Below are 57,671 nucleotides of genomic sequence, written 5' to 3'. Positions count from 1 at the left end.
GAAACTACAGTGTCTCAAACTTCAGCGTCACGCTTCCGCAGAATGCCTTTGGCGAATATTACGTCTTCGTTGTCACGGACGCGTTCGGCCAGGTTTACGAATTCAACGACGAAAACAACAACAGCGACTATGACCGGGTCGAGCCCGGCTCGCCGTTGAATGTGCTCGGCACGCCGCCGGATCTTACCATTCCGGCACCGATAAATGCTCCGAGCTCTATAGTTGCCGGCCAAGGGCTCACGGCTTCTTTCACCGTGCTCAACCAAGGTGCGTTCGATGCGGTTGGGAATTGGCGAGAGGCTCTCTATCTCTCGGCAGATCAAAACCTTGATCCTGTGAACGACATACTGCTCGGGGCAACGGCGAGAACAAGCCTCGGAGCAGGGCAGAGTTACGGCCCCTCGGTGAACGTCACGATTCCGACTTGCCTCAATGGGACATACTATTTGATCGCCGCGACCGATGCCTACAATTCGCTCTTTGAGTTCGACCCTAAAGGCAATGGCGAAACGAACAACCTGAGCCAGCCGAAAGCGATCGATATCAGCAGCTTTGCGCCGGACCTGCGGGTTACGGATATAACGGTGCCGCCGGTGGTCATCAACGGTGCGATGCCGATCTCTTGGACGGTCAAAAATTTCGGCACGGGAGCAACCGTCCAAACTAGCTGGGCAGACCGCGTTTACCTGATCAACAATAATCAGCTCTTTAACCTCGGCACCTTCCCGCGGCAGGGCGGCCTTGCTATCGACGGCGAATACACGCAGAACCAGGTCGTGAATATTCCGCTGTTTTTGCAGGGTGACGTGATCATTTTCGTAGAAACCGATTTCTACAACGCGGTTCCGGAGTGTTCCTTCGAAGAGAACAATCAGGACTCTGCACAAACTCAGCTTCAAAGCGACCTGCCGGATCTTCGCGTCAATACGATCCAGGCCCCGGGCTCCGCCTCGCTTGGCTCGCAGATCACGGTCGATTGGGCCGCTCAGAACTTCGGTTCTCCGATCAATTCGCAGAGCTGGGTCGATCGCGTCTATCTTTCTTCGGACGCAACGTTCAGCTTTGGCGACGTCCAGATCGGTGGATCGCTGCTTAACCAATCGCTCGGAACCAACGGCACATATTCCCGACAAGTGACCGCTACGATACCAAACCTGCCGGTCGGCAGTTACTACCTGATCGTCGTCTCCGACGCCGACGGAAACGTCGCCGAAGGGATCAACGACAATAACAACGCCACGGCTGTACCGATATCGCTCACCGCTCCGGCCGTCGATCTTCAGGTAACGACGGTGAATGTCGATCCTGTGATCTACTCGGGACAGTTCGCCAACATCTCGTGGACCGTCACAAACACCGGTTCGGAAGCGACAGCCTCCAGCACCTGGTCGGATTGGGTCGTGCTCTCCCGTGACGCGATATACGACCCGAGCGATACGCTTCTCGAGTTCCGTCGCCGAAATGAAGGACTTGCCGCCGGCGGCTATTATACCGAGAATCGCCAGATCGCCATTCCCGCAGGACTCACGGGTGACTACCGAATCCTGATCATCACCGACCGGCACAACGAAGTTGTCGAAACCAACAACGGCAATAATCTCGGCTTTGCTAACACTGAACTACAGTTGCCGCCGCCAGCCGAACTCAACGTCACGAACATAACGCCTCCTTCGGGGATCGTTCTCGGCGAAGCGGCAACATTCGAGTGGACGGTCCAGAACTCGAGCTCGAATTCCGCCTCCGGCATCTGGCAGGACACGCTCTATCTCTCGACCGATACGACCTGGGACAGCGGCGATATTGTAATTGGTTCCAAACAACGAAGCGGAACTCTCGCCGGCTTCGCGAGCTATACGGAAACGCTCGAAACGGTCATCCCGCCGGTCGATCCCGGCAGCTACTACGTGATCGTTCGAACGGATTCCCGCAATTCGGTTCGCGAGTCGAACGAGACGAACAACGTCGCCGCCTCGGTCGGGCAGACACAGTTAAGCGTCCAGAACCTGACGCTCGGCGTGCCGGTCAATACCACGCTCGTCACCGGACAGGAGCGATTCTTTAGCGTGCTCAACACGCCGGCCGACGAGGTGATGCTCATCAACCTGGACGGTGAAACGGGCTCGAGCAACGAACTCTATACCCGCTCCGGTTCGATGGTCTCGCGGGCGAACTATGAGCTGCAAGGCTTCCGTCCGGGCGAGCCCGATCAGGAGAACGTGGTTTCGAACACGCAAGCCGGTTCGTACTTCACGATGATCCGGGGCGATGTCGTTCCCGGATCGTTCGCCGAACAGCTTCGCGAAGGCAATAAGGCCGCCGCCGAAAAGAAGGAACAGGGTTCTAACCTTGCACCGCAGAACGTGACGCTCCGCGCCGAACTGCTTCCCTTTACGGTTCGACGCGTCTCGCCGGAATCGGCCGGCAACGCCGGAATCGCGTCGCTCCAGGTTGACGGGGCCAAGTTCGATGCCAACGCGAGCCTCAAGCTCGTAGGCTCGGGCGGCCTTGAGATCACACCCGCTCAAATGGCCGCCGGTCCAACGCGTATCGCCGCCATCTTTGACCTCAACGGTAAACCGGCGGGATCGTATGACGTCGTGGTCACCAACCCGAACAGCCAATCCACGACACTCGAAGATGGCTTTGAGATCGTCGAAGGCGGCGGCTACCAACTCCGCGCCTCGATACCTCCGGGACCAACTGTCGGCCGCGGCGGATTGACCCAACGATTTACCTTTACTGCCCATAACGACGGTATCAACGATGCTTTGTATGTTCCCATCTTTATCCAGATACCAGCGGGGTATTCGTACTCGATCGACCGCTCGAACTATGTCGATTATCCTGTAGCCGGACTCCCGCCCGGCGCTGACCCTGCACAGATCCCGATCCACGCCGATATCGACGGAATCCGTGTGATCATGCTTTACGCTCCAATATTTCGAGCGAACTCGAGCATAAACATCAAGGTCGATGTTGCCCTCCCATTCAACTTCGGTGAGTTTCCGGTTGCGATTCAGTTGCTTCCTTCGCTCAACGAAGGAGCTCAGGCCCTCGGTCCAGATTTCGGGGCCCTCGACCCCAGCCTCGCCGCCATGCGTTTGTCCGGAGGAGCACAACCGGTTGACCCGAGTTGCTGGCTCGAACTCTTCCGGCAGGTTCTTTTTGCTGCACTCAACGAATTGCTGCCGAGCGATTGTCTCAAGGGCCTTTGGACTCTGGCGTCCGCTGCAGCGGATTCGATGACTGGGCTGTTCCTCAAGGAAGCGACCGGGGGACCGGGAGGTTGGGATTGGGTTTCGTCGATCGCAGGGCAACTCGTTAACTCCCTTCCCAAGATCGCTGAATGCGCGGGTAAAGCTATCCCATGGATAAGAGCCGTTTCGATCGCTCTCACTCTCATCCAACTCCTCAGTCAGCTTGATGACTGTCTCGGTGGCCGCTTCAAACAAGAGGTCATCTTCCGACAACCATTTTCGATCGATCCAAACGAAAAGCTTGGGCCCGCCGGGTATGGTGCTGAGAAGTTCGTTGGAGTCCAACAGCCGATCGAATATCGGATCAACTTTGAGAATCTGGCGACCGCGGAGGCTCCTGCGCAGGTAGTGAAGATCGTCGATCAACTTCCGCCTACGCTCGACCCGCGGACGTTCCGGCTCAAAGAGATCGGCTTTAAGCAATACAGCGTTGCGGTTCCGGAGAATCGTGCTTTCTATCAAACGCGAATGCAGCTTGGCGAAGACCTCGGAAACATTCAAGCTGAGATCTCGGCCGGGCTTAACATCCAGAATGGAACGGTCACCTGGACGTTGACAGCCATCGATCCACAGACCAATGAGCGGCCGCTCAGTCCGCTGGTCGGCCTGCTGCCGCCAAACAACGAGGAACGCGATGGCGAGGGCTTTGTGACCTTTACGGTCCAGCCGAAGGCCACGCAAACCACCGGCACCGAGATCGCGAACTTCGCGACGATCTTCTTCGATGAGAACGAGCCGATCGTCACAAACGCGACCTCGAACACACTCGATGCGGACATCCCAACGAGCAGCGTCGCCCCGCTGCCGGCTACGCTCGATACGCCCGAGATCAATCTCACATGGGACGGCAACGACGCCATTGGCGGTTCGGGAATGAAAGGCGTCACTGTATATTTTTCTGAGAACGGCGGGCAGTACCAACCGTTGCTGAGTGCCGAAGGCCCGGGTTCTGCCGTGTTCCTCGGTAACTGGGGCCGAACGTATCGATTCTTCTCCGTCGCCACCGACAATGCCGGGAACATCGAGACGATACCCGCCACGCCCGGCGCTGTCGTCTCCATCCTCGGCGGAGCGGCCGAGAGCGACCTGGCCCCGCGGCCGAACGGCAACAACGACGGCACGGTCTCGATCGCGGATCTCACGCAGGTGCGGCGGTTCGTCTCCGGGCTCGATGCCGACTTCCAATACAACGAGTTCCAGCGGGCCGATACCGCACCGCTCGCGACAAGCGGAGACGGCGTGCTCTCGGTCGGCGATATCATTCAATCCCGCCGTTATGTTGCTGGGCTTGATGAGGTCAAGAACGCTGCCGGCCCGAATGCCGCCACTGGCGGAGCCTCGGTCAAGACCGTTGCTGGCCGTGAGTCGGCGATGGGCTCTCGCGAAATAAGGCCCGTTAGGCTCACCCGCTCCGGCAACCAGGTCGGCGTTGCCATCGAACTCGCGGCCCAAGGCGATGAGGTAGCGGTCGGCTTTACGCTTAGTTTCGACCCGCAGGTCATCTCAAGCCCGGCGAACATCTCGCTCGGTACCGGTGCCGCCGGAATGAGCCTGACCGTCAACTCCTCGCAGGCGGCCGCAGGGCGGCTCGGCATCGTGCTCGATAAGGACCCGACGCAGCCACTTCCGGCCGGTACGCAGCAGCTTGTGACGATTACATTCACGGTCGCTCCGACCAACCCGGCCTCGGCTCTCATCGCGTTCGGCAATTCGCCGGTCCGCCGCGAAGCGGTCAACGGCCTGGCCGAAAGCCTTTCGGTCACGTTCACCGATGCCGCGATCTCGCTGCTTGCTCCGACCTCGGCACCCGCCACGCTCGCCGGCCGTGTGACGGATGCTGCGGGCAGCGGAATCCCGCTCGCCTCGATCACCGTGACCGATGGCGAAGGCAACACCTGGCAGACCATCACGAGCAGCTTTGGCAATTACCGCATTGAGGGGCTCGGCTCGGGCCGGCTTTATTTCATAACGGTCGAGCGGCGGCAGTATCAGTTCGCTGTTCCTGCCCGATCCGTCCAGCTCAATGAAGACCTCTTTGATGTCGATTTCCATGCGGTCAATTGAACCTGGGGAGACGCACCGCTTATCGACACTTGCCGCCGGACCTGCTCCGGCGGCTTTTTTGCTTTTTCGCACCGCCCAGCGATACGATTGAGGTTTATGCTGCGGCGGTACATGCACAACCGGGAGCGATACTTCGCGATGCTCAATGACAATCGCGAGGTCCGGCCTTTTGAATGGGGCCTCGAGTTCATTGCGCCCGAGGCCAACGGCGGTGACCCCGCTACCGAGTTTGCCGCCGCGGCCAAGCGGATCGTCGAGAACAGCGACGACTATTTCTCGCTGCCGGCGGAGATCGATTTCAGCATCGAGCGGCGGCTTTATCCTTCGGCCGCATCGCTGAGTGCCGCCGAGCTTTCCGGGCCCGTCAAGCAGGTCGAGATGCCGATCGTCACCTGGCCGAGTGCTCTTGAGACGCCGTCGGCTGAGAACAACACCGCCTTTGGTGCTTATTTTCCGCATCCGGATAAGCGGGCGGCGGTCATTGTGCTCCCGCACTGGAACGCAAAGGCCGGCACTTACTTCGACCTCTGCAAGTTCTTTAATCGCGTCGGCCTCTCGGCCCTGCGGCTGACGCTTCCCTACCACGAAGAGCGGATGCCACCCGAACTTGAGCGGGCCGATCATCTCGTTTCGTCGAACATCGGCCGCTCGCTGCAATCGATCCGGCAGGCGGTGCTCGATACTCGTGCGGCGGTCAAGTGGCTCCGCGGGCAGGGCTACGAACGGATCGGAGTTGTCGGCACGAGCATCGGTTCCTGTGTCGCATTTCTCGCTTTTGTTCATGACCTTGATATCGACGCCGTCGTCTTCAACCACGTCTCGGGTTATATGGCGGATGTCGTCTGGCACGGGCTCTCGACCTATCACGTCCGCGAGGGAATCGAAGGCAGCATCTCGCTTGATCAGCTTCGCGAGTTCTGGATGCCGGTCTCGCCGATGGCTTATCTCGAAAAGCTCGCCCTCCTGCCGCCCCGCCCGCAGCGTTATATCTACACGCTCTACGACCTCAGCTTCCCCGTCCACCTGACACGCGACACGATGAACGCCCTCCGCCGCCACAGCATCCGCCACAGCAAAGCCGCCATCCCCTGCGGCCATTACACGCTCGGCGAAAAGCCCTGGGTCTACATCGATGGCTACAAGATCATCCGCTTTCTGCATAAGCACCTGCGTTAATCCGCACGAAGTTTTTATCGTGTTTGGTTTCATCATTCAAATCAGCCGGTATAATGAGCAGTCCGGGTTAAAGATGAAAAAATCACATAGAGATCTCGCAGTGCAGAATCTCGGGAGGGATGTGGCGATCGCAGGTGGTCCCAGCTTGGGCGATACGTTCGAGTACCGACTTTTTCGAAAGGTGACCGAAGTATGGCAAAATTTTCACGAATTAATCCTCGTTCAGCGCGCCGATCGGCGACCCTAGATAAATATGCCTCAAGTATTTAAGTGTATCTCGTGTTCAGCCCCGCTTGAATTTTTGGGGCAGATGTCGCAGAAGTGCCAGTTTTGCGGGACGACCATGATCGTACCGCCGGAGGTTTTTGGTGGGCGGCCGGTGTCGTCGCAGGGGTCCGAAGGTTCGGGCGGGTTGAACGAAGAGGTTCGCCGGCTCTGTGCCGCAGGCAGGAAGATCGAGGCGATCAAGGTCTTTCGCGAGCGGACCGGAGCGGGGCTTGCCGAATCGAAATCTGCGGTCGAGGCGATCGAACGCGGCGGGCCGGTCGATCTCGGCGAGGTCATCCAGCGAGCAGCATCCGGAGGCCCGCTCATCGATCCGCGTACGGCAAAGAAGGCGGGCGTTGCCGTCGGAGCGATCACTATTGCGGTGTTCTCGGCGGTCTTTCTCGCGATCGCCGGAGTCACTGCCGCGCTATTCCTTGTTGCGTCGCCCTCGGACGATATCGACGGGCCGGTGTCCGAGACCCCATCCGGCACACGGCCCGTCCGGCCGGGCGGCAATGAGGCCGGAATGGCCGAGCTTCTCCGTTTCGGCGGTGAGGGAACGGGTGCGGGACGGTTCAAGGACAACCGCGTGGTCGCCGTAGATGCCGCCGGTCGCATTTACAGCTCAGACTATTCGCCCGGACGGATCCAGGTCTTCGGGCCGGACGGGAAGTTCATCTCGGCATGGCCAGTCGGCGAGAATGAAAATGTCTATGATCTTGGCGTCAGCCGATCTGGCCGCGTTTATCTTGCGACGAGCAAGGGCATCACGGCCTTTGACGGCGACGAAGGAACCATCGCCGCACAGGTAGCGGAGCGTCGGCTGCGGGGAATTGCCATCGGGCTTGACGGCCGAGTCTATTCGGCCGGCCGCGATGGCTTTGATATCTACGATAAGGACCTGAAGCTGCTTCGCTCCTTTAAGAACGCGGCAAAGGACTCAAACTCTTCCTTCGGCTTTGAAAAGGTTGATGTTGACGGAAACGGGTTCGTTTTTCTCGTCGAGCGGACGACCGACGAGCTCGTGAAATTCTCTTCGGATGGGAAGTTTCTTAACCGCATCCCGACCGGGCTTCGCTCCGCAAACGACATCGCCCTTGATCCGGCAGGACGGATATTTCTCTCGGACACAAGCTCTATCGCGGTCTTCACACCCGAGGGCCGCCCGCTGAAAACTCTCAAGGCTAATCAGGCTTTTGGCATCACCTTCGACGATGCGGGAATGATGTATATCGCGTCTCGGCCTTTCGTTCTAAAGGTCGATCCGGGTCTCGAGTGATCCGCTCTCAACGCACGAAAACGTCCGAAGACGTATGCTGGGTTGCACGTTTTGGTCAGGGCGGCTCGGAACGACCATGTAGCGGCTCGGGCTCGACGAAGCCGGTTCATATGTCAGAGGGGCATTCTAGAGGCAGTAAAACATGGAGTTTTGCGGTCAAATCCACTTTTGTAGCTCGCCGAGAGCCCGATTTCCACATAGATATACGATTTCGGAACGATTATTGCAGAAATCCTTAATAAAACGCTGCGTTCGGCCACCGAATGCATGCGGCTCGCCCCGAAAAGCGTATTGGAGAAATTTATGAGACCCCAAGCTACAAAGACTTTGATCATGATCCTCGCCCTTGCCGCAATGCTCGTCCCATCTGTGGCCGGCCAGGATGACTATTACAGCGAAAACGCTCTTTACAGCGACAGTGGAAGCGACGAGCCGATTGTGACCGACCGCGTTGCCCGCATCAGCGACATCCGCGGCGAGGCACGCGTCCGTCGTGAGGGCACTGAAGAATGGGAAGTCGCCGTTCTGAATCTGCCGCTGGTCGAGGGCGACGAGCTTGTGACCAACTCCGATGGTCGCGTCGAGATCCAGTTTGGTTTGAATAAGTTCGTACGCCTTTCATTTGATTCTCAGCTCCGCATCGTGACGCTTAAGGACGAAGGCATCGCCTTGAGCGTTCCGCAAGGAACGGCGAGCGCGACGCTGCTTGAATTCGATGCTCAGCAGACCTTTTTTGAGATAGATGCCCCGCGGATGACGCTTGCGGCTCAGACGTCTGGGACGTACCGCGTTGACTCGGGCCGCCCCGGCGATATCGATGTGCGAGTGAGCACGGGCGAAACGGGCGAAGCTCGCATCTACTCCTCGACGTCAGGCTTTACGCTTCGCTCGGGCCGTTCGGCTCGGGTGATCATCGACGGTCGGAGTGCGGGCGACTGGGAGAACCTGGACTACGCAGGTGTTTCTGATGAGTTTGACCGTTGGGTGGTCGAGCGTGATTCAGCGATCTCGCGACGGTTGCAGAACGCGCACTACGGTACGTATTACGACCGCGATATCTACGGCGCCGACGAGCTTGATAGCTACGGCGACTGGGAATACACGCAGGACTATGGATATATGTGGCGGCCATATTCCTCGACGATAAGCAGCTACAACGATTGGTCGCCCTATCGCTACGGACACTGGCGTTGGATGTCATCCTACGGCTGGGTCTGGGTTAACGACGAACCTTGGGGCTGGGCGACATATCACCACGGCCGTTGGGTCTGGCATCGCGGCCGATGGTATTGGTCGCCGTATAGCTCATACCGCGGCGGCAGAAGCTGGTGGCGGCCGGCACTCGTTGTTTTGACGCAACGAAACGGCAACTATTGCTGGTATCCGCTGCCATATCAATATCCTTATTACGATTACAATCGGCGGTATTACGGAAACCGGCGTCGCGGCCGAAATCCGCGACCAAGCACACCAAATCCGACTCAGCCAACGCAACCGGTGCCGAGTGGGCAGAGCAATGCCGAACGGATGGCACGGCTTCGGACTCCGCCGTTTCAGCGGGTTCCGGCTGGTTCGGTAGTTACCGTTCCGGGGAAGGACTTCGGCCGAGAGCCGAGGGCCGGACAAAGGCCTCCGCTGGCGGACGCGAGGGAAATACTGACGAAATCGCCTTTCGAGAATAAAACGCCGCCGAACATGCCGGACATCGGCAGTATCGATCGGAAACCGGGCCGCGGCATTTTGACAGAGAAACCGGTGATCGCGAAACGTGAAGTGCCGGTCGCTACCGGTGCCGAAACGCGAAAGCCGAATGCTCCGCTTGACCGTGAACTCAAGGACCGACGAATGCTAGGCGGAAGGCCGCCGCTCGTGACGACACCCGTCCCTGCGGAAAGGACGCCGCCGCAAACGACGGCAGAGCCGCGACGCAGAACAGGTGCCTTCGACCGCAGCGTGCCGAGGGTCGAACCGCAGGTGACCTCAAAGCCGCCGGAGCGGACGCCGACATACATACCGCGGCCCACGCCGAGGCAAACATCGCCGGACCGAAAACCCGAGCCGCCGGTCGAGCGAAATACACGGCCATCGCCGCCCTTCAATCCGCAGCCGAGACCACAGCCTCAGCCGCCAAGGACGGAAACCCCGCGGAGGGCCGAACCGCCAGTGAGGCGTGAAACTCCGGCACCGCGTCCGGCACCGGCCCCGAGGCCGAGCCCGCCGCCGAGGAGAGAAACGCCAAAGCCCGCTCCGCCAAAGAGCGAGTCAAAACCCGAACCACGGAAGCCCTCACCTCCGCTTGCTTCGGAAAGAAAAGGTAAGGATGGCGAATAGCGTCGGTTATAAAATGCGAAAGAGTCGGGAGCGGTCCCGACTCTTTCCTTTTTTGATGAAACCGCTATGGTTAACGCGATTGGGCCGTGAACACGGCAGGATCGGCCGACCGCGGGTCTCCGACAACAACGAAACGGAAGTTCTTGAGATATTTCTCAGAAACTCGGCGAACGTCCAAGGCCGTAACCGCCGTCATTTTCTCAAGGAACTCAAAGGAACGCTTCCAACCGCCGCCGATAAGCTCATACCGGGCAAGCTCGGCCGCCTGTGCGGCGTTCGTTTGCTGATCGGTATAATACTGCGTGACGAATTGCCCGGCCATCCCGTCGATAAACTCATCGGTTACGGTCTGGGTACGAAGCAGGTTCACCTGATCGAGCATTACCTTTACGGATTGATTTGGGTCAACGGTCGTCACGTAGATAAACCCGTAGTTTACCGCCTGATTATTCATCTCGGCGTTTGGGGCATAGGAGAGTTGCCGCTGGATGCGGACCTCCTGATAAACAAGCTGCTGAAGGATCGTCACCGCAACCCGCATCGCGTAATAGTCCGGGTCGGCGAGCGACGGAGCGGGGAAAGCTCCTTGAACGTAATTCGTTTGCAGCGAACGGCTAGTGACCTCGAGCGTCTGCTTCGAGAAATCAAGAGCCGGCAGCGGCTCATGCTTATAGTTGCCCTTCGGAAGTTTGCCAAACGCGGCTTCGACCTTTTCGCGGACGAGCTTCGGGTCGATATCACCGACAATGACAAGCAGCATCCGCGAGGTTTGCATCAGTTTCTTGTGATGCTCGCGGAGCTGATTGGCCGTAAACCCCTGAACGGACGGTATCGTACCCTGCGAGTCGATGCCGTAAGGATGCCCGGCGTAGAGAACCCGCTCTTGTGCCGCTGCCAAGGCGGCATCGGGGCTGGTTTCGCGTTCGCGAAGGCCAGCAAGCATTTGCTGGCGGACACGTTCCACGTCCTCAGTAGCGAAAGCCGGGTCGAGCGTGACGTCAGTAAAAACATTCCAGATGCGGTCGAAATTCTCCTTGGTCGAGACGAAAGAGATCACGCCGAAATCGCTTCCGGCCGAGCCGGCAAGCGAGCTTCCGGTCCGCGAGAGTTCGCGGCGGACCTGTTGACGGTCGAAGCGTTTGCCGGCCTCGGTCGCTACGTTCAGCATAAAGTTTTCGATGCCGGCGGTCTCTGCGGTGTAATTGCGAACCCCGCCTTTGAAGAAGAGTCCGCCCGAGAATGTCGGGGCCGAAGGCCGCTGTTTGACAAGCACCTTGAGCCCGTTGACCTCAAACTCGGTAACGAGCTTCGAAGAGTCGTTAATGGCCGCAGCGGGCTGGGCAAACGAGGTGGCGGAAGCGAAAGCCACTGCAATAAACAAAAAGGCAGCGACTCGAAGGTTCTTGATCATAAAAATTGCTCGGAGGTTCGAATAGTTCATTACTTCGCACCTCCCGTAAGGTCTTGCTCGGTAAGGGCGGCTTTCGCCTTCGCCTCGGGAGCTACCAAGGCTACGCCGACTCGCGGTTTGCCTGTTATGTAGGTATTCACGTAGCGGTTAATGTCCGCACGCGAGGCAGCCCGGAGATTCCGGTGATATCCGCGGAAATAATCGATCCCGGTCGAGGACCACCAAAAACCGAGCGTATGCGAATACTCGGAAGGCTTCTCGCGGTCAAAGAGGTCGAGGTTTTCCAAGATATTCTTTGAATTCTCAAGCTCTTCGTCGGTGTAATAGTTCGGGTTCGTAAACTGTCCGATCTCGGCATGGACGGCCTTAAGGGCGGCCTTGGCTTTATCGGGAGTCGTGATCAGAAACACCGTGATCGGCCCAACGTTTCGCTGCGTGTAGTAATTGATCGAGACGGACGACGCGAGGCCGGTATCGATCAGGTTCCGCTGAAATCGATGATCGGGCTGCGAGAGAATGTAGGAAAAGACATCGGCAGCATAGGTCGAGGCATCGTCCTTGCCGATAGATGGCCCGTGCCAGCCGAGCAGTATAAAAACGTTCTGGTCTTCGCTCTGGCTTTCCTCGCCGGTGTTCTTTTCGATGACCACACCGCTGCTTTTCGGGAGCGGCGGGTGCTCAACAAGTGGGAACTCCTTAAAAGGATCGACCTTCCGCGGTTCCCAACTGCCCATTGTTTCTTGAACCAGCTTGAACACGTCGTCGGGTTTCGCATCGCCGGTGACGATCAGTGCAGCGTTGTTGGGAAAGTAATACCGCGACTGGATTATCCGCATCTTCTCGGTCGTTGCGGCAGCGACAGTTGCTCGGGTGCCGCCGGGATTCTTTCGCGTCGGGTACTTGAAATAGAGACGGTCGTTCAGCTCCTGAAAAAGATATGAGAACGGGTTCGATTCGTTCCGTTCAAGTTCGCCGATCACGATCTGCTTCTCATTCTCAAGCTCTTGCTGGTCGAAGAGCGGGTATCGGACGGCGTTGTTGATTATCCTTACCGCGGTCGGCAGGTTCTGGCTGGTCGTGGTGAAGTAGTAATTTACGACCTCCTCGCGGGTCGAGCCGTTCTGTGCGATGCCGAGCTTATCCACATCGCGAAGGTAGCTGACATCGCCGATCTGGTCTTTGAGCCGCATCGGTTCGTCACAGACCGGGTTAACGCCGCCGCGGAGAACGAAGGGCTGACACTGAAAAAGCAGCGAGGCTAAGTTCGTTTTGAAGAACATGTGCTCGTAAAGGTGCGAGAGGCCGTTTAGTTCCGGTGGCTCGGTGAAAGACCCGTTGCGGACGGCAAGCTCGACCGTTACTATCGGCAGGCTCGGGTCTTCGAGAACGATGACCTCAAGGCCGTTCGGCAGTGTCTTGCTGACGAATGGGACCTCGAAGCTTGGCCGAGTTTGTGCCGGCTGTGCTGTGGTTGCCGTTGTCGCGGGCCTTTGTGCCGGACGTGTGCGCTGTGCGTCGATGCTTCCGACGAAAAAGGACGAAAGCAGCAGGAGCGAAAGTAAAAATTGTTTCACTTTGATCAATTACCCCCGAATCGGACGTCCGGCCGCGAGAAGAGACGGACGAACGCGAATTGCGAATATTAAAAAATGAGCCCTTGCCAGAGCAAAGGGCCGCCCACTAGAATCTAACCTACCACAAGGAGATCAGAGAAATGGAACGTGACAATTTGATGCACGGAGCCCGCACGGCGTTGAACAGAGATCCTGAAATTCGTGCCTGGGCGGAAAATTATTTAAAAGAGAAAACCCGGACCGAAATGCCCGAGCTCTCAGACGAAGACTTCGAAAAGCACTGGAAGTATCACAAGCCGGAGATCGTCCACGCCGGCTCGGCCGAGGCGATGATGGCCTACCGAGAGCGGGAGAAGTAGATTCGCTCAAGCAATGTTTCAAAGGAAAAAGCCAGCTATACGCTGGCTTTTTCCTTTTTGCTTTTGGCTTCAAGAAACCTACTTTTCGTCCGGCATTGTGTCCGGTACCTCGTTTATTGGGTCTTCGGGCGGATCAATGGATTTTGCCTCACGCATCATGCGGGATATTGGTATCGCGAGGATGACCAGCACGACGGCCGCTCCGCCGAGGAAAAGTGCGGTCGTGGTAAAGAGCTTCGGCATCAGCGTGAGGTTCTCGGGGTCAACGTTGCCGCCTACAAGGCCGCCGATCAGGTTGCCGAGGGCCGAAGCGATGAACCAGATGCCCATCACCTGTCCGACAAACCTCCGCGGAGATAGCGTCGTCATCGAGGAAAGCCCGACCGGGCTGACGAAAAGCTCGCCGAGTGTAAGGAATAGATAGAAGATGATCAGCCACATGGCCGAGACCTTAGCCCCATCGGACGAGACCACCATGTTCGAGGCGAGAAGGATCAACACAAAACTGAGAGCTGCGAAGCCAAGACCGATGGCGAACTTTACCGGGCTTGAGAGTTCAATCTTGCGGCTCGCCAGGTAGCTCCAGAATGCGGCTACGACCGGGGCAAAGATGATGATGAAGAGCGAATTTATCGATTGAAACCATGTAGCCGGAATCACGAATGTCCCGATGGTCCGCTCTGTGAAATCGCGTGCAAACAGGTTGAGTGCGGTCGGCGTCTGCTCAAATGCCGACCAGAAGATCGCGGCAAAGATGAACAGGACGGCGATGACGACGACCCTTTTCTTCTCCTCGCCGCTCAAACCGCCGAAGACGAAAAGATAGGCAAAATATCCGAAAGCGATCGCGACCAGGACATAGGCTAAATATTGACCGACCACCGGAGCGTTGATGGTCAAAACGCCAGTTGCGACCAAAACGATAACGAGAGCCAAGATGCCGAGCCCGATGCCGGTAAATAGTTTTACCTGCATTTCCTGTTTTGCTTGGATCGCCGGGTCAGGGTGTCTGGTCGGCTCGGAGCCGATATCGCCAAGCGTTTTCGGCGACATCAGCCAAAACTGAAGCAAACCGATGAGCATCGCGACGCCGGCCGCCGAAAAGCCCCAATGCCAGCCGATCTCTTCGCCGAGGTATCCGGTGACCAAAGCTCCGACCATTGCGCCGATGTTTATCCCCATGTAAAAGATGGAGAAACCCGCGTCCTGTCGGCCTCCGCCTTCGGGATAAAGATCGCCGACCATTGCGGAGATATTCGGTTTCAAAAGCCCCGTGCCGAGCACGATGAAAACAAGGCCGAGAAAGAACGGCAGTTTGGAATCAACAAGGGCAGAGACGCCAATGGTCAGGTGGCCGAGCGAGATCAAAGCTCCGCCGTAGAGTACGGCTTTGCGAAGTCCCAGAAGTTTATCGGCGATCCACCCGCCGGGAAGCGAGGCCAAATAAACACAGGCTGCATAGATGCCGACGATCGCCGAAGCCTCCCCGCGATCCCAGCCCCAGCCGTCCTGCGTTACCGCAGCGGCCATAAAAAGCACCAGCAAGGGCCGCAGGCCGTAGAACGAGAAGCGTTCCCACATCTCGGTGAAAAAAAGCGTGGAGAGGCCCTTCGGATGGCCAAAGAAACCGCCCGTCGAATTGGAGCTGCCGGGATCAGATACTGCGCTCATTAGATTTTTCCTCGAAACAAATTTGAGATTCTGAGAGAGCTAGGGAAATATAGCAGATAATTTAACTTTCGGGAAACGTCACGCGACACACGCAGAATAGCTTACGGAGGTTCACAATGCTCTCTCTCTTTGGAATCATTGCGATCGTCATCTTCGCCATCCACACCTTTCGGAGCGCGAATTCAAATGGTAGGAACGGCGGGCTCTGGGCGGTTATCAGCCTTGCGGTCGGCATCGGGCTACAGTGGGTGCTTCCGCTGGTCGCCGCTACGATCGTCGCCGTCGCATATATCGCATCGGGTTCGAACATCGACACGGTTGAGCAGGACATTTACTGGCCGGCGGTTTTAATTTCGTTTGCCGGGCTGGGCCTGAGCCTTCTGGGAATGTGGCTCATCCTTCGGCACGTCTCGCAGATACCCGACGAAGATCCGACCACGGCGTCAGGCCCGCCGCCCCCGCCGACATTCTGACGATCAGACCGAAAATATGGTAAACGCATTCAAAAGCGATGATTTCCGCGACCCTCTTTTCGTTTCTTGGGTGGCCATAGGCCTGCTCGCTTTGAACGTCATATGCGATGTCGTCTATACGGTGTTCGGGGGAATGATCATTGTTTTTCCCGAATGGACAGTTTATGTCGAGGATGGCGGTATCATTACGCTTTTCGCTTTCGTAGTAAACACTATAGCGGTAATTGAGTTTCCGCTTGGAGTAGCTACAGGCATCGCCTTTTTGATCTGGGTACACCGGGCCTATAGCAATCTCAGCGTACTCAAGGCTCGAAATCTGGAGTTCACTCCGGGCTGGGCGGTAGGTTGGTGGTTCATTCCTTTTGCTAACCTAGTCAAACCGTTCCAAGTAATCCGAGAATTGTTTAACGAAAGCGATCCGGACTTCGACGTCGAGACCGGCTATCTGCATACTCCTTCAGGAACGCCGGTCGAAGTGGGATTTTGGTGGGGAACATTATTAACATCGAATGTGTTGTATCGCATCTCCAACGCACTTTATGGACGTGGTGAACAGCCGGATTCCGAGTATCACGCACCGTTCTTTCTTGGAGGCGCACTATTTACGGTAGCCGCCGGTACATTGGCCATCTATATCGTAAAAGAGACCACAAGGCGTCAGCTCAAACGGTTTGACGTGATCCTTAGTTCATCCGGGAACATTGACCAACCGCCGCCGCCTCCGGTTTTTGGCGATAGCTTGTCGTTCAGGGCAGAGGAACCACATGAAGCGCCGCCGCGGCCGAAACCCGAAGGTTCAGATTTGCCACAAAACCGCGATTGATCTAATCTTATTGATTCGTGCCCTTGTAGCTCAACGGTTAGAGCAGCAGACTCATAATCTGTTGGCTGTAGGTTCGAATCCTACCGAGGGCACCACATTTTTTTCGGGAATTTAAAGGATGGTAGCAGGTACGGGAATCGAACCCGTCTTTCAAGATTGAGAATCTTGCGTCCTAACCGATAGACGAACCCGCCAAGATCTGACGAAACGTAATAATACAACAGCTTTGGAGAATTCCAAAAACTGCTGACACCCGGTTTCCGCATTGCGAACCGGGCCATGTTCTGTTAAAAAGACCAGCAGCCGCCGAGGCGTGCCGCTATGAACCTAAAAGGCCGCAATTTTTACATCCGGAAAGTGCATCGGTATCTCGGTGTTTTCATCGGGGTCCAGTTTCTTCTATGGACGCTCGGTGGGCTGTATTTCAGCTGGACGGTCCTTGATGAGATACACGGCGACCATCTTCGGCATGAGGCCGCGATGCCCGATCCGTCGCTGTTCACAATGCCGCCGCATGAGGCGATGGCTTCGCAGGCGAATGGTGAGGCCGCCGACCTCAATAAATTCAGAATGGTTGCCGTGATGGGCGAGCCTTATTACTCGATCACTTACGGCAAAGGCCCGAAAGCTCGAGCCGTACTAGTTCATGCCGCAAACGGGCGGATTCGCGATCCGATCAATGAACACGAGGCGAAGACAATTGCGACCGGAATGATGCATCAGCCTTCGGAGGTTGCAACTGTCGAGTTCGTGACCCAAGAAGTGATAAGTGGGCATCATGAGTATCGCGAAAAACCGCTTCCGGCATGGGCGATCACACTCAAGCACCCGGAGAATGCTACGGTGTACGTCGGCACCAACGATGGGCAGGTCCATGCCGTCCGCACAAATAGCTGGCGGGCATTCGACTTCCTTTGGATGCTTCACACAATGGATTTCTCCGGCCGCGACAATATCAACAACTACGTTCTAAGAGCGTTTTCCATCCTCGGCATCCTGACCGTTATGTCGGGCTTTCTGCTCTACTTTGTGAGCTCCAAAACACTGCGCCGAACTTGGAAGCGGCGCTAAGTTCAAAACCTGATCTTGATACCGCCGTTAAAGACGCGACCCTCAAGGTGCGTATAGACCTCCGCGAAGGTCGGAGCAGTGAAGGGCGGAAAGACGACCTGGCTGTAGCGGCTTTGCCTTACATCGGTGATGTTCTCGGCGTTGATGAAGAGGCTATAGTTCTTGAAGATCTTCTCGCCGAATATACCGACAACTGTGTAGGAGCGGGCTGATGTGCGGTCCGAGAGCGTCTGACGTCCCGTAAAGTGGGCCTCGATGCCGGCCTTGAAGCTGTCGTGTTCCTCGAAGATAAGGGAAGAATTGATCTTGCTCTTCGGCGTAAGCGGCAGGATGCGATTGCCCGGAAGATAACCGGCTTTCGCGTCGGTGTAGGTATAACCAATGAAGAGCTTTGCGATGTTGTAATCGGCTCGCAGGTTCGTCTCAAAGCCCCGGCTGATCACCGAGCTGTCAGCATTCGCGTAGGCAAAACCTCCCATTGGCCGCTCTTCGAGTACGAGCGGGTCGGTGATCAGCGTGTAGAAGAACATTTGGTTGAGCGAGAGCCCGATACTGTCTGCAATGGTAGCTCGATAATTCAGATCAAACGTCCCGCCACGGCTACGCTCTGCTTTCAGCCCATCCTCGATCGGCAGCACGCCGCGGAAAAGGAGCGTTTCAGAATCTTCCGTGAAGATGGTCGGGGTCTTATACCCGAGACCGAATCCGATGCGGCTCGTCAAATTCTCCGTGAACCGATAAAGCACAGAGACGCGAGGCAATACGAAGGCACCATGATCACGAGTGCCGTCAACGCGAAGTCCGGCCTCGATCGAAAGGCGGTCGGTGATGTCCACCGTGTCCTGGACAAATCCACCGAAGGAAGCTCGTAGCTCATCGCGCTCGGCCGCGTCCGGCAGGGCGTTCGCCTCATCGAATCGGTCAAAAGCGGCCGTAAAACCGAAGACGAGTGCGTGGTTTTTGACCGGCGCAAAGAAGGCGATGTCCGTGTAGGAATTCAACTGCGTGCCGGCAAAGTTGTAGCCCGGCGTTTTCAGATCTCGATCGAAAAAAGCGATGCTCTGTTTTGCGACGAAACGGCGTCCTTTGGCTAGTTCTCGAGTAAAGTTCGCGGTCGTGACATTCCGAACTGAGACATTCTTCTCAAAATAGATGTTCTGCGGGCCGATATTTCCTCGGATGACACTCATATCGCCGCCCTTTCGGTTCTGGTAGGTGGTCGAATTTCCTATCGTCAACTGCGTTTTCTCATCGAGATAGAAGAACGCACGCGGCGAAATCGCAAAAGAGTATGTTCGCGGCAGATCGCTGAAGCCATCGTCATCTACGTCATACTCATTCTGATAATTGAACTGCCCCAGAAATGTGTAGCCAAACCGCCCGAGTTTTCGGGTCGTGAAAAGCGAAGCGTCGGAACCGAGTGCGGATGTCTGGTTAAGCAGGAGCGTTGACTCAGCCTCCTCGCCGGGCGATTTGCTGATGAAGTTAACGACCCCGGCGATCGCTCCTTCGCCGTAGAAGGTTGCCGCCGGGCCCTTGATTATCTCCACCTGCCTCAGGTCCAGCGGCGGTATCTCGAGCAGCGATTGGCTCCCGGCAAAGCCGCCGAATGACGGGAATCCGTCCTTCAACATCTGTGTGTAACGCCCGTCAAGGCCCTGAATGCGAATGCTCTGCGTTGCGGATGTGGCCGAGGTCTGCTGGACCTTTATCCCGGTGCTTTCATTCAGCACCATCGAGACATTTGCCGGCCGCATGTTGATCTTTTCTTCGATCTCTTCTTCATCGATCGCTTCAACGCGCGTCGGTTCGGCCTCGATCGTCCGACCGGAGCGGGTTGATTCGATCGTTACCTCTGCAAGCTCGTTGGTGAGTTCAAGCTCAATAATGCGTTCGGATGTATCGGAAAGAGGGAACGAAAGGGATAGCTCAACAGGGGTGTAACCGAGCGATTCAATTACGATGGTTTGCTCGCCAGCCGAAACATTTGAGACTACAGCACAGCCGCTGGAATCGGTAGCTGCAAGAATCCCAGAGCCTTTTATCGTGATCTTAGCATCAGCTATCGGCTCGCCCGTGTCGTGATTCTTCACGAAAACTCGCAGCGAATCAGCCTGTTGGCCATAGAGAGAAGTAGCCGTGAAAATAAGAACTAAGATTATTCGAATTCTTAGAAGCATGTATAAGTTCCAAATCCCAACTTTTCTTTTATTGAACGCTTCCGGTGGAAGCATTTCTCAACTCGCCCAGTGAGGAACCGACAACGCGGAATGCCGAGCGGACAAGTATGATAAAGAGAATCGAAGCCACAATGAGATCGGGAATACCGGAGCCAAAAAACCAGACCGCAAACGCTGCCACAATGACTGAAAAGTTTGAAGCGATATCATTTCGCGAACATTCCCAGACCGAGCTCATATTTATGTCTTCATTACGGTGCCGCCAGAGAAGCAAAAGGCATAGGGAATTTGCTGCGAGTCCTAAAACGGCAAACCCGGCCATCATTTCAAAGATCGGCACGTTTGGATCGAGAAGGCGGTAAACTATCTGAGCTCCTACGAAAACGGCGGCAAATAAGATCAGCGAACCCTTAAAAAGAGAAACTCTCGCCTTTGCCGCCAGCGTTCCGCCAACCGCCAATAGGCTGAGTCCGTAAGTGAGCGCGTCGCCGAGGTTATCAACACTGTCTGCAAGCAGGGATATTGAACCCGAACGAAATCCGGCTACGACGATCACAGCGAACATCACGGCATTGATGATCAATACCAACCAAAGCGTTCGGCGCTGGCGTGCAGCCACAGGCATTAGCCCGCAATCCATTTCGCAGCAAGCTCCCATATAGTTTGGTTGGATGCTCGGTTCCGGCCTAAACGTTGAATCGGAAATCGACCACGTCGCCTTCTTGCATTATGTAGTCTTTCCCTTCGAGCCGGGCGAGACCTTTTTCGCTGGCGGCTTTGCGGCTGCCGCAGGCGACGAGGTCTTCGTAGCCGATGATCTCGGCGCGGATGAAGCCGCGTTCGATGTCCGAATGGATCTCACCGGCGGCCTGCGGAGCCTTTGTGCCGATCGGGATGGTCCATGCACGTACTTCCTTTTCGCCGGCGGTCAGGAAGCTCATCAGCCCGAGCATATGGTACGCGGCCTTAATGAGGTCATCGACGCCACTAGAAGCCAGGCCGAGGTCTTTAAGATAGTCGGCACGGTCCGCCGCGTCGAGTGCGACGAGCTCGGCCTCGAGCTTGGCACAGATCGGGACAACGTCTGCATTCTCTTTTTTCGCGTGCTCGATCACCTTTTGAACGTGCGGGTTGCTTGTCGGATCGGCGAGCGTTGCCTCGTCAACGTTGGCGGCGTAGATGGTCGGCTTACTCGTCAGCAGAAACCATTTCCGCACGATCTCGCGTTCGTCCTCGGAAAGCGGAGCGGACCGCACCGGCTTTCCTTCTTCAAGCACCGGCATTATTTTCTCGATTATCTCGATCTCGCGTTTAGCGTCTTTATCGCCCGATTTAGCCCCGCGGCCTGCCTTGTCGCGTCGCTTTTCGAGCGAGGCGAGATCGGCAAGGGCGAGCTCTATCTGGATCGTTTCAATATCGCGGATCGGGTCAACCGAGCCTTCGACGTGGACGATATTCTCGTCCTCAAAACAGCGGACGACCTGGATCACGGCGTGCGTTTCGCGGATATTCGCAAGGAACTGATTGCCGAGGCCCTCGCCCTTTGACGCACCGCGGACGAGCCCGGCGATATCGACGAACTCGACCGTGGCGGGGACGACCTTTTGGGCACCGACAAGCTTTTCGAGCACGGTGAGGCGTTCATCCGGAACGGCAACGACCCCGACGTTCGGTTCGATGGTCGCAAAAGGGTAGTTTGCGGCAAGCGCCGCTTCCTGTGCGGTAAGGGCGTTAAAGAGCGTTGATTTTCCTACGTTGGGCAGCCCAACTATTCCGGCCTGTAGCATAGCGTTTATAGGGTCAGCTTGACCAAAACTCTAGATATTACATTTCGCGGGCGGCTTAAGCCAACCGTCGGGCGGTCAAAGCAACGCTTCGGCCTGCGGGCGGCACTAAGATATAGTTCTATCATCGAGCCTTTCGGCCTTGTTCCCCGAGGTAAGCAGCTATGACAAAGTATTTGATCCTGACCGTTCTTTTGATAACGATGACCGCTTTTTCACAGGCCCCAACGCTCCCGCCGATCGAGCCCGGAGTTCCGCTCGAGCTGGCAAAGTGGCGGGCCGCGCATTACAGCGACGTCCGCTACAAGCTGAACCTGACGCTGGAAAAGATGTCGCCGGTGCTGAAAGGAACGATCGAGATTCGCGTGAACGTGTCAGAACCGCCTGCGTCAGCGGGCGGCCAGTCTGCAGGCAGCCAGACCCCTCCGATCATTCTCGACTGGCGAAGGATACGAGGCCACGAGGATAAATCGACCATTTCGAACGTCACGGTTAATGGTCGGATCGCACTGTTTGGTCGACCGCAATACGTCAAGGACGGAATCTCACGATACTATGCCGAAATAAATGAGCATCTGGTCTTCTATGACAATGTCGTCATTGGAGAGAACGTGATCAAGCTCGATTTTACGTCGCCGATACTGCCGAGCGGGTCGGCGATAACGCGGTATGTGGATAAGGAGGACGGGTCGGAATATCTCTACTCGCTCTTCGTCCCGTCCGACGCGAGCACGGCGTTTCCGGTATTTGATCAGCCGGATATTAAGGCGAGGTTTGAGGTGAACTTTAAGAGACCGAGCGATTGGACGGTGATCTCGAACGCCTTGGGCGAAGATTCAGAAACTAGCTCTAGCTACAAGCCTCGTGAATATGAGTCTAATTTCGTTGAGACTCGTCCAATTAGCACTTATGTTTTTGCTTTTGCAGTAGGTCCATTCGAACGATTCTGGCTTCCGAAGGAGACTAACAAAGATGTTCGACCGGAACTAAAGGAGGCTTTCAACAAGTGGCTCAATAATGACATTTCAGTATCGCTCTCCGGCGAGGATGCGGCCCGAATGGAGAAGGAAAAAAATGCGAGGTTATCAAAAGGATTTCCGCCTGACTCCGAGTATTTTCAACACATCTACGTCCGCAGATCCCAGGCCGCCAAATTCAAGCCCCACGCTGCTGAGGTGTTTCGCCTTAACCGTGAGGCGATCAAATACTTCGAGGAGTATTTCGATTACAAATTCCCGTTTGCTAAGTACGATCTGGTTTTGATTCCGGAGTTTCCGTTTGGCGGGATGGAGCATGCGGGGGCGACGTTTTTGCGGGAATCGTCGATCATTTTCCCGCAGGAGCCGACGCGGAACGACCACATCTCGCGGGCCCTTTTGATCTTTCACGAGGCGTCGCACCAGTGGTTCGGCGACACGGTGACGATGCGTTGGTTCGACGACCTGTGGCTGAAAGAGGGCTTTGCGACATTTACGGCGTACAAGGCGATGGAGCGGATCATGCCGGAGATGATAGCGTGGAAGGTCTTCTACGAACGCGTCAAACAGGCCGCTTACCAGACTGATTCGACCAAAGGTACGACCCCGATCTATCAAGAGATCCCGAACCTCTCCGCCGCAAAGAGCGCCTACGGAAACATCGTCTATAACAAAGCCCCCGCGTTCCTCCGCCAAGCCGAGTTCTACCTCGGCGAGGACAAATTCAAAACCGCCGTGCGTGCGTTTTTGAAGAAGCATGAGTTTGGGAATGCGGGCTGGGAGGATCTGGTGCGGGAGTTCGAACTCGCCAGCACTAGAGATCTTGGGAGTTGGGCTCGGACATGGGTGCAGCAACCTGGGCTACCGACTTTTGTCTTGAAACGAGGTGGAATGTCTGTCGACTTTGTTGACGGTAGTGCAAACTCCATTACAACTCTTCGAATCGAGCACCGAGGTGGGTTGAATGAACTGATCAGATGGAGTGAGGCTCTGAAGTATTTAGTCATTTCCGCGGATGGGGAGCGTATCACCGGAAGCGGATTTACAGAGCAACCCTTTTACCAATATGGAGTTTGGGACGGAAAGCCGGTTGGAACATCAAAAGATTTCGATTTCGTTTTCCCTAACTACCAAGACTACGGCTACGGCATTTTTCTGCTTGACGAGAAGAGCCGCGAGTATGTCCTGAAGAACATCCAAAACGAGAAGGACCCGTTCCTGCGGTCGATGATGTGGGGAGCGCTCTGGGACAGCGTCCGCGAAGGCGAGCTCGACCCGCGGGAGTATGTGGAGTTGGTGGTGAAGGTTTTGCAGAAGCCCGCGCGTGAGCAAGGGCTTAACGCTCAAGCTGGAAGTAAAGCCCTTCCTGACGCGCAGGCTTCCGCAACTGACGACGAATCGACGACCGCGTTGCTGCTCAGCCGCGTCGGGACGGCGATGAATTATTACCTGTCAGAACCGCCTCCGTCAGGGGGCGGCCAGTCTGGTAGATCACCGAACTGGCCCGCCGCTGACGCAGCGGGTTCTGACCTGCTGCCCCGCGTCGAGGATATGCTGATCGAGCGAATGCAAAACGCCGAAACGCTCGGACAGCGGATTACGTACTACCGGGCGTTTCTGAATATAGCTTCGAGCGAAAGAGCTCGGGGCGTGTTGAAAGCAATGTTGTCAGAACCGCCTGCGTCAGCGGGCGGCCAGTCTGATGAACGAGAGAACCACCCCGTCGGCGAAGCGCCGACACCCCTCCTTCGTAAAGAGGGGAGCCAGAAGGACGGCAGGACGCTGGCGGTCCCCGCGATTCCGCTGAAGACGAAGGACAGGTTCGACATCGTTACTCGGCTGTTGATCTTGGGCGATCCGGACGCGCAAAAGCTTTTGGCTGAACTCGAAAAAACAGAAACCAGCGACGACGCAAAGCGTTATGCCTACGCGGCACGGGCGGGCATTGCGACGGCGGAGAACAAGGCGAAGTATTGGAACGATTTCGTCAATAACAAAGAGATCTCCGAAAGCTGGATAGAGGCGGCGTTCGGGCCGTGGAACTCGATACGGCATTCGGAGCTGACGCTTCCGTATCTGCAAAAGGCCTTGCAAGAACTGCCTAACCACAAACGCAACCGAAAGATCTTTTTCGTCAACGGCTGGCTCGGCGCCTTCATCGGCGGCCAGCGAAGCGAAGAGGCACTCGCAACGATCAACAAATTCCTCGCAGATAATCCATCGCTCGACCGCGACTTGCGTCTCAAGATCCTTGAGAACGCCGACATCATCGAGCGTGCGGTGAAGATAAGGTCGAAATTCACACGATAGGAGCGCGGACACTCCTGTCCGCATGAGCGTCGCTTCGACGCGAACGAAAGTCTCGCCGGAGGAACCGGCGATGCGGACAAGAGTGTCCACACTCCATCCAACTACGGTGCCGGCAGATAGGCGTTGGGGATAGAGCGGTCGGTCGCGACCCCGAACTGGGCCGCGTAAAATCCCTGCTGGCTTCTCTGCAAATACCAGACGCCGGTCGAGGGGCGAAAGACCGCAAGGTCCGCTCGGCCGTCGCCGTCGTAGTCGCCGGTCGAGGGCACATCGCCATCTACACCGAACTGAAACGCGCCAAACCCCTCAGTCGTCCGGAGCATATACCAGAGCCCGTCCGCCGGCCGATAGACGGCGAAGTCGGCTTTGCCATCGGCGTCAAAATCGCCCTGTGCCGGAAGGTCCGTTTCGATGCCGAACGAGGTCGCCGTAAAGCTGCCGTCCGAACTCTTCAGCACATACCAAACTCCGCTTTCTGGTCGGTAAACGGCGATGTCGGTCTTGCCGTCGCCATCGTAATCCGCCTGAACGGGCTTGTCGCCGGCCGCTCCGAATTGGACAAAGGTGAACGTCCCGCGGCTGTCGCTGTTTGCGATGTACCAAACGCCATTCGACGGCCGAAAGACCGCAATGTCCGCCTTGCCGTCGCCATTAAAGTCGCCCGCGATCGGAATGTCGCCTGCCGAGCCGAACTGCCGTGTGGAATAGTTAAGCCCTTTGAGAAGGAAGTGCCAGGTTCCGTCCGCCGGGCGGAAAATGGCGTAGTCCGTTCGGCCATCTCCATCAAAATCGCCGGCTGCCAGAATATCCGTTTCTACGCCGAATGATGTCGCTGTAAATGTCGAGTTCGAGCTTCTGAGCACGTACCAGATACCGCCCTCTGGCCGATAGACGCTTATGTCAGTTTTGCCGTCGCCATCAAAGTCTGCGTTCTGGTTCCGCGGGATCGCGTTGCCGAAAACGGGTGCGTCGGAGATATTGCCGTCGATATTAAAGGTGACCCCGCCCCATGTCTCGTCGTGCGGAGCCTGCCATTGCTTGATCCGCTGGTTGTTCGCCCATTCATTGGTCGGAAACGTCGGGAATGAGATGTATGTCCAAACGCTCATCACGTTGTCCCAGCGTGCCATCCAGATCGCGTGCATCTTGCTGGCGGGCGGCAGGTTTACCCAGTCTTCCTGCGCGTTCTTTGGCGAGCCGTAAGTGCCGGATTCATATCCGAGCTCGCGGACGCGGTCCGTCCAGCCCTTGAGAAACGCGGTCGTGGCGATGCGGCAGCCGGGCGTTTGGGCCGTCTCGTCGTACCGCTCCATGTCGTAATAGAGGATCGTGCCGAGCCCGAGTCCGAGATTGCCCGCGTCGGTTACCGCGATGCCGGCTTCTTCGCGTCCTTGGGTTTCGGCAACCGCCGGGTCAAGGCTGAATCGCGGCCGCGTAAACGTAGTGCTGGCGATGCACGGCGATTGGTAGCCGACGATCGTCGGGATAAGTCCCCAACCCATCGCCTTGACCTGCTGGACCCATGCAGCGGACAGTTGAGCCTGAGTACACCCACGATTGCGGCCGCTCATGTAGATGTTTGCATCGTGAAACCACGACGTGTCCCACCACGTTTGCATCTGCTGGACGGTGCCGGCGGTGCACTTATCAAAACCGCGATTGAGGCTAAGGCGATTCGGCCCGCCGGTCGGCGCAGAGAAGCGAGGTGTTTCGAGGGCTTCTTCATGCGCCTTTTCTCTGGCCGTCTCCGTCTGAACCATCAACTCGGCGGGCATCGCACCGGAACCCGCAAACTTTAGCACCGACCGCTGATAACAGCCGGTCTTGATACCGAGACACTCGCCGATGTTTTCGAGCGTCCACGGCCCATCGCTGATAACGCCATTGGGCTTGTCCTCAAGGCGTATGTCGATCTCGCGGCTGATAAGTTCCCATGAGCTGCCGCCATCCGCCGATCGGTATTCAGCCATTCCGATAAAGTTAGAAGAAGTTTGCAGCCGAAAGCTGAGCGTAATTAATGATCCCGCAAATGTGAGTTTGCCTGTGGCTGGAGCAGCTTCGATATCTTCAAAACGCGGAAGGGCGAGAGGGAACCTCGACCACGTGCTGCCGCCATCGGCTGATGCCGCAAGCGAAACTTCAACCCCATTCTCAACGACGGCAAAAAGTCTGCCGGCATCGAAGGTTACTGAAGCGATCCGCTCCGCGGTGCTAAGCCGGAGCGGCAAAGCCTGCCAGATCTTGCCGCCGTCGTCGGTGCGAAGAACGGTTTTGTCTGTGTGGACGATCGCCGTGGCTCCGCCGAGAGAGCGGACGCCGCGGATAAGGTGAAGCTCGGCCGGTGGCTCGGCTGCGGGTGGTCGCGACAATGTATTAACGATCTCGGGCCGACTAAATGGTGAGTCCTGCGCCGGCGTAAATGAGACGACCACAAAGAGTGTAAAGAGAAGCAAAGCAGGTAGTGCTCGCGACATAATTTCAAAGCCTCACAAAGCCATCGGGATTACTTATCAAATGTTGAGGAATTATAGAGGAATTCGATGGCAGTTTCTAGCGGCCCTTTGTGGCCCGGCGGCAAGTTTTACCGCGAAAGAATAATCGGTTACTTTAATCTACAGTTTCTGCGAGCATTGTAGATGATACTTGGACTGATAATTCTTATCCTGATCGCCATCGGCGGTGCGGCCGTTACCTACCTGATCGAGGACGACGAGCCGCTGCTTTGGCGGCTGGCGGCTGGGTGCGTGATCGGCTCGGCGGTCTTCGGGCTTTCTGGATTCGTGCTCGGTTTTGCCTTTGGGATAACGCCTGCGGTCGCGGTTGCCACCCTCCTGATCACTCTGTTGCCGCTGATTCTCTTGCTGGATGAAAGCCGTCGGAAGGCCTTTGACCGCGACCGCATTCTTGCCCGCGGAAAGCTGCAAGGGGCGACCGGGATCAAGTTTTTGCGGTTCTTTTATTACGCGTGTTTTCTGGGCCTGCTGATACTATTTTTCGACCGGGCGATCATCATCAACGAGCAGGGCATCTTTACCGGTGGCTCAAACAACCTTGGCGACCTGCCGTTTCACCTCGGGGCGATCTATGCCTTTACGGAGGGAGCGAGCTTCCCGCCGGACAACCCAAACTTTGCGGGCGTTAAGTTCACATATCCATTTATTGCCGACCTGATCACGGCGATGTTCATGAAGCTAGGCGTGGGCGTTCGCGAGGCAATGCTGGTCCAGAATGTGGCGTGGGCATTCTCGCTTCTGGTCGTGCTCGAGCGGCTTGTTCTGAAGCTGGTGGGTGACACGCTCGCCGCTAAGCTCGCTCCGGTCTTGCTTTTCCTGAGCGGCGGACTGGGTTTTGTGGTTTTCTTCGGTGACTATTTTGGGCAATCGAAGGGCCTTTTTGAGCTCATCTGGAATCTGCCGAAGGATTACACAATCGGCGATCAGTTTCGATGGGGAAATTCGTTGACGACACTTTTCTTGACGCAGCGAAGCCTCTTGCTCGGAATGCCGATCGCGCTGATTGCTATCGGGGCGATGTGGCGGGTCTTTGGTGAAACAGAAGACGCCGAAAAGTCCGACGATTCGAAAGTCTTGTACGCGCAGCTTCTGCCCTACCTCTTGGTCGGACTGGCCGCGGGAACGCTTCCGCTGATACACGTTCACAGCCTTGCCGTCCTTTTCGTTGTCGGGCTTTTTGCTCTTGGATTCAGGCCGGGTCGCTGGCGGGAACTTCTGGCGTTTGCATTAGGCACGGCGGTCATCGCAGTTCCGCTTCTTGCTTGGTCGATGACCGGCAGTGCGACGCGGACGAGCGAGTTCATCGGCTTCCACTTTGGCTGGGACAAGCGGGACGATTATTTTCTGTGGTTCTGGCTTAAGAATACGGGGCTACTCTTGCCTTTGCTGGCGACGGGAATTTATCTAGTTTGGACCGCCGCTCGGCCCGCGATGGAAAAGGCTAATGAGAAGAAAAAGGCGTCGAAGGCCGAACGCGAGGCCGATGCGGTTGCGATCAAGGCAAGCCCGACGCTTCTGCTATTCTACGTTCCGTTCGCGGTTCTTTTTGTTGTCTCGAATGTATTCAAGTTCGCACCGTGGGAGTGGGACAATATCAAGATCCTGATCTATTGGTACGTGATGTCGCTGCCGTTCGTAGTTCTTGCGATCGCATGGCTCTGGCGGCGTTTGGCAGGCTGGAAGGCCGTTGCCGCGGTTGCGGTCGTCGTGCTGACAATGAGCGGCGGGCTCGATGTGTGGCGAACTCTTTCCGGGCAGATCAATTACCGCGTGTTTGAGCCCGATGCTGTTACGGTGGCAAACCGCATTCGCGCTTCGACGCGGCCGGATTCAGTTCTGCTCAACGCTCCGACGTACAATTCTGCGGTCGTGCTCAGCGGCCGGGCTTCGTTCATGCGATACGCCGGGCATCTCGGCTCGCACGGTATTGACTACAAGCCACGCGAAGAGGACCTCAAGACGATCTATCGCGGCGGTCCGCAGGCCGAGGAACTGATAAGAGCATACGGGATCACGCACGTGCTCATTTCACCCGAAGAGCGGAACACGCTCTCACCGAACGAACAGTTTTTTGCCCGTTACCCGGTGATCGCCGAGTCCGGACAGTATCGTGTTTACAAGCTCGTAGAATAGCAACCAAAAGGCTGACGAATGTCTATCGAAGAAACGAACAGTGAGGAAAAAGGCGGCTTCGGGGCGGATGTCACGTGGCTACTTGGCTGTGCGGCCGTGACTGCTTTAGCAGCATTTCTACGTTTCTACTGGCTGGCTCTCAAGCCCTTTCACCACGACGAGGGCGTTAACGGTTGGTTTCTGACGAACCTCTTTCGCGACGGTGTTTATAAATACGATCCCGAAAATTATCACGGCCCAACGCTTTATTACATTTCGCTCGCGTTCACGAAACTTTTCGGCGGGCTTGATACCGTGACGGTCCGCTGGAGCGTTGCCATTTGGGGCGTCTTGATCGTCATTTTGGCGTTCTTCCTCCGCCGATATATCGGCCGGGTCGGTGCACTCGCCGCCGCCGCGTTCCTGGCACTCTCGCCGGGAATGGTCTTCATATCGCGATACTTTATCCACGAGATCTTCTTTGTATTTCTAAGCTTGGCGATCGTTATCTCCATTACGTCGTTCATTGAGCGGCGAAAGGCCGGGCCATTTGCGATCGGTTGGATGGCTTTGCTTTTATTGGTCTCATTTTTTCCGACGACGCTCAACATCTCGTCATCGCTCTCGTCCGGCGACCCCGATAGGTTCTTTTACATTGCCGTTGCGGTCTTTGTGGTTGAAGTGGTTTTGGTCGGTTTCGTCATCCGAATGCTGATGGTCTGGCGGGAAGGGCGGGCGATCTATCTCATAATCGCGTCGGCTTCGGCGGCACTATTCTTCGCGACCAAGGAAACGGCATTTATCACACTTGGAACAATGCTGATCGCAGTCTTCTTCGTCTGGCTTTGGCGTCGAATGCTGACGGGAAAGTTGGCAAGCGGCGGCAAAGATGAACTCGACGACCCCGAACTCAATTGGGCAAACTTTCGCGAAGCTCTTGGCTCTGGCATCGACCTTTGGCTTGTTTTGATCGCCTCGGCACTCGCGTTCATTTACATATTTGTCCTTTTCTTCTCGTCATTCTTTACGTACCCGGAAGGCGTCAGCAAAGCATTCGAGGCCTACACGATATGGACCAAGACGGGAAGCCGCGACCATACGGACAACGGGCTTTTTGCATACCTGAATTGGGGAATGAAGGTCGAGTCTCCGATCGTTATTCTCTCGGCCGTCGGGACCGCGATCGCCTTTTTCAAGGCCCGCCACCGCTTCGCGATGTTCGCCGGGCTATGGACTCTCGGGCTTTTCCTTGCCTACACGATCATTCCTTACAAGACTCCGTGGCTTGCACTTTCATTCATTCTGCCGGCTTGCATCGCCGCTGGCTACGCGGTAAATGAGATCGCCCGGTCATTCGGGTCGCTTGGGCGGGTCGCCGCGGTCGTCATGACAGGAGCCTCATTCGCGGTGCTTGCCTATCAGACCTACGACGCGAATTTTGTCAGGTACGACGACGAAAAAATGCCATACGTCTACGCGCATACGCGGCGTGAGTTTTTGGAAATGGTCGCCGACATCGAGCGGTTCGCCGAAGTGAGCGGCAAGGGGAATGGGACTGCGGTAGATGTGGTCTCGCCGGACTATTGGCCGCTGGTCTGGTACGCTCGCGACTATCCGAAGGTGATCTTTCACGGAAAGTTTGTTGATGCGCCGACGGCGGAAATGATCGTCGCGAAAAAGGGCGAGCAGGATGCTGAGGTCATTCGCCGCTATTCTGCAAGCTACGTTTACCACGCGTCCTATCCGCTTCGGCCGGGCGTTGAACTGATGCTACTAGTCAGAAAGGATCTGGCCGGTCCGGACGGGCAGGAGCTTTACCGACTTGGTGGACGATGAATCGTTTCAAATGCGGATCTTTCCGAGCTTCTCTGGCTTCTTGTCAGAATTGGGCTTCAAGTAAGGTGCTGCGTCTTGCTCGCGGTTTTCCCGGCCCTCATTGTGCCATTTCAGCCATTGAGCCGGGGCGTCGAAGGTCTCGCCACCGTGGGCCGTCAAGCGCGGGCGAATGCGGCACATCACCGGAGTATTTATGCCTACGCCCGAGATGATCGCCTGGCCTTTCGTCAGAGCCGGAAGTTCGGCTAACATCGCCCGGCCCGTGCCCTCGACAGATTGTGCGATGGTCTGCTGATCGATCGGATTTACGATCCGCATGATGATCTGCGTCATGCATTGCGAGAGCACGTCCTGATCGAGCTTGCCGGGCCGTTGGGTTATCAACCCGATGCCGACGCCGAATTTCCGCCCCTCGCTAAGGATCTGTTTCAGCACGTTGGTGGAGACAACGCTGGAACCTGCCGGAGCAAATCGATGTGCCTCCTCGAGCAAAGTGAACACCGGATAATCGAGGAAATTCTCACCCGACTTCGCATGTCCCCGAACGGTCTGTTCGCGGGCTTTTTTAACTCGTCGGAGAAGCGTTCCGACGATCACCTGCTGCAGGCTTTGCTCTATGTCCGAGAGGTCAAGGATCGTCACGCGGCCAGGCCGATAAAGGTCGCCGAGTTCGATGTGTTCGTGAGGGTGGAAAATGCTGTCGGCCTGATCGAACCGCGAATCGAGCCGCCAGAGAAGCCCCTGTATCGATGAGACGTTGCCGCCGTCGCCGGCATCACGTTCGTCCTTGCCGTATTGCTGTCGTTGTACCTCATCGCGGAGATCAAAGTAGTTGTAAAGATATTCCTTTCGTCCCTCTGCCCGAAGCTTTTCCAGAAGCGAGCGAAACGCCTGCCGTAGAAAGTGGAGCATCTTGTCCGAGGTGCCATCGGGCAGTAAGTACCGGATGTCGCCTTCGGTAAGCGATGAGAATCGGACCTTGATGCGCTCGGGCGTAAAGATCTTCACTTCTGGACGATAGCCGTCCGCCCCTAGGAATTGCTCGTCGCCCTGGATCGACGCCGTTGTGTGATACTCGCCGTGCGGATCAACTATCAGCACTGCCGCACGGTTGTATGGCCGCAGCATCTCCTCGACCAGAACACCCGCCGTGTAGGATTTTCCAGAACCGGTTGACGCGAGTATCGCGAGATGGGTCGAGACGACATCTTTCACCGAAAGGACTATCGGCACCTCGCCCGCATCTCGCGTTAGGAGCGACCCAATGTGAGCTGAACCGGCTTCACCTTCGCGGCAGGGACTAAGGACAGACGCAAGCGTGTCGGCTGAAGCGAGCCTTACGGCGTCGCCGGGGTTTGGCGGTATGCGAGGATTTACAAAGTCACCAAGTGAAAGACTAAAGTAACCGATGGTCTCGACCGTGATCTCGTAGACCTCAGGGTTAGGATCGATACCGAGAATCGCGGCGACCTCAGAAGGCCGGATGTCCGGTTCCGAGAGAAAATCGTCCGGCAGGCCGCGAATGAGCTTCCTTGCTTTCACAGTTCCGACGATGCGGCGGGTCTCTGATTCGGCCTCGGCCTCGTAGTAAACGAACTCGCCGATCCTAACGCGGCTATTGTCGCGTGTAATGAATGTGTATTCTTGAGGCAATTGGCCGGGGCCTTTAACGGTCCCGGTCAGCGTGTCGGAATCGGTCATAACTCTCGCGGTTCGATATTTGCAGAGGAGTATAGCAGAACGGTGGACTCGATAACCAAGACAGCGGAAATTGTCGCCGAGGGCGAGCATTTGATCGGATCTTTCGGGGCGGAATCCGAAGGCCCGACGCTCATGGTTTTTGGCGGTATTCACGGCAATGAGACCGCGGGAGTTCGTGCGGCTCGCCGAGTCGCCGTGAAACTTGCGGCGCTCGAGGATCGGCGTCACGGGCGAATTTTTCTCTTTGCCGGAAACACACGAGCAATGCAAAAAGGGGTCAGGTTCATCCACCAAGACCTGAACCGCCACTGGACCGATGCCAATGTTACCCGAAACGACCCGGGCTCTCAGCTCCCGCCGCAGTTTTCCGAGGACCGCGAACAAATGGAGCTCTTGGCTGCGATAGTGCCGATACTCAATTCGGCACGCGGTGAGGTCTTTGCCCTTGATCTGCATTCGACATCGGCAGAGGGCGTGCCGTTTGCGACCGTCGGCGACACGATGCGTAACCGCAGATTTGCGACCAAGTTGCCCGTAACTTTCCTCCTCGGCATCGAAGAACAGCTTGAGGGAACGCTGCTTGAATATCTTAATAATATCGGAGCGGTGACAATGGGTTTCGAAGGCGGCCAGCATTATGCCGAATCGACCGTAAACACCCACGAATCTTTGGTTTGGCTGGCAATCGAGGCGGCCGGCGTCATCAAAAAGAGTGATATTCCCGATGCGGATTATCACGCGCAGGTCGTGAAAAAGGCCACGGGCCGGCCGGAGATACTGGAGATCCGTTATCGACATGAGATCACGGAAAACGACGGCTTCGTGATGCGGCCAGGCTATGAAAACTTTCAACCGATAAGAAAGGGCGAGTATCTTGCCGACGATCTGTCCGGAAATATCAGGGCGAGCGAAAGCGGATTGATTCTTATGCCGCTTTACCAAAAGCTCGGTGAGGACGGCTTCTTTATCGGCAGGCGAGTCAAGCAATTCTGGCTTTGGCTCTCTGCCATCCTTCGATGGATGCGGCTCGGCGACCTGATACATCTTCTTCCCGGCGTTCATCCAACGGATGCGGACCGCGAAGTTTTGCGTGTTGATACAACGGTCGCTCGGTTCTTTCCGTTGCAAGTATTTCACCTTTTGGGTTTTAGGAAGCGCCGTTGGACGGGCGAGAGTTTAACCGTCAGCCGCCGGAAGCACGACATCAAGAGTCCATTTACGAACGAAGGCTGAACAGTGCGAAGAGCATAGAGGGAGACCATGGGAGAACACACAGTTCATACCGATGCAAATGATGCCCACGTCCGCGAGTTTACTAAGGCAGTCCTTACGGATCTGCACGTACTTGAGGAGATGCTTGGATCGGGTAAACTCGAGACGGGCGTTAGCCGCATCGGTGCCGAGCAGGAGATGTTCCTCGTGGATTCGGCTATGCACCCGGTGCCATACTCGACGCAATTGATCGCCGCGGCCGGCGACGAACGCCTCACAACCGAGATCGGTCAATTCAATCTCGAAGCGAATCTGACGCCTCTCGAATTCAAGGGTGATTGCCTTCGCAAGCTCGAGATCGAGATCGCAGAGATACTCGCCGCAGTGAAACTGCATATGACCGAGCGCCGCGGCGATGTCGTTCTTTGCGGCATCCTGCCGACGATACAGGAATCTGACCTTGTCGAAAGAAACCTGACGCCCGGACCGCGATATGCTCAGCTCAATAAGGTTTTGACCGCGCTTCACGGCGAGGACCGGGTCGTTCATATTAAGGGCCTCGATGAGATCAGGCTCCATCATCAGGACACGTTTCTGGAGTTTTGCAACACCAGCTTTCAGATACACCTTCAGCCTAACATTGAGGACTTTACGAACTCGTACAACTGGGCACAGGCGGTTTCGGCACCGGTGCTGGCTGCGGCCGTTAATTCGCCCGTACTGCTCGGACACAGGCTTTGGCACGAGACACGGCTTGCACTTTTTCAGCACGCGGTCGATGAACGCTCGCCGGTGCATCAGGGCCGCAGCCGTCCCGCTCGGGTCACGTTCGGACGAAGCTGGGTCAATGATTCGATCGCTGAAATGTTTCACGAGGATGTGGCACGTTTTCGCATCATCTTGACCCGCGAGATCGACGAAAATTCGCTGGAAACATATCGTCGCGGCGGTATACCCGAGCTCAAGGCGTGGCGGATGCACAATGGCACTGTTTGGCGATGGAACCGCCCCTGCTACGGCATATTGGACGGCCGTCCGAGCCTTCGGATCGAGGCCCGTTATCTTCCGGCTGGTCCGACCGTTCTTGACGAGGTCGCGAACGCGGCGTTCTTTCTGGGGCTTATGAAGGCCCTGCCCGATAAATACGGAGACGTCCGCGAGCGTATGGAGTTTGACGACGCAAAGACGAACTTTTTCACCGTTGCCCGATACGGGCTCCGCTCGCAAATCACTTGGCTCGACGGCCAATCCTTTTCCGCTCCTCAGCTTATCCTCGACGAGCTTCTCCCGCTCGCACGTAAGGGGCTCGAGATGGCGGAGATCGCCGCAGAGGACATCGACCGTTACCTCGGGACACTCGAGGAACGCGTACAACAAGGTTCCAACGGAGCGCGATGGACTCTTGACTCGCTGGCAAAAATGGACCGTGCTGCCAAGACGAACATCCGGATGCGGGCTCTCGTCGCCGCGATGATCAAGAATCAAGAGGCGAATATGCCGGTACATAGATGGCCGCTCGCAACTATCGAGAAGAAATCTGATTGGATCGACAATTTTCGGACAGTTGAACAATTCATGTCCCGAGACCTTTTCACCGTGCGGCCGACCGATGTGCTTGACCTTGCTGCTAGTTTGATGGAATGGAGGCATGTCCGCCACGTTCCAGTCGAGGACGACCACGGTCACCTCGTCGGTATTGTCTCGCACCGAGATCTCATCTCGATGCTGGCGACGAACCGTGCGAAAGCCGCGGACGATATGGTCGTATTGGACGTAATGAAACGTGACCTTCTGACCATCTCGCCCGAAACGCCGACGCTTGATGCTCTTTACCTGATGCGTGAGCGAGGCATCGGCTGTCTTCCGGTTTGCAAGAACGGCAAACTGGTCGGAATGATCACGGCCCACGACTTCCTGACGGTCTCGACCCGATTGCTTGAGGAAAGGCTTACTGAAGACGAGCCTTAGCAGGAAAGAAGTGACACTCCGATCGACCGTTTTCCTGAACTGAGCTTCGGTGAAACGGTCATTTTTCTGTTCTGACACAACCTGTGAAACCTTGACCTGACCCATTACGTAAATCAGTCAGAGTCGAAACTATGCTAATACGAGCAAACATTGCCGCATTTTTCCTGTTGATCGCCTACTTCGGTTTCTCTGGCGTTGCCGATGTCTTCGGACAGGCGAAACCCGCTGTTGTCGTCCTCAATAAGACCGACATTGATCTGGCGATCGTCGATCCCGCAACGATGAAGGTGACCGGCAGGGTCGCGGTCGGCGAAGGTCCGCATGAGGTCGTCATCTCTGATGACGGTAAAACGGCGTTTGTCGCTAACTATGGCGCTCAAACCCCGGGAAACACTCTTTCGATAATCGACATCGCGTCTGCTATGGAACTTCGCCGCGTTGACCTCGGCCCGCTGCTCAGGCCGCACGGCATTCAACTCATCGGTGGGAAGCTCTATTTCACGGCGGAGGTGAATCGCGCGATCGCCCGATTCGATCCGGCGACGAACAAGGTCGATTGGATCATGGGCACCGGCCAGAACGCCTCGCATATGATCGCCGGCAGCTCCGACCAGAAGGCTTTCTATACGGCAAATATAGGTTCGGACACGGTAACGATGTTCCGATTTCAAAATGTGCCGCCCGCGGGTTCGACGATTACTCAGATACCGGTTGGAAAACAGCCCGAGGCGATCGACCTTTCGCCCGACGGAAAAGAGGTCTGGGTCGGGCTCAACGCCGAGAACGCAGTCGAGATAATAGATGCCGCCTCGGCGAAGTCTGTCGCAAAGCTTCCGCTTGGCGGCAGGCCCTATCGCGTTCGGTTCACACCCGATGGTAGATCCGTGCTTAACACCATCTGGCAGACCAAGGAGATCGTTCTTGTCGATGCTATCTCGCGAAAGGAGGTACGGCGAATCAAGCTCGAGAGCACTCCCTTTGGCGTTGCGTTTTCTAGGGACGGCAAGACCGCGTTCATCACCGCGATACAACCCGATGTCGTTCTTCGCGTTGATCTTGAGACCGGAGAGGTCACGGGCCGGGTCGAGACGGGCAGATCGCCGGATGGCGTCGCCGTTACAGGTATCTAACAAATATGAAGAAGCTATTATTTCCATTCGTATTGACACTTTGTGTTTCGATAAATGCTCAGTTGTCGGCGGAGAAGGCGGCTCCCTTCGCTGTCGTCGAAAAGCTCTTCGCTGAGATGGCAGCGGCAAATCCGGCGGGCATCCTTGCACTCGGCACGCCTGAAAATCAACTCGTCGCCATCCGCAAGCTTCGCGATGGAACTTCGCGCGTTGAGGTGATCAGCGGCGAGGCATTCTCAAAGATGTTCACCAACAAAGAAGCCAAACTCCGCGAAGAAATGTACGCGCCCCAGGTCGAGGTCGAGGGCGACTATGCGATGGTCTATGGCCGCTATGTGTTCTTTGTTGGCGAAAGGCTTTCTCATTGCGGTGTAAACCAATTCAATCTCGTCAAGGTCGACGGCGTCTGGAAGATCGCCAACGGCGCATCGACCATCGATCCCGGAGCCTGCACCGATAGGGAAAAGGCGATGAAGCCCGATCCGAAAAAATGGGGGCTGCCGCAATGAGATTCGGCAGGTACGCGTTCGCCTTGATTCTGTTGTTCGGAACCGCGATATGTGTATCCGGGCAATCGGCAGTCTCGGCCGAAATGCGTTCCGAAGCTGATGCGGCTTACCAGAAAAAGGATTGGAAAGCCGCACTTCCACTCTACGAAAAGATCGCGTCCGCCGAACCAAACGACTTCGGCCCAAAGTATCGGCTCGGGGTGTGCTTGATCGGGTTGAGCCGTTATCGCGATGCGATCGGGCCGCTTGAGATTGTGATGACGGCCTCGCCGAACCCGGTTTTTGCGACCGCTCTTGCACGGGCCTTTGCCGGTGCGAAAGAGGCCGGAAAGATGTTCGAGGTGCTCGAACAGGCGACTAAGCTTGGAGGTATACCGGCAACCACGCTTGATGGCTCCGCCGAGTTTGCGGCCTTTCGCTCCGACGATAAATTCGTCGAGCTTTCCAACCGGCTCGATATAGCTGCGAATCCCTGTAACGGCTCGCCGGAGTTCCGACAATTTGATTTCTGGATCGGCGAGTGGGATGCAAAAAACGCTCAAGGGCTGACCGTTGGTTCGAGCAGCATTGAGCTCATCCTTTCCAACTGCGTGATCTTTGAGAATTGGAACACTCCGGTGAATAGCGGTAAGAGTTTTAACGTTTTCAACCGCAATGACAAGAAGTGGTACCAAACCTGGGTCGATGATAAAGGCAACATCAATCATTACACCGGCACATTGATCGACGGAAAGATGGTGATGATCGGGGAATCGCCAAACGTAACTCCGCGGACACTCTTGCGGATGACATTCTCGAAATTGCCGGATGGAGGCGTGCGGCAATTGGGCGAAAGCTCGACGGATGACGGCAAGACCTGGACGCAGCGATACGACTTTACGTATGTTCGGAAGCCCGGCAAGAAATAGGAGGAATTTATGCGATCGTCGCGTGTTGTAAGGTTCGGCGTGTTCGGTTTCGCTCTCTTTGCTGCCCTCAGTTTCATATTCATTGGCGATAAAGGCAGCAGAGCACAAACAAACGGGACGGCGGTAGCCACGCCGACGCCCGCGTTCGATCAGGCGGCAGCCATCGCTCGTATTCGAGAACAGGTCAAAGGCCGTGAGCAAGAACCCTCCGAAAACGTTTTTAAGAACATTCAGTTCCTCAAAGGCATCCCTGCGGGCCGCATCCCAATGATAATGCAGATGGGCTATTCGCGATCGCTTGGAGTCGACTGCACGCACTGCCACGTACCCGACAAATGGGAAGTGGACGAGAAGCCTCAGAAACAGATCGCCCGCGAGATGGCCGCGATGGTGAACAGCATCAACAACGAGAAGCTTAAGGCGATCAAGAACCTCCGCAGCGAGAATCCGACGATCAATTGCACCACCTGCCACCGGGGTCAGCTTAAGCCGGCATTGAATTTTGGAGCTAACTGAGATGCGAGCGAATTTCATAAGATACTCTTTTGCCGCCCTCTCGATACTTCTGGCCGCGGCTATCTTGGTCGGCGCACAGGGATCGACCTCGGGGGCGAACGGCCGCGACATTAAGCAGGCGATTCAGTCGAAGCTTGATGAGTGGCACGCCGCGGGTAAGTTTCCCGGAGCTACGTTCGGCGCAGTTCTCGCGGACGGCACTTCGTTTGGACTCGCCGTCGGCGTCTCGGACCACGAGACGAAGCGGCGGATGCGCCCCGACGACCGAATGCCGGCGGGCAGCACCGGCAAGACGTTCGCGGCGGCTATGGCGATGCAATTGGTGAAGGACGGCAAGATAGGCCTCGACGACAAGATCGAAAAGTTCTTTGGAAAGGAGCCATGGTTTTCGAGGATCTCGAACGCGAAGGACATTACCATTCGTCAATTGATGAACCACACGAGCGGCCTCGTTCGCTACGAGTTTAAGAAGGAGTTCACCGATTTTCTCACGGCTAATCCGTACAAAGTGTGGACGCCGGAAGACCGGCTTGCGTACCTTTTTGACGCTCCTGCTCCGTTCGACGCCGGGAAGGGATGGGATTATTCGGACACGAACTACATCGTGCTCGGGATGATCCTTGAACGGGTGACCGGCCGAGAATTTTACAGCGAGGCGAAACGCCGATTCATCAAACCGCTCAAGCTCACGAACACTATTCCGCAGGACGGGCCGAAGCTCAGGAACGTCGTGCAGGGCTATGCCGGCCCGAACAATCCCTTTGGCGGTCGCGACCGAATGATCGAGAACGGCAAGTTCATCGTCAACCCGCAGCTTGAGTGGACCGGCGGCGGCTGGGCTTCGACCGGCGAGGACCTCGCCCGCTGGGCAAAGATGATGTATGAGGGAAGAGCCTTCGACGCATCGCTCGTGCCGATAATGGTCGATGGGGTCCCGGCAAAGCTCGGGCCGAATGTAAAGTATGGCCTCGGGGCGATCATTCGGCCGACGCCCGCTGGGCTCACCTACGGCCACAGCGGCTTCTTTCCCGGCTACATGACCGACATGATGTACTTCCCCGAGCACAAGATCGCCATCGCCGTTCAGGTAAATACGAGTGTGCCGCAGGACCTCGGCAAGCCGATGGGAAGGGTTCTTGTTGAGATCGTCGAATTGGTTAAGAAGCCGTAAGCCGGAGTTCGTGCAGGATACCGGGCTCCGATGGCGATCTCTGGTGTGGTCGGCCATTCGCAGTGCGGTCTGAGATGACGCGAAAGGCGAATTGCTCGAAATGGAGTTGCTATGTTGAGATATCTTGTTTCGCTCATACTCGTCGGCGGTTTCGTCGCGGCGAATGCCGCAGCTCAAGGTGGTCCGACCGTTTCTTTTGGGCACGTCGTTTGGTCGCCGGATGGCAAGATGATCGCGTTTACCCGGATGGAGGTATCGAACACTACTCCGCGAACGATGGTCGCGGACATTTACGTATCCCGTGCCGATGGCGGCCAACTTCGCAGGTTGACCGGAGCGAACGGGAATGAGTCGTTCCCCAGCTTCTCGCCCGATGGCAAAACCATCTTTTTCGGCAGCGGTGCTCCTCGCAGCCGCGAACAGGAGATCTTCTCGGTCGGCGTTAAGGACGGCGGACTGCGGCTTGTTGCGAGAGCACCGGGACGCGACGGTGCCCCGGTCGTTTCTCCGGACGGCAAGAAGATCGTCTTCAATTCCGAGCGTGACGGCGGGTTGCCGCAGATCTACGTAATGAACATCGACGGTTCCAACCCCACACGATTGACCGAGGATGACAAGGTTGCCTTCTACAATCCGGTTTGGTCGCCGGATGGCCGGCGGATCGTTTATTATCGTGAAATTCGTGATAACAAAGATCAGATCTGGTCGATGAATGCCGATGGTAGCGACAAGAAGTTGCTGACAAATAACATCGGCCATAATTTTTACCCATCGTGGAGTGCGAACGGAAGGCGGGTGATCTTTACCAGAATGACTGGTGAGGAGCAGGAGATCTTCTCGATGAACGCCGATGGTTCCGACCTCAAACCGCTGGACATTAAGGGCTTCTTTGCCCGAGAGTCGCCGGACGGAAAGAAGATCGCGTTCATTCGAGGCTCTCAGGGGCGGATGGGACTTTATCTGAAGGACCTCCGGTCCGGCAAAGAGATCGAACTTTTCAAGTGACCCCATGTCCCTCGCAACTTGAGTGCGAAGCGCTACAATCTAGCCCGTTCGTCCCACAAAGGAGATCCAATACATGAAAAGAATGCTGACCTTGTTGGTTTGTATTGCGGCATTTTCGCACGCCGTTCCGGCCAACGATATGAGCCGCGAGATCGATGCCGCGGCGGCGAAACTGATGCCGAAGGTTACCGAGTGGCGTCGGCATCTGCACCAGAACCCCGAGCTCGGCAATCGCGAGTTCAAGACGGCGAAGTACGTTGAGGAACATCTGCGGCGGCTGGGCATGGAGGTCCGCACCGGCGTTGCGAAGACGGGCGTTGTCGGCATTCTCAAGGGCTCGCAGCCCGGGCCGGTGATCGGCCTTCGTGCGGATATGGACGCGCTTCCGGTGACCGAACGCAACGATCTGCCGTACCGCTCGCGGGCGACCGGTGAATACAACGGGCAGACGGTCGGTGTTATGCATGCCTGCGGCCATGACACGCACGTCGCGATGCTGATGGGAGCCGCCGAGGTGCTCGCCGGGATGCGCGACAAGATCAAGGGTACGGTTGTATTCATCTTTCAGCCCGCCGAGGAAGGCCCGCCCGCCGGTGAAGAGGGCGGCGCCGAGCTGATGGTGAAAGAGGGTGTGATGGACAACCCGAAGATCGACGCGATCTTTGGCATCCACATCAATTCGCAGACGCCGGTCGGGACGATCAAGTACAAGCCGGGCTCGATCATGGCCGCCAGCGACTGGTTCGAGATCAAGGTCCGCGGCAAGCAGACCCACGGAGCTTACCCTTGGTCCGGCATCGACCCGATCGCCGTCGCAACGCAGATCTACACAGGGTTGCAGATGATCGTCGCCCGGCAATCGAACCTGCCGAAGGCACCGGTCGTCATCACCGTCGGCCGCATCAATGGCGGCGTCCGCGAGAACATAATTCCCGAAGACCTCGTCATGGCCGGCACCATTCGCACGCTCGACAGCATGATGCAAAATGATGTGCACGAACGCATCCGCCGAACGGCGACCAGCATCGCCGAAAGCATGGGAGCAACGGTCGAGGTCAAGATCGACCGCAAGGCACCGGTCACCTACAACACGCCTGAGCTGGTCGAGATGATGCTGCCCTCGCTCCACAAAGCCGCCGGCCGCGAGAACGTCGTGCTCGGCGAGTGGGTCACGGGAGCCGAGGATTTTTCGTTTTTTCACGTTAACACTCCGGCCTTTTATTTCACCGTCGGCGGAATGCCGGCCGGCAAGGATCCGAAGGACGCCGCTCCGCACCACACGCCGGACTTCATCATCGACGACAGCCGGCTCGACGTCGGCGTTAAGGCATTTGCCAATATCGTCTTTGATTTCAAGAAGTAGGCCTTTCGTAATTCCAGATTCCAGATTCCAGATTTGAATCCGATCCGGACAATTTGGAATTTGGAATCTGGAATTTGAAGTTCCCCATGTTTCATTTTTAAAGAGGGGCATATCTTTCTGAAACGATTGAAACGAATGAAAGAAACGAAACGTCTGAAACGACTGAAACAAGTGAAACGCTCGGGTCGGCGAGGGGTTTCCCGGCCGAAGTGAGCATTCCGAATTCCCCATTTCGTCTTGTTTTGTTTTTTTGAGGGCATCGCGCGTTTGCGAAAACACCGTGAACACCGAAAACATCGTGAACGCCGGAAACATCGCGAACATCGCGAACGGCGTGTGTCGTCCTAGAAAAAGTTGACACATTTTGGTGGTAAACCTGGTATAGGTTTCCTGTTTTGTGTTGGTCCTGAAGAAGGTTTACGGGTATCTCCTTATATTGGTTTTGAGTTTCACTCTCAGGCCGAGGCCTGAGAGTGAAAAGTTTGGCCGGATAGTATTTCTTCCAGCGCTTCTTGAGCTCGCCGGTCCTGGCGTGGGCCTCGGCCGGGGTGAGCATATCGATCGACAGATGCGGCCTCAGGTGGTTGTAGGTATTGACCGCCTGATCGATCTGCCGGGCCGCCTCGGAGAAGCTTTTGAAGCTTGTCCGGAGCAGTTCCTGTTTGAGAATGCCGTTGACGCGTTCGGCGATGGCGTTCTCCAGCGGGTCGCTCTTTTCGCTCATCGAGATACGGATCCGTTTCCCGATCAGCTTCATGTACCGCGAGCTGTAGTATTGCAGCCCACGGTCCGAGTGGTGTATCAAGCCTTCGCGTTCCGGATTGTCCCTGAGGGCCATCCGCAGTGCCGCCGCCGGCCCTCTGGCTGTCAGGTCCTCGCTGAGGCAGTAGCCGACTATCTTTCGCGAGTAGGCGTCCGTGATCAGGCTCAGATAAGCAAACCCTTCCCGGACCCTGATATAAGTGATATCGCTGACCCACAATTGATTGCAGCGGGTCGGCTCGAAGCCCTTCGCAAGATTCGGGAAGCTCTTCATCCAGAGGCCCGAAAACGTTGTCCTCGGACTTCGCCTCCTTCTCTTTCGGACCAGCATCGAATGCTCCCGCAAGAGGTCGTACAAAGCGTCGCGGCCGATCTCTACCGAGTGCTCGCGGGCAAACCCGCTCATCATGTGATGCAGCTTTCTTACACCGATCCGCTTTTGCTCCTTTCTCAGCCTTCCTACCTCCTGCAGCACGATCTCGGCTTCGAACGCCCTCTTCTCCACTCGCCGTTTCCCCTTGTAATATGCCTGTCTCGTATAGCCAAGCAGCCGGCAGGCCTCTCCCAGGCTTCTTCCCCTGCCGCTCTCTACCACTTTCCTCACCGCTTGGCCCCAGGTTTTTTTCTGATCGGTACCTCAAATCGATCTTCCGCGATGTCGATCATCGCATTCAACAACTCGTTGTATAGCCGGGCCTCCTCAAGCTCCTTCCGCAGCCGCCTCACCTCCGCCGACCCCGACCCATGCCCAGACCCGGCAGACGACCCCGTCGCCGAACCGCCCCCGGCCTCACGACCCCTTATCCATCTATGTACAGTCGACACCGAAACCCGGTATATCCGCGCCAGTTCCCGCATCGACACACCGCCTCTCCCGTACCTCTCAACTGCCTCTCTCCTCATCTCTTCGTCTTGTTTCATCTGTTCCCTTTTACCTGTAAACCTATTTCAGGACAAGACATCTGGAACGCGTGGCGGGGATTGGGTCTTTGGGCTTTGGTATTCGTTCGCATTGTCAATTGTTAATTGGACCATCGTGAATTGGTTGAACAAGGACCTTGGTTTCGCGTCTTGGATCTTTGTTTTTTGCATTTTCACACTCGATCTTGGCATTCCGTTTAATTACTAATTGCAAATTTCTGATCACTAATTATTAAGAATGGGGGACGTCGGTTTGCTTTCTCACCGCTCACTGCTCATTGCTCATTGCTCACTGCTCACTGCTCACCGCTCACTTCCTCCCGCTGTCCATTCTCTTAGGTCTTCAAGCCAAATTGAATGGCGATCCGTGAGATATGGACGATATGGATGATATGCAAGGCTAAAGTTGCGAAGTTCGGAGTTCCAGCTTTAGCATGCTTCCCGGACGTGCATCTCGACTGCCGGAAGTAGGAACCACGAAAAAGGAAGAACAAGAAACCGGAACAAAGTTTGGCCGCGGGCTCTGAGCTTTTTGGGCTTAGAGGTCCGCGGCCGATTGGGTTGGTTTAATTGTATTTTCGCTACGCGGCGACGGCGTAGTTTTCGCCGAGTTTGGCTTCGTCGCCTTCGGCGAGGTTGGTGATCAGCTCGTAATGGAAATAGTCGAACTTCGAGCTGACAGTATCGTCAACACGCTTTTCGTACATCTCACGTGAGCGGTCGATGGCTTCGCGAAGCCGGTCGTAGAGGTCATTCGACGCACGGCCCTCGAGCACCTTCTGCTCGTTATAAAGCTTGATCTCGGAGACAAGCAGCCGGGCAAAGCGGCGGGCCTTGTTGTGCCGGTCGCGTTCCTCTTCGGGGACGTCGATCGGCAGGTCTATCGTCTTGCGGTCGAGCCGCTGTCGGCTTTCATCGCCTAAGGGCGGCGTAAGAACAGGTTCTTCAGCTACCGCGGGCGGAGCTTCGACTACAGGCTCAAAGGGCGGCTGCTCGATCTCCTCGGCTACCGAAGGCGAAGCCTCAAAACTTTGCTCCGGAGCAAACGTTTCGACCTCGGGCAGTTCGGCCGCCTGTGAGGTCGGTTCGAAGGCATAATCGGCGAATGCCGCCGGCGCGTCCGTGACGGGCTCAGGCTCAGATGATACCGGCGTCTCCGGAACGAATTCGGCAAATGTGGGCGTTTCCTCGACCTCGTAAACCGGTTCGGCCTCTTCGACCTCGGCCATCGGCTCGACCGTTTCTACCTCGACCGGCGTCGCGAAGTCGAACCCAGAGGGCTCTTCCTCTACCGTTTCAACAACCGCTGGCATCTGATACTGCTCGGCGGCGTGGTCGTAATCCGTCTGAACTGCATCCTCTGCAAAGGCCGTCGTCGTTTCGGCCACTTCTTCCGCGACCGGTGCCTGATATACGGCCGGGGCGTCATATGGGGCCGGCTCTACAGGCGCGGTGTAAGCAGGTTCCGCACTTGGCTCAACGGCCGTCGGAGTTTCATGAATTTCCTGATGAGCCACCGGATGAACGGCCGCTCGTAACTCGACCGTTAGGGCTGCGACCGCAACGAGCGATTCGAGTGCCTCGCGGTTGATCCGCGTGCCTTCGATTCCGTAATCGACATAAAGTACAGCGACTGCCCGCCCGCGGACGACGAGCGGAATGGCATACATCCTGTCCGGCCGTCCAAAGCCGAGCGGCTCAAGGAACTGATCATCATCGGCATAGGCACGGTGGGCGCCTTCGGCAGTGGCCAGCGTCTCCGAAGCACGGCTCAGCAAACTTGCCGAGTGCTCAGCAACGCGAACGTTCTGAAATGTATCTTCAGAAACCGCACCTTGCTCATTGAACGCCTTCCAGCAGACGAAAGTGCCGCTCTTAACGATAAAAAATGCTCCACGCGGAGCGAACTGATGGCTGTGTTCGACCAGCGAACGGAGGATCGCGGCCTGGGTCAGTTGGCCGCCGATGTCGCGAATAGAATCACGTAGATCGGAGTACTGGTCCTCGACGGCGGTATCGGTACGGAGCTTTTCCGCTTCCGAGAATGCCTCGGCGGCGAGCTTTGCTCCGCCATCGCGGGCGAGCCGGAGATGTTCGCCAAGCGACTCAGAAAGGCCGCGGTCAACCTCGGTCCCCTGTTCGAATTTCGATGCCAGAAGCCTGATCGCCTCGTCCATCTGGGCGCGGTGCTTGGAGAACTCCGCGTCAAAATTTCGCTGAAATTCATCAACGTCTTGGCGCATCGAGGCGGCAACGCCCTTCAGATAATTCTCGAATTCAGATCGGAGACTAAGTTCGAGTTCTTCGTTGGTCACTATACAAGATCCTCCAAAAGCAAATAAAAGGGGCGGTCCACAACACTTAAAAGGCAGTGATGAAAGTACGGAAAGGTGTTTTCTGAGGCTGGAACGACAGCTGCCCGGTGAACCGACGCCCAAAAACGATTATGGCGAAGGTCACCGACAAATGTCAAGAAATTATTGAAACGAAATGACTTGGGAGAGATTTGCCCGGTCTAAACGGCGACAACATCGATGTTCGGGTCGATCTCTTCGCGGATCATATTCTCGATCGCCATAAGCGTGCCGGTCAGCGAACTCGGGCAGCTTCCGCAGGCTCCCTGATAGCGGATCTTGAGGGTTGATTCCTCAAGCCCTATGATCTCAAGCCAGCCGCCATCGCTTGCAAGATAGGGCCGAATGCGGTCATCAAGCAGCGCGTCGATCTCACGGATCACCGGATCGTCGTCAAGCGCAGCCGCGATCGCACCGCCAACTGCCTTGGCGGCACTGCCGTTTCCGCTCCCATTCGCGACCGGTTCGGCCGCACGGATCGGAACCGCGAGCTCCGGAAGAATTTCGTCCCACTCGGCATCGTCGGTCTTTTCGACGGTCACCATCTTGTCCATGTAGAAGACCGAGACGACGTTGCCGACCTCGAAAATGGAGGCGGCAAACTGGTCGTCCTTGGCCACTTCGGCATTCTTGAACGAATGCGAAGTGCCGTATGAGACCGGTTCCTTCAAAATGAACTTTACGGCGTTTGGGTTCGGTGTTTCCTGTATGTCGGCGATCTTTGGCATTGCTTATTAAATACGTCTCAAATACAAGTTTACTAATCCTTACCTTTTTGTCAACATTCCACGCTCAAGCTCACGGAAACGACCTCGTTGGCACCCGCTGAAAATTCAAATGGCAGGCGCGAACAAAAAACGCCTGCCATTCCGGTTTATCCGCCGTGCGAACCCGCGGTCGCTATTCTGTGATGTGAATATCCTCGGTCTTGTTAACGCGGCCCGAGAAATAAACTGCACCGAGAACGACCCCGGCAATAAGAAATACAAAGGTCAGGACGATGTAGAGCGTGCTAGCCGTTTGAACGTACTGATAAAGCGAACCGGCGGCGATCAAAAGTGAAACTACCGCTAAGAGTACATAAAGCATCTTCGTAACCTCCAAGTAAGGATCTGTCAGGCCTCTCTCGAACATGATCGACGTGTGGTCTTCGATCAAGAGTTGAGGCTTCGGAAATACAGGCCGCGAAGCCCGCAACTTATGTCTGAGGAACTGCCTAATATTAATCACAAGTCGTGAAAAAAGGCAAGTAAAAGGGTTACAGTTCTTGGCTTTCGTCTGCTCGCTTGTCCGCTTCAAGAACGCGTGGAATGCCTTGAAGGTCTTTGTGAATGTTCGAGGCCTGCCAAATCGAGTGATCGATCATCGCCGCGACGGCCCCCGATTGCCCAGACCCGATCTCTATAAGGAGCTTTCCGCCCGGTTTCAAGTACCGCGGCGAGCCCTTGATGATCGCACGAATGATGGCAAGCCCATCGCCTTCATCGGTGAGCGCAGCTCGCGGTTCGAAGTCGCGAACCTCGGGCTCAAGGCCGCGATGTTCGACCTCGGAAATATATGGCGGATTGGCCGCGATAAGCTCGAATTCTTCGTCGCCGGCCGGTCCGAAAAGGCTTGCCTCGATGAACTGAATTCGATCAGCAACGCCGTGCTTATCGGCATTTTCGCGTGCGATATCGAGAGCCTTTGGCGAGATGTCGGTCGCAACTCCGTTTGCCGCGGGAACCTCGGCCGCGATGGAAATGGCGATGCAACCGGAACCTGTGCCAATATCGAGAAACCGGGGCTCGGGAACGGCGGCGAGGTACTCTACCGCGAGTTCGACAAGAGCTTCGGTCTCAGGCCGCGGGATGAGAACGTCGCGCGAGACGCGGAAATCGCGGCCGTAAAACTCCTGCCGCCCGAGAATATGCTGAAGCGGCTCGCGGCCGGCCCGGCGTTCGATCACAAGGGCAAACCGCTCCGCATCTTCCGCCGGAAGCTCAAATTCGGGATAGGCGATCAGGAACGTCTTCTCTCGCCCGAGCGTTTCCGCGAGCAGGACCTTGGTGTCGCGGGCAGGTTCGGGCGTCCCCGCGGCATGCAGTTTTTCGGTAGCAGAATTTATCGCGTCAGCAATGTTCATTGCTCGGTTCGCTCGCCGTCGCCGCGGAAAATGGCCGGCAGCGTCAGGAATATTATCTTCAGGTCGAGCCAGACCGACCAGTTCTCGATGTAGAAAATATCAAGCGCCACCATTTCTTCAAAGGTCAGCCGATTGCGGCCGGAGACCTGCCAGAGCCCGGTGATGCCCGGCTTCATATCGAGCCGTTTGCGGTGGCGGATGTCGTATTCCTCGACCTCGTAGGGTATCGGCGGCCGCGGCCCGACGATGCTCATCTCGCCGCGGACCACGTTGAAAAGCTGCGGCAATTCATCGAGGCTCCAACGCCTTATCGAACGGCCTGCAGGTGTGATCCGCGGATCATTCGCGACCTTGCCAAAGACCTCGCCCGCCGCCTCGCCGGAAATGTTCTTGCGGTAGGCCTCGCGGTGGATCTCTTCATCAGAATCGGCAAACATCGTCCGAAACTTTAAGCAAAGAAACACGCGGCCGTCCATCCCGACGCGCTCTTGGCGGAAGAATATCGGCCCGCTCGAGCTTCGCCGGACGGCAAGGGCGACGAAGGCGAGAACCGGCGAGAGAACGACGATCGCGGCGAGTGAGATAATGATGTCCGATACGCGTTTGACCAGCCTTCCGGCATCTGAGAGAGGCTCGCGAAATAGCCGGACCATCGGCAAAACGCCGATCTGCTCGACCGCTGTTTTCTGCGGAAGAAGGTCGAAAAGCTTCGGAGCAAACCGAAACTCAACGCGGTGGTCGCGGCCGACCTCCATCATCGAATCAAACAGCCGCTCGCTGCCAATGGCGGGCTCGGTGATGATCACTTCCTGAATGCCGTAGCGGCGAATGAGCTCGGGCAGATCATCAAAGCTGCCGACGATCGGGACTCCGGCGAACTCGCATTCAGCCGTCTCTTCGGTCGCAACAACGCCTGCGACCCGATAACCGAGCCCGAGCCGATCGCGGAGTTCGGCGATGGTATTTGCGGTCTCGGCATTCATTCCGACGATCAGCGTCGGAAGCAGGTTCACACCGCGGCTTCTGATCGTCGCCTGTGCCCAGCGAATGAGCAAATGGAACGCGGTAAAAAGCGCAAGGGCGATAGCGAAGTCAAGCAGAAAAACGGCCCTCGAATACGAGAACTCACGAAAGGCATAGCCACCGCGGAAAAGGAACGCCCAGGCGACGATCAGCAGCGACCCGACGGCGACGGCCTTGACGACCTTTGCCGCCTCCCGCGAATACGAAAACGCGCCCTTGAACCGATAGACGCCCTCGTAGGCAAGAAGCGCGACGCGGACGAACATCGCAAACCAAAAAACGCCGGCGTAGGGCACGAACTCCTGCGACCAGGCCCAGGCCGTTTCCGAGAGAACGGGCGCACCTTCGCGAACAACGAAAGCGGCAATAAGAGCTCCGCCGGCCAAGGCGGCATCGGCCGCACCGATGAGCACGGTGACAAGCGGCATCACAAATGCCGGAACTTTCCGGGGCGTTTCGGTTGTCGTTGTTTCCTCTTTCAGCGTCTTCTTATCTCTTCAATATCTCGATATTCGCGGCGGCACGGCAAACCGCAGATCTTCGCCTTCGGCCGTCAGGTTCGGATTGTAATACGGATCGCGTTCAAAATACTTCTGCCATCGGGCACGGAGTTCGTTGATCACGGTTTCATCGAGCTCATTCGACGCAACGGCAGACGTCGCCTCGGCCCAGGGCGTCCAGACGTTTCGCTTTCCCGCTTCGTGAAGCCGCAGGCAAAGGTCGATGCCCGCAGCGAACTGGTCGCCAAGACTCTCGTCGAATCCGCCAGCTTCAATGAATGCCTTCCGCTCGACCGCCATCGCCACCAATGAAACGGCAAGAACATTACGGTCAACCGCCAGGCCGACGAACGGCCCGAGGTCATCTCGCCGCAAGCCGCGATGCGGCCGGCCGATGCCGTTCATTATCCCGAACGCAAAGCCCGCGTCCGCGATCCGTCCGTTGGCGTCGAGCAACTTCGGCCCGACGCAGCCGACGCCGCCGATCGCCGCCCGAAAGGCGAGTTCGCTAAAACCGTCCCGCGAAAGCTTGTCGGTATTGCGGTGCAGAAACACCAGAACTTCTCCCGAGGCATCGGCGGCTTCGCGGGCAATCGCAGCGACGTTGCCGGCCGTTTCGCGAACCTCATGAGCGCCTCGGAGGTCGATCTCAGATTTTCCTTCACCCCAATGGATTACCGAAACCCTCGGCGGCTCGCCGAGGAACTCCGGCCGGTGCAGCTCGCCGCGGCCGCGGACGGCACGGGCCGCGATGCCGCTGCGCCGATAGTGCTCGGTCAGCGCGGTTCGCGCCCGCTCGTGGGCATAGGTCTTCTCGCCGCTATCGAGCGCGACCGAACCCGGGATCGCCCGCCAATGATAAAGCACATGCGGGATGTGGACGATGGTTGCGGGCGAGATGCTGTCAATAAAGCGGAGCGAGAGGTCGTAATCCTGGCTACCCTCAAACCCCGTGCGAAAGCCGCCGATCGCCCGCAGGACCTCGGTCCGAAAGACGCATAGGTGCGTGATCAGATTGAGCGAACGCATCAGCTCGGGGCTCCAGTCGGGCTTGAACATCGGCTGGAACCGCACGCCGTTTGAGTCGATCTTGTCCTCGTCGCTATAGATCAGGTTTGCATCGGGCCGCGAGGTGATGACGCGTGCCGCCTGCAAAAGAGCGTCCTCAGCGAGAAGGTCGTCGTGGTCCATCAAGGCGGTGAAATCGCCGCGGACCATTTCTAGCGCCGTGTTCGAAGCAGCGGAAATGTGGCCATTCTTTTCGCGAAAGGCGACGCGAATGCGGGCATCCTGTGCGGCAAGCTCTTCGAGAACCCGGCGAACGTGCGGCTCGGTCGAAGCGTCATCGGCGATGCAAAGCTCCCAATTTTCGTAGATCTGAGCCCGAACGGAGCCGATCGCCTCGCGCAGAAAACGCTCCTCGACGTTATAGACCGGCATAAGCACGGAGATCAGCGGCGGGGCGTCCAGTTCGGCGGCGATCTTGCGAAGCCGTTCGCGGCCAGCATCGTCGAGCGTGTCGTACCGCTCGGCCCAGCCACGGTATTCGCGGTCGCGGCGGCCCTTGTCGATCTGCCGGAGAAAGGCCGAATAGCCGGCCGAGATACCTTCCCGCCGAATGGTCCGCAAAGCCTTTTTTATCCGGCTGATCATTTCCTCACGGCGAGCTTTTCGAAGAGTGCTTCGTAACGGTCGGTGATCGAGTCCCAGCTATATGCGGCCTCGACGCGTTGCTGCGCCTTTGCCCTGTACTCCGCGGCCTTTGCAGCATCGGCGTCGAGTTCGCTGATTCGTTCCGAAAGCTCATCGAGAGTGCTGAAGGTCAAAGCCGCGTCGCCGACGACCTCAATATTCTCAACCGTCGAATATGCAAGAACGCAGTTTCCGTATCCCATCGCCTCGATCAACGCCGGGTGCGTTCCGCCGACCTCGGTCGCGTGGATGTAAACGTAGGCGTTTTGCTGGAGGGATTTGTAGCCCGAACCAAAAACGAAACCGGTGAAGATGATCCGCGGGTCGTCGGCGGCGAGTTCGCGAAGGTGCTTTTTGTAGTCCTCGGCATAGGGCGCATCGCCGACAATGACAAGCTTTCGCTCAGTCTCGGTCCGTCGAAATGCCTCGATCACCATCGCCGCGTTGTTCTCAGGCTCAAGCCGCGAGACATAGAGAAAGTAATCCTCGGGCTCGACGCCAAACTCGCTGATCGCGTATTCGTCCAGCTTTCGCTCGACGTCGGCTCCATAAGCGATCATCGTCGAATCAACGCCGTATTCGGCGAGGTAATAATCGTAGATCGCCTTCGCATCGGTCACGACCTCGGTCGCAAACCAGACCGACGCCCGCTCGCCGAGTGCATAGTAAAGCTGCCCGAGCTTGTTCCACTTTTTCCGCTTCCGCTCAAGGCCATCGACATTGATCGCGACCGGAGTTCCGGTCCACGTCAATTTCGGGATGAAGATGGCGTTTGCGGCATTGCAGATCAGAACGGCATCGAACCGCTGAAAGATCGCGTGCATCACCGAAAGATAGGTGTGCACGACCGTGTCCAGATATTTATGCTTGAGCGTCGGGAGGACGACGAGGCGTACGCCGCGGTGCTCCTTCATCGCTTTTGGAACGTGGTGCGAACGGCAATAGACGGTCACCTCATGGCCGCGGGCGACGAGCCGGGTGGCAAGCTGCTCGGCAAATGTCTCAAAGCCGCCATAGTTTGCCGGTATTCCGCGGGTGCCGAGTATAGCGATGCGCATAGAATGGCCGAGCGAGGGCAAAAAAAGAATCGTATCGCGAAAGTTTGGGAAACCGAAACCTGTTGGCATATCCTGACGGCGGATGATCGACATACTGATGTCAACATTTAACGGCGAGCGATACCTTGGCGAACAGGTCCGGTCGATACTCGATCAGAGCTTTGCCGAGTTTCGGCTAATTGTCCGCGACGACGGTTCGACGGATCGAAGCGTTTCGATTACCGAGGAGTTTTGCCGCGAGGACGGCCGCGTCACGCTGCTTCGGGACGACGACGGCAATCTCGGCCTCCGGCGATCTTTTATGCGGCTGCTTGCGGCGAGCGACGGCCAGTATTTTATGTTCTCTGACCAGGACGACGTTTGGCTGCCGGATAAGATCGAGCGTTCACTTGAAGCGATAAAGAAGCTTGAGGGGTCGTCGGACCCGAACACACCGCTACTCGTTTTTACCGATCTCAAGGTTGTGAACGAGCCGCTTGAGGCCATCGACGATTCGCTCTGGCATTATCAGCGGCTGCGGCCGGAGATCTCGCAGGATTGGAAACGGCTGCTGGCGCAGAATGTCGTTACGGGCTGTACCATCCTCGCCAATCGGGCGGCGGCCCGTGCCGCACTTCCTTTCGCTCTCCCCGAGATGATGCACGACCATTGGGTCGCCGTTAACGCGGCAAAGCATGGCAAGATCGGCTACATCAGCGAGCCGACGGTGCTTTACCGCCAGCACTCATCAAATGCCGAGGGAGGCCGGGACTTTGGTTTGAAATACGCCGCCGGCAAATCGCTCGGGCTCCGTGCGAGAACGGCCTTCTACAAAAAGGCGGCCGCTCATTTCGGCGACGTTTCGGCCGCCGAATTGATGGGGTTAAAAGCGGCCGAGAATCTGAAAAGACTTTTCTGATAGCGGCGAACGGCTTTTGCCCTTTCAAAGGAAAATCGAGATAATACCGTTTCGCTGTGCTAGTTTAATGGAATGAAGTTCGTCTCGGATATTCGCCTGCTTTTGACCGCTCTCTGGCTTGGTGCGGCGGTGTTTTTCATCTTTGTCGCGCAGAGCGCATTCGCGGTGCTGCCGGAACGTGAGCTTGCCGGGGCGATGGTCAACCGGACGCTGGCGATAGTCAACTACGGCGGACTTGCGATCGCGTTGATCCTGCTCGCAACATCACTGATCGGGCAGGCGACGGTCAACCGCTTCTGGCTCTGGACGGAACGCATCGTCCTTCTTGTTCTGGCCGCCGCAACAGCGATCGGGCAGTTCGTTATCGGCTGGTGGCTCGTCCTGCTTCGCAACGAGATGGGCAAGCCGATCGATCAGGTCGCCGCGGATGACCCGCTCCGCGTGCAGTTCAACCAGATGCACGAATATTCGGTCTGGGTCCTGATGGCGGCGATGGCCGCGGCCTTGATAGTGTTTTTTATCATCGCCAACCGAAAATTTAGCGCGAAAAAGAAAGACAACGTGGTCGATTTCGATCCGCTCAAGGACTTTAAGGTCTAGGAAAATATGGAACTCATTGAAAACGCCGATTTTTTTGAATCGATGTTCGCCCGCTGGTCGCCCAACGAGGAACTCCGGGGTTATACGTATGTGGAGAACCAGGCCGCACCATTCGTTCCGGTCCGCAGGGCTCTGCCGATGCTCAATCTTGCGCTGATCTCCTCGGCCGGGGCATACATCGAGGGCATGGAGCCTTTCGACCTTGATGCAAAGGACGGCGATCTTGAGTTTCGTGAATTTCCGAAGGAAGTGGCGGCCGAGGATATGCGGTTCGCGGCCAAGGGATACGACCCGAAGGCGGTTCAGCTCGACCGTAATGCCCAGATACCGATCGACCGGCTGAACGAATACGACGCGAACAGCGTCATCGGAAGCCTCAATCCGGTCTGGTGGAGCATCAGCCCGTGGATACCGAACGCCGTGCGGGTCGCCGATGAAATGGCACCGCGGCTTGCCGAACGGCTCCATCGTTATCAGGTTCAGGCGGCTCTGCTTATTCCGGCTTCGCCGCTTTGCCATCAAACGCTCGGCGTACTCGCCCGCGGCATCGAGGCTGAGCGGCATCCCGACAATGCTTCTTTCCGTTGATCGGAAACTGACCGAGAAGGTCCGGGCACCGAGGGTCGCCTACTACACAGGCGAGATCGGGTCGGTTGCGGGCCAGGCCGGCTGGCGCGAATATCAGCTAAGGGTTTTGGATGAATCGCTTCGCTGGATCGAGACATTTGACCAGCCGGGTTCGCGAAAGCTCGCCGTTGCGATCGAAACGCAGGTCGAAGCTGCCCGCGGGGAGAGATAGTCGGCCGTTCTGTTTGGGAACTTCGGTTTAGAGGCCGACCTGCCAGGTCTTAACGCCATCGAGCGGATAGACGATCATTAGGATATTCAAGAGAAGATTGTCTTTGATCCAAAAGATCATCAGTATCTCGACGGCAACGAACACGGCGAACGAGAAGCCGAACCCAACCGCCCGGGCGAAGAAGAACCCCGCACCACACGCCAGAATATCGACAAAGGAATTCACGACCGCATCGCCGACGTAATCGGCCGAGGCCGTGACCATCCGGTAACGGTCGATCACAAACGACGAGTTTTCGACCACTTCCCAACCGCACGCAAAAAGAACAGCCAAAAAAAATTGCCGGCGAACCGGCAACTTAGGTAGCATCAGCGTTATCAGCCAGAAGCACAAGACCCCGTGGAGCATGTGCGTCAGCGTGTAGGGGTCGATCGGGTGCTGCGAGTTTTGCCTGCTCCAGACCTCGGCCGAGAGCGGCCAGTAGAGGTTCGTCTCGCCCCAGACCTCACCGCCGGACCCGACGAGCCAGGCGGTCGTCAGAACGATGATGAACGCCGAGGCACTCCAGAAATTTGGTTGAAGGATCGACGCAACGGAATCCGATCGTGGCGATGTTTGATAAAGTGCTTCGCTCATAGCCGACTCTTGACCTCGCACTAAGTCTTGCGTATGTCAATAGAGCCGACAACAATATCTTGTTGCTGTGTAAGTTTTGGTTAACCTTTGCCGAAGAATTAAGGGCGAGTTAAGGTCAGACACCCATCTGCCAGCTCTTCACGCCATCGAGCGGATAGACGAGCATCAGGATATTGAGAAGAAGGCTGTCGCGGATCCAGAGCAGCAGAAATATCTCGACCCCAAGGAAAAATACCAGCGATCGCCACATCCCGAACTTGAGCGCGATGAGGAACCCGATGGCACAGGCGGCGAGGTCGCCGAACGAATTTGCGATCGAGTCGCCAAAGTAGTCGAGCGAAGCCGTGTTCTCGCGGTATTTTTCGATGATGATGTTGGTGTTCTCGAGCACTTCCCAGCCGGCCTCGACAACAAGCGCAACCGTGTATTGCCAGAAGCTGCCGATCTTTGGAAGCAGGAGGCCGGCGATCCAGAAGAAAAGCACGCCGTGGAGAATGTGCGTGAAGGTGTAGGGGTCGAGAAAGTGCTGCGATGTGTGGCTGCTGTTCCAGGCTTCGTTGACGTAGATCGCACCGTCGCCGAGCTCGCACCACCAAAGCCGCCCGAGCGCCCAAAGAACGGCCGTCATGGCAACCGCGGCAGCGATAAAGACCGCCGCATAGCGATACCAGTACCGGGCTAAGTTTCGCTCTTCGTCCATTGATTGACCGGCCTATTCGGTCGAGATCTCTTCCTTTTCGTGGAGTGCGGCGTTCAGGGTGTGCCAGCTAAGCGAGGCACACTTTACCCGGGCGGGAAACTCGAGCACACCGGCGAAGACGCGAAGCTTGCCAAGTTGCGTCTCGTCAGATTCGATGTCGATCTCGCCGGTGACCATTTTGTGAAACTCGTCGAAAAGCTCGTCGGCCTCGTCGCGGGTTTTTCCCTTCACGGCCTGGGTCATCATCGAAGCCGAAGCCTTTGAGATGGCGCAGCCGGATCCCTTGAATGCGACATCGCCGACCGTGTCGCCATCCATTTTTACAAACACTTGCAGGGCGTCGCCGCAAAGCGGATTGTTCCCGAATGCCTTTTTGTCCGCATCCTCGATCTCACGGAAATTCCGCGGGTTTTTGTTGTGCTCAAGAATGGTTTCCTGATAAAGCTCGTTAAGTTCTGACATCTAAAACAATCCTACAACATTCCCGTTCTCGTCGATATCAACGCGCTCGGCGGCCGGGTGTTCGGGCAGTGCGGGCATGGTCCGCATATCGCCGCAGATCGGGTAGATGAACCCCGCACCGACGCTCGCCCGCACCTCGCGGATCGGCAGTGTGAAGCCGGTCGGCGCTCCCTTGAGCGTCGGATCGTGG

The 57,671-nt window shown here is 56.7% G+C and carries 45 protein-coding genes and 2 tRNA genes (2 of these 47 running past the window's edge); 25 read left to right on the top strand and 22 right to left on the bottom strand.

The annotated features are described in order from the left end of the window. The 4 genes from IPM21_11985 to IPM21_11970 all read left to right on the top strand — a co-directional run. Positions 1-5,321, top strand: the 3' portion of a protein-coding gene (locus tag IPM21_11985) for a carboxypeptidase regulatory-like domain-containing protein (protein MBK9164603.1). 313 nt of this gene lie to the left of the window's left edge; 5,321 of the gene's 5,634 nt are visible here — the last part of the coding sequence; its start codon lies off the left edge, out of view; the stop codon is at positions 5,319-5,321. A gap of 96 nt (positions 5,322-5,417) precedes the next feature. Beyond that, positions 5,418-6,497, top strand: a complete 1,080-nt coding sequence (locus IPM21_11980) for an abhydrolase domain-containing 18 (protein ID MBK9164602.1) — start codon at positions 5,418-5,420, stop codon at positions 6,495-6,497. A gap of 253 nt (positions 6,498-6,750) precedes the next feature. After that, positions 6,751-8,043, top strand: coding sequence for a hypothetical protein (locus tag IPM21_11975; protein MBK9164601.1), 1,293 nt, complete (start codon positions 6,751-6,753; stop codon positions 8,041-8,043). A gap of 303 nt (positions 8,044-8,346) precedes the next feature. After that, complete coding sequence (locus IPM21_11970) at positions 8,347-10,374, top strand: hypothetical protein (GenBank protein ID MBK9164600.1); 2,028 nt, start codon at positions 8,347-8,349, stop codon at positions 10,372-10,374. Between the two features lie 70 nt (positions 10,375-10,444). On the opposite strand, the gene IPM21_11965 is transcribed toward IPM21_11970, so the two are convergent. Together IPM21_11965 and IPM21_11960 are read right to left on the bottom strand one after the other, a co-directional pair. Continuing rightward, positions 10,445-11,815, bottom strand: coding sequence for an insulinase family protein (locus IPM21_11965; protein ID MBK9164599.1), 1,371 nt, complete (start codon positions 11,813-11,815; stop codon positions 10,445-10,447). Beyond that, the gene (locus tag IPM21_11960) at positions 11,815-13,359 is read right to left on the bottom strand and encodes an insulinase family protein (GenBank protein ID MBK9164598.1); all 1,545 of its coding nucleotides are present in this window, start codon (positions 13,357-13,359) and stop codon (positions 11,815-11,817) included. The genes IPM21_11965 and IPM21_11960 overlap by 1 nt, the downstream gene beginning before the upstream one ends. Positions 13,360-13,499: 140 nt before the next feature. On the opposite strand from IPM21_11960, the gene IPM21_11955 reads away from it, so the two are divergent. Further along, a complete protein-coding gene (locus IPM21_11955) occupies positions 13,500-13,718 on the top strand; it encodes a hypothetical protein (protein ID MBK9164597.1) in 219 nt (72 codons plus the stop codon). A gap of 78 nt (positions 13,719-13,796) precedes the next feature. Here the strand turns inward: IPM21_11955 and IPM21_11950 are convergent, their stop codons facing one another. Continuing rightward, positions 13,797-15,389: an MFS transporter gene (locus IPM21_11950; protein ID MBK9164596.1), complete on the bottom strand. Its 1,593-nt coding sequence runs from the start codon at positions 15,387-15,389 to the stop codon at positions 13,797-13,799. A gap of 116 nt (positions 15,390-15,505) precedes the next feature. Between IPM21_11950 and IPM21_11945 the strand changes: the two genes are divergently transcribed. The 3 genes from IPM21_11945 (at position 15,506) to IPM21_11935 (ending at position 16,780) form a co-directional block, all read left to right on the top strand. Further along, positions 15,506-15,862 carry a hypothetical protein gene (locus IPM21_11945; GenBank protein ID MBK9164595.1) on the top strand — a complete coding sequence of 119 codons (357 nt, stop codon included), beginning with the start codon at positions 15,506-15,508 and terminating at the stop codon, positions 15,860-15,862. 16 nt (positions 15,863-15,878) lie between these two features. Next, complete coding sequence (locus tag IPM21_11940; protein ID MBK9164594.1) at positions 15,879-16,685, top strand: DUF4328 domain-containing protein; 807 nt, start codon at positions 15,879-15,881, stop codon at positions 16,683-16,685. 19 nt (positions 16,686-16,704) lie between these two features. Continuing rightward, positions 16,705-16,780 (top strand) — tRNA-Ile (locus tag IPM21_11935). 24 nt (positions 16,781-16,804) lie between these two features. On the opposite strand, the gene IPM21_11930 is transcribed toward IPM21_11935, so the two are convergent. After that, positions 16,805-16,879, bottom strand: a tRNA-Glu gene (locus tag IPM21_11930). 127 nt (positions 16,880-17,006) lie between these two features. Between IPM21_11930 and IPM21_11925 the strand changes: the two genes are divergently transcribed. Next, positions 17,007-17,756 (top strand): PepSY domain-containing protein, encoded by a 750-nt coding sequence (locus IPM21_11925; protein ID MBK9164593.1) that lies wholly within the window; start codon positions 17,007-17,009, stop codon positions 17,754-17,756. Positions 17,757-17,758: 2 nt separating this feature from the next. Here IPM21_11925 and IPM21_11920 read toward each other — a convergent pair whose 3' ends face one another. The 3 genes from IPM21_11920 to ychF form a co-directional block, all read right to left on the bottom strand. Further along, positions 17,759-19,849, bottom strand: a complete 2,091-nt coding sequence (locus IPM21_11920) for a TonB-dependent receptor (GenBank protein MBK9164592.1) — start codon at positions 19,847-19,849, stop codon at positions 17,759-17,761. A 115-nt stretch (positions 19,850-19,964) separates the two neighbouring features. After that, a complete protein-coding gene (locus tag IPM21_11915; protein MBK9164591.1) occupies positions 19,965-20,594 on the bottom strand; it encodes a cation transporter in 630 nt (209 codons plus the stop codon). Between the two features lie 28 nt (positions 20,595-20,622). After that, positions 20,623-21,723 carry a redox-regulated ATPase YchF gene (gene ychF / locus IPM21_11910; protein MBK9164590.1) on the bottom strand — a complete coding sequence of 367 codons (1,101 nt, stop codon included), beginning with the start codon at positions 21,721-21,723 and terminating at the stop codon, positions 20,623-20,625. A gap of 161 nt (positions 21,724-21,884) precedes the next feature. Here ychF and IPM21_11905 point away from each other — a divergent pair, with 161 nt between their 5' ends. Further along, entirely contained in the window at positions 21,885-25,007 is a 3,123-nt protein-coding gene (locus tag IPM21_11905) for an ERAP1-like C-terminal domain-containing protein (GenBank protein ID MBK9164589.1), read from the top strand. Between the two features lie 101 nt (positions 25,008-25,108). Here the strand turns inward: IPM21_11905 and IPM21_11900 are convergent, their stop codons facing one another. Continuing rightward, positions 25,109-27,481 carry a DUF1906 domain-containing protein gene (locus IPM21_11900; protein ID MBK9164588.1) on the bottom strand — a complete coding sequence of 791 codons (2,373 nt, stop codon included), beginning with the start codon at positions 27,479-27,481 and terminating at the stop codon, positions 25,109-25,111. Positions 27,482-27,643: 162 nt separating this feature from the next. On the opposite strand from IPM21_11900, the gene IPM21_11895 reads away from it, so the two are divergent. Both IPM21_11895 and IPM21_11890 read left to right on the top strand, forming a co-directional pair. Next, a complete protein-coding gene (locus tag IPM21_11895; GenBank protein ID MBK9164587.1) occupies positions 27,644-29,653 on the top strand; it encodes a hypothetical protein in 2,010 nt (669 codons plus the stop codon). Between the two features lie 18 nt (positions 29,654-29,671). Then, on the top strand, positions 29,672-31,468 hold the full coding sequence (locus IPM21_11890; GenBank protein ID MBK9164586.1) for a glycosyltransferase family 39 protein: 1,797 nt from the start codon (positions 29,672-29,674) through the stop codon (positions 31,466-31,468). A gap of 6 nt (positions 31,469-31,474) precedes the next feature. Here IPM21_11890 and IPM21_11885 read toward each other — a convergent pair whose 3' ends face one another. After that, positions 31,475-33,169 (bottom strand): ATP-binding protein, encoded by a 1,695-nt coding sequence (locus IPM21_11885; GenBank protein ID MBK9164585.1) that lies wholly within the window; start codon positions 33,167-33,169, stop codon positions 31,475-31,477. A gap of 42 nt (positions 33,170-33,211) precedes the next feature. Between IPM21_11885 and IPM21_11880 the strand changes: the two genes are divergently transcribed. The 9 genes from IPM21_11880 to IPM21_11840 all read left to right on the top strand — a co-directional run bounded on the left by IPM21_11880 (position 33,212) and on the right by IPM21_11840 (position 42,951). Further along, positions 33,212-34,402: a succinylglutamate desuccinylase/aspartoacylase family protein gene (locus IPM21_11880; protein MBK9164584.1), complete on the top strand. Its 1,191-nt coding sequence runs from the start codon at positions 33,212-33,214 to the stop codon at positions 34,400-34,402. A 27-nt stretch (positions 34,403-34,429) separates the two neighbouring features. Next, a complete protein-coding gene (locus IPM21_11875; protein ID MBK9164583.1) occupies positions 34,430-36,349 on the top strand; it encodes a CBS domain-containing protein in 1,920 nt (639 codons plus the stop codon). 131 nt (positions 36,350-36,480) lie between these two features. After that, entirely contained in the window at positions 36,481-37,479 is a 999-nt protein-coding gene (locus tag IPM21_11870) for a YncE family protein (GenBank protein MBK9164582.1), read from the top strand. A gap of 5 nt (positions 37,480-37,484) precedes the next feature. Beyond that, entirely contained in the window at positions 37,485-37,988 is a 504-nt protein-coding gene (locus IPM21_11865; GenBank protein ID MBK9164581.1) for a hypothetical protein, read from the top strand. A gap of 83 nt (positions 37,989-38,071) precedes the next feature. After that, positions 38,072-38,896 carry a tetratricopeptide repeat protein gene (locus IPM21_11860; protein ID MBK9164580.1) on the top strand — a complete coding sequence of 275 codons (825 nt, stop codon included), beginning with the start codon at positions 38,072-38,074 and terminating at the stop codon, positions 38,894-38,896. Between the two features lie 9 nt (positions 38,897-38,905). Continuing rightward, a complete protein-coding gene (locus IPM21_11855; protein ID MBK9164579.1) occupies positions 38,906-39,412 on the top strand; it encodes a c-type cytochrome in 507 nt (168 codons plus the stop codon). Between the two features lies 1 nt (position 39,413). Beyond that, the gene (locus IPM21_11850; GenBank protein MBK9164578.1) at positions 39,414-40,583 is read left to right on the top strand and encodes a beta-lactamase family protein; all 1,170 of its coding nucleotides are present in this window, start codon (positions 39,414-39,416) and stop codon (positions 40,581-40,583) included. Between the two features lie 111 nt (positions 40,584-40,694). Next, positions 40,695-41,588, top strand: coding sequence for a PD40 domain-containing protein (locus IPM21_11845; GenBank protein MBK9164577.1), 894 nt, complete (start codon positions 40,695-40,697; stop codon positions 41,586-41,588). Between the two features lie 73 nt (positions 41,589-41,661). Continuing rightward, positions 41,662-42,951, top strand: coding sequence for an amidohydrolase (locus IPM21_11840; GenBank protein ID MBK9164576.1), 1,290 nt, complete (start codon positions 41,662-41,664; stop codon positions 42,949-42,951). A gap of 97 nt (positions 42,952-43,048) precedes the next feature. On the opposite strand, the gene IPM21_11835 is transcribed toward IPM21_11840, so the two are convergent. The 9 genes from IPM21_11835 to IPM21_11795 form a co-directional block, all read right to left on the bottom strand. Continuing rightward, positions 43,049-44,317, bottom strand: coding sequence for an IS3 family transposase (locus IPM21_11835; protein ID MBK9164575.1), 1,269 nt, complete (start codon positions 44,315-44,317; stop codon positions 43,049-43,051). Continuing rightward, positions 44,314-44,634, bottom strand: coding sequence for a helix-turn-helix domain-containing protein (locus IPM21_11830; protein ID MBK9164574.1), 321 nt, complete (start codon positions 44,632-44,634; stop codon positions 44,314-44,316). Before IPM21_11830 ends, IPM21_11835 begins: the two co-directional genes overlap by 4 nt. Positions 44,635-45,215: 581 nt before the next feature. Further along, positions 45,216-46,949, bottom strand: a complete 1,734-nt coding sequence (locus IPM21_11825) for a hypothetical protein (GenBank protein MBK9164573.1) — start codon at positions 46,947-46,949, stop codon at positions 45,216-45,218. A 200-nt stretch (positions 46,950-47,149) separates the two neighbouring features. Continuing rightward, on the bottom strand, positions 47,150-47,716 hold the full coding sequence (locus IPM21_11820) for a NifU family protein (protein MBK9164572.1): 567 nt from the start codon (positions 47,714-47,716) through the stop codon (positions 47,150-47,152). Positions 47,717-47,888: 172 nt separating this feature from the next. Next, complete coding sequence (locus IPM21_11815; GenBank protein MBK9164571.1) at positions 47,889-48,077, bottom strand: hypothetical protein; 189 nt, start codon at positions 48,075-48,077, stop codon at positions 47,889-47,891. Positions 48,078-48,246: 169 nt separating this feature from the next. Further along, entirely contained in the window at positions 48,247-49,113 is an 867-nt protein-coding gene (gene prmC, locus IPM21_11810; GenBank protein ID MBK9164570.1) for a peptide chain release factor N(5)-glutamine methyltransferase, read from the bottom strand. Then, complete coding sequence (locus IPM21_11805; protein ID MBK9164569.1) at positions 49,110-50,564, bottom strand: sugar transferase; 1,455 nt, start codon at positions 50,562-50,564, stop codon at positions 49,110-49,112. Before IPM21_11805 ends, prmC begins: the two co-directional genes overlap by 4 nt. 69 nt (positions 50,565-50,633) lie before the next feature. Further along, complete coding sequence (locus IPM21_11800; GenBank protein MBK9164568.1) at positions 50,634-52,289, bottom strand: glycosyltransferase; 1,656 nt, start codon at positions 52,287-52,289, stop codon at positions 50,634-50,636. Beyond that, positions 52,286-53,386, bottom strand: coding sequence for a DUF1972 domain-containing protein (locus tag IPM21_11795; protein ID MBK9164567.1), 1,101 nt, complete (start codon positions 53,384-53,386; stop codon positions 52,286-52,288). The genes IPM21_11800 and IPM21_11795 overlap by 4 nt, the downstream gene beginning before the upstream one ends. A 97-nt stretch (positions 53,387-53,483) precedes the next feature. Between IPM21_11795 and IPM21_11790 the strand changes: the two genes are divergently transcribed. From IPM21_11790 to IPM21_11775, 4 genes are all read left to right on the top strand, one after another. Continuing rightward, a complete protein-coding gene (locus tag IPM21_11790) occupies positions 53,484-54,284 on the top strand; it encodes a glycosyltransferase family 2 protein (GenBank protein ID MBK9164566.1) in 801 nt (266 codons plus the stop codon). Between the two features lie 72 nt (positions 54,285-54,356). Further along, on the top strand, positions 54,357-54,884 hold the full coding sequence (locus tag IPM21_11785) for a DUF4149 domain-containing protein (protein MBK9164565.1): 528 nt from the start codon (positions 54,357-54,359) through the stop codon (positions 54,882-54,884). Positions 54,885-54,890: 6 nt separating this feature from the next. Beyond that, the gene (locus tag IPM21_11780; GenBank protein ID MBK9164564.1) at positions 54,891-55,472 is read left to right on the top strand and encodes a hypothetical protein; all 582 of its coding nucleotides are present in this window, start codon (positions 54,891-54,893) and stop codon (positions 55,470-55,472) included. Further along, positions 55,456-55,683 (top strand): hypothetical protein, encoded by a 228-nt coding sequence (locus IPM21_11775; protein ID MBK9164563.1) that lies wholly within the window; start codon positions 55,456-55,458, stop codon positions 55,681-55,683. Before IPM21_11780 ends, IPM21_11775 begins: the two co-directional genes overlap by 17 nt. A gap of 27 nt (positions 55,684-55,710) precedes the next feature. On the opposite strand, the gene IPM21_11770 is transcribed toward IPM21_11775, so the two are convergent. From IPM21_11770 to IPM21_11755, 4 genes are all read right to left on the bottom strand, one after another. Further along, the gene (locus IPM21_11770; GenBank protein MBK9164562.1) at positions 55,711-56,319 is read right to left on the bottom strand and encodes a DUF2585 family protein; all 609 of its coding nucleotides are present in this window, start codon (positions 56,317-56,319) and stop codon (positions 55,711-55,713) included. A gap of 115 nt (positions 56,320-56,434) precedes the next feature. Further along, a complete protein-coding gene (locus tag IPM21_11765) occupies positions 56,435-57,019 on the bottom strand; it encodes a DUF2585 family protein (protein ID MBK9164561.1) in 585 nt (194 codons plus the stop codon). Positions 57,020-57,031: 12 nt separating this feature from the next. Continuing rightward, entirely contained in the window at positions 57,032-57,481 is a 450-nt protein-coding gene (locus IPM21_11760; GenBank protein ID MBK9164560.1) for an SUF system NifU family Fe-S cluster assembly protein, read from the bottom strand. Further along, positions 57,482-57,671, bottom strand: the 3' portion of a protein-coding gene (locus IPM21_11755; GenBank protein ID MBK9164559.1) for a formate--tetrahydrofolate ligase. It continues 1,511 nt past the right edge of the window; only the last 190 of its 1,701 coding nucleotides appear in the window; the start codon falls outside the window, past its right edge; it ends in the stop codon at positions 57,482-57,484.

The sequence above is a fragment of the Acidobacteriota bacterium genome (assembly GCA_016716435.1).
Classification (GTDB): domain Bacteria; phylum Acidobacteriota; class Blastocatellia; order Pyrinomonadales; family Pyrinomonadaceae; genus OLB17.
This window is presented reverse-complemented; position numbering and strand designations above follow the sequence as displayed.

Excerpts from the sequence above, each read along its gene's own strand:
- IPM21_11980 (MBK9164602.1), top strand. The coding sequence starts at position 5,418 with ATGCTGCGGCGGTACATGCACAACCGGGAGCGATACTTCGCGATGCTC.
- IPM21_11975 (MBK9164601.1), top strand. The coding sequence starts at position 6,751 with ATGCCTCAAGTATTTAAGTGTATCTCGTGTTCAGCCCCGCTTGAATTT.
- IPM21_11970 (MBK9164600.1), top strand. The coding sequence starts at position 8,347 with ATGAGACCCCAAGCTACAAAGACTTTGATCATGATCCTCGCCCTTGCC.
- IPM21_11965 (MBK9164599.1), bottom strand. The coding sequence starts at position 11,815 with ATGAACTATTCGAACCTCCGAGCAATTTTTATGATCAAGAACCTTCGA.
- IPM21_11955 (MBK9164597.1), top strand. The coding sequence starts at position 13,500 with ATGGAACGTGACAATTTGATGCACGGAGCCCGCACGGCGTTGAACAGA.
- IPM21_11950 (MBK9164596.1), bottom strand. The coding sequence starts at position 15,389 with ATGAGCGCAGTATCTGATCCCGGCAGCTCCAATTCGACGGGCGGTTTC.
- IPM21_11945 (MBK9164595.1), top strand. The coding sequence starts at position 15,506 with ATGCTCTCTCTCTTTGGAATCATTGCGATCGTCATCTTCGCCATCCAC.
- IPM21_11940 (MBK9164594.1), top strand. The coding sequence starts at position 15,879 with ATGGTAAACGCATTCAAAAGCGATGATTTCCGCGACCCTCTTTTCGTT.
- IPM21_11925 (MBK9164593.1), top strand. The coding sequence starts at position 17,007 with ATGAACCTAAAAGGCCGCAATTTTTACATCCGGAAAGTGCATCGGTAT.
- IPM21_11915 (MBK9164591.1), bottom strand. The coding sequence starts at position 20,594 with ATGGGAGCTTGCTGCGAAATGGATTGCGGGCTAATGCCTGTGGCTGCA.
- ychF (MBK9164590.1), bottom strand. The coding sequence starts at position 21,723 with ATGCTACAGGCCGGAATAGTTGGGCTGCCCAACGTAGGAAAATCAACG.
- IPM21_11905 (MBK9164589.1), top strand. The coding sequence starts at position 21,885 with ATGACAAAGTATTTGATCCTGACCGTTCTTTTGATAACGATGACCGCT.
- IPM21_11900 (MBK9164588.1), bottom strand. The coding sequence starts at position 27,481 with ATGTCGCGAGCACTACCTGCTTTGCTTCTCTTTACACTCTTTGTGGTC.
- IPM21_11895 (MBK9164587.1), top strand. The coding sequence starts at position 27,644 with ATGATACTTGGACTGATAATTCTTATCCTGATCGCCATCGGCGGTGCG.
- IPM21_11890 (MBK9164586.1), top strand. The coding sequence starts at position 29,672 with ATGTCTATCGAAGAAACGAACAGTGAGGAAAAAGGCGGCTTCGGGGCG.
- IPM21_11885 (MBK9164585.1), bottom strand. The coding sequence starts at position 33,169 with ATGACCGATTCCGACACGCTGACCGGGACCGTTAAAGGCCCCGGCCAA.
- IPM21_11875 (MBK9164583.1), top strand. The coding sequence starts at position 34,430 with ATGGGAGAACACACAGTTCATACCGATGCAAATGATGCCCACGTCCGC.
- IPM21_11870 (MBK9164582.1), top strand. The coding sequence starts at position 36,481 with ATGCTAATACGAGCAAACATTGCCGCATTTTTCCTGTTGATCGCCTAC.
- IPM21_11865 (MBK9164581.1), top strand. The coding sequence starts at position 37,485 with ATGAAGAAGCTATTATTTCCATTCGTATTGACACTTTGTGTTTCGATA.
- IPM21_11860 (MBK9164580.1), top strand. The coding sequence starts at position 38,072 with ATGCGTTCCGAAGCTGATGCGGCTTACCAGAAAAAGGATTGGAAAGCC.
- IPM21_11855 (MBK9164579.1), top strand. The coding sequence starts at position 38,906 with ATGCGATCGTCGCGTGTTGTAAGGTTCGGCGTGTTCGGTTTCGCTCTC.
- IPM21_11850 (MBK9164578.1), top strand. The coding sequence starts at position 39,414 with ATGCGAGCGAATTTCATAAGATACTCTTTTGCCGCCCTCTCGATACTT.
- IPM21_11845 (MBK9164577.1), top strand. The coding sequence starts at position 40,695 with ATGTTGAGATATCTTGTTTCGCTCATACTCGTCGGCGGTTTCGTCGCG.
- IPM21_11840 (MBK9164576.1), top strand. The coding sequence starts at position 41,662 with ATGAAAAGAATGCTGACCTTGTTGGTTTGTATTGCGGCATTTTCGCAC.
- IPM21_11830 (MBK9164574.1), bottom strand. The coding sequence starts at position 44,634 with ATGAAACAAGACGAAGAGATGAGGAGAGAGGCAGTTGAGAGGTACGGG.
- IPM21_11820 (MBK9164572.1), bottom strand. The coding sequence starts at position 47,716 with ATGCCAAAGATCGCCGACATACAGGAAACACCGAACCCAAACGCCGTA.
- IPM21_11815 (MBK9164571.1), bottom strand. The coding sequence starts at position 48,077 with ATGCTTTATGTACTCTTAGCGGTAGTTTCACTTTTGATCGCCGCCGGT.
- prmC (MBK9164570.1), bottom strand. The coding sequence starts at position 49,113 with ATGAACATTGCTGACGCGATAAATTCTGCTACCGAAAAACTGCATGCC.
- IPM21_11805 (MBK9164569.1), bottom strand. The coding sequence starts at position 50,564 with ATGCCGCTTGTCACCGTGCTCATCGGTGCGGCCGATGCCGCCTTGGCC.
- IPM21_11800 (MBK9164568.1), bottom strand. The coding sequence starts at position 52,289 with ATGATCAGCCGGATAAAAAAGGCTTTGCGGACCATTCGGCGGGAAGGT.
- IPM21_11795 (MBK9164567.1), bottom strand. The coding sequence starts at position 53,386 with ATGCGCATCGCTATACTCGGCACCCGCGGAATACCGGCAAACTATGGC.
- IPM21_11790 (MBK9164566.1), top strand. The coding sequence starts at position 53,484 with ATGTCAACATTTAACGGCGAGCGATACCTTGGCGAACAGGTCCGGTCG.
- IPM21_11785 (MBK9164565.1), top strand. The coding sequence starts at position 54,357 with ATGAAGTTCGTCTCGGATATTCGCCTGCTTTTGACCGCTCTCTGGCTT.
- IPM21_11780 (MBK9164564.1), top strand. The coding sequence starts at position 54,891 with ATGGAACTCATTGAAAACGCCGATTTTTTTGAATCGATGTTCGCCCGC.
- IPM21_11775 (MBK9164563.1), top strand. The coding sequence starts at position 55,456 with ATGCTTCTTTCCGTTGATCGGAAACTGACCGAGAAGGTCCGGGCACCG.
- IPM21_11770 (MBK9164562.1), bottom strand. The coding sequence starts at position 56,319 with ATGAGCGAAGCACTTTATCAAACATCGCCACGATCGGATTCCGTTGCG.
- IPM21_11765 (MBK9164561.1), bottom strand. The coding sequence starts at position 57,019 with ATGGACGAAGAGCGAAACTTAGCCCGGTACTGGTATCGCTATGCGGCG.
- IPM21_11760 (MBK9164560.1), bottom strand. The coding sequence starts at position 57,481 with ATGTCAGAACTTAACGAGCTTTATCAGGAAACCATTCTTGAGCACAAC.